The sequence below is a fragment of the Flexivirga sp. genome (assembly GCF_051955415.1).
Lineage (GTDB): Bacteria > Actinomycetota > Actinomycetes > Actinomycetales > Dermatophilaceae > Flexivirga.
This window is the reverse complement of record NZ_JBQCGS010000080.1, coordinates 1-41,497: the sequence shown is the minus strand read 5'-3', so window position 1 is coordinate 41,497 and position 41,497 is coordinate 1. Positions and strand designations below refer to the sequence as shown.

At 69.7% G+C, this 41,497-nt stretch carries 45 protein-coding genes; 20 read left to right on the top strand and 25 right to left on the bottom strand.

What is annotated here, in order from left to right; all coding sequences use genetic code 11:
• Window positions 1-72: 72 nt before the first annotated feature.
• The 7 genes from ACTHL4_RS13860 to ACTHL4_RS13830 form a co-directional block, all read right to left on the bottom strand.
• Entirely contained in the window at window positions 73-627 is a 555-nt protein-coding gene (locus tag ACTHL4_RS13860) for a DUF3618 domain-containing protein (RefSeq protein ID WP_440283354.1), read from the bottom strand.
• Window positions 624-1,136, bottom strand: a complete 513-nt coding sequence (locus ACTHL4_RS13855; protein ID WP_440283353.1) for a phage holin family protein — start codon at window positions 1,134-1,136, stop codon at window positions 624-626. Before ACTHL4_RS13855 ends, ACTHL4_RS13860 begins: the two co-directional genes overlap by 4 nt.
• A complete protein-coding gene (locus tag ACTHL4_RS13850; protein ID WP_440283352.1) occupies window positions 1,133-1,666 on the bottom strand; it encodes a hypothetical protein in 534 nt (177 codons plus the stop codon). Before ACTHL4_RS13850 ends, ACTHL4_RS13855 begins: the two co-directional genes overlap by 4 nt.
• On the bottom strand, window positions 1,667-1,873 hold the full coding sequence (locus ACTHL4_RS13845) for a hypothetical protein (protein WP_440283351.1): 207 nt from the start codon (window positions 1,871-1,873) through the stop codon (window positions 1,667-1,669).
• Window positions 1,874-2,020: 147 nt separating this feature from the next.
• Complete coding sequence (locus tag ACTHL4_RS13840; protein ID WP_440283350.1) at window positions 2,021-2,290, bottom strand: hypothetical protein; 270 nt, start codon at window positions 2,288-2,290, stop codon at window positions 2,021-2,023.
• Window positions 2,287-2,736 carry a DUF1622 domain-containing protein gene (locus tag ACTHL4_RS13835; RefSeq protein WP_440283349.1) on the bottom strand — a complete coding sequence of 150 codons (450 nt, stop codon included), beginning with the start codon at window positions 2,734-2,736 and terminating at the stop codon, window positions 2,287-2,289. Before ACTHL4_RS13835 ends, ACTHL4_RS13840 begins: the two co-directional genes overlap by 4 nt.
• A 351-nt stretch (window positions 2,737-3,087) precedes the next feature.
• Complete coding sequence (locus ACTHL4_RS13830) at window positions 3,088-3,798, bottom strand: GAF and ANTAR domain-containing protein (RefSeq protein ID WP_440283348.1); 711 nt, start codon at window positions 3,796-3,798, stop codon at window positions 3,088-3,090.
• A gap of 202 nt (window positions 3,799-4,000) precedes the next feature.
• On the opposite strand from ACTHL4_RS13830, the gene ACTHL4_RS13825 reads away from it, so the two are divergent.
• Both ACTHL4_RS13825 and ACTHL4_RS13820 read left to right on the top strand, forming a co-directional pair.
• Window positions 4,001-4,393, top strand: coding sequence for a VOC family protein (locus ACTHL4_RS13825; protein WP_440283347.1), 393 nt, complete (start codon window positions 4,001-4,003; stop codon window positions 4,391-4,393).
• A gap of 34 nt (window positions 4,394-4,427) precedes the next feature.
• On the top strand, window positions 4,428-4,577 hold the full coding sequence (locus tag ACTHL4_RS13820; RefSeq protein ID WP_440283346.1) for a sigma factor: 150 nt from the start codon (window positions 4,428-4,430) through the stop codon (window positions 4,575-4,577).
• On the opposite strand, the gene ACTHL4_RS13815 is transcribed toward ACTHL4_RS13820, so the two are convergent.
• Window positions 4,559-5,737: a glycosyltransferase gene (locus ACTHL4_RS13815; RefSeq protein WP_440283355.1), complete on the bottom strand. Its 1,179-nt coding sequence runs from the start codon at window positions 5,735-5,737 to the stop codon at window positions 4,559-4,561. The two genes, ACTHL4_RS13820 and ACTHL4_RS13815, sit on opposite strands and share 19 nt — an antisense overlap.
• Window positions 5,737-6,603 carry a DMT family transporter gene (locus tag ACTHL4_RS13810; RefSeq protein ID WP_440283345.1) on the bottom strand — a complete coding sequence of 289 codons (867 nt, stop codon included), beginning with the start codon at window positions 6,601-6,603 and terminating at the stop codon, window positions 5,737-5,739. The genes ACTHL4_RS13815 and ACTHL4_RS13810 overlap by 1 nt, the downstream gene beginning before the upstream one ends.
• A 135-nt stretch (window positions 6,604-6,738) precedes the next feature.
• Between ACTHL4_RS13810 and ACTHL4_RS13805 the strand changes: the two genes are divergently transcribed.
• From ACTHL4_RS13805 to ACTHL4_RS13765, 9 genes are all read left to right on the top strand, one after another.
• A complete protein-coding gene (locus tag ACTHL4_RS13805; protein ID WP_440283344.1) occupies window positions 6,739-8,142 on the top strand; it encodes a glycoside hydrolase family 3 N-terminal domain-containing protein in 1,404 nt (467 codons plus the stop codon).
• A gap of 62 nt (window positions 8,143-8,204) precedes the next feature.
• Window positions 8,205-8,939 (top strand): GntR family transcriptional regulator, encoded by a 735-nt coding sequence (locus ACTHL4_RS13800; RefSeq protein WP_440283343.1) that lies wholly within the window; start codon window positions 8,205-8,207, stop codon window positions 8,937-8,939.
• Window positions 8,940-9,007: 68 nt separating this feature from the next.
• Complete coding sequence (locus ACTHL4_RS13795; RefSeq protein ID WP_440283342.1) at window positions 9,008-9,514, top strand: 2Fe-2S iron-sulfur cluster-binding protein; 507 nt, start codon at window positions 9,008-9,010, stop codon at window positions 9,512-9,514.
• On the top strand, window positions 9,511-10,512 hold the full coding sequence (locus tag ACTHL4_RS13790; RefSeq protein ID WP_440283341.1) for an FAD binding domain-containing protein: 1,002 nt from the start codon (window positions 9,511-9,513) through the stop codon (window positions 10,510-10,512). The genes ACTHL4_RS13795 and ACTHL4_RS13790 overlap by 4 nt, the downstream gene beginning before the upstream one ends.
• Window positions 10,512-12,593, top strand: coding sequence for a xanthine dehydrogenase family protein molybdopterin-binding subunit (locus ACTHL4_RS13785; RefSeq protein WP_440283340.1), 2,082 nt, complete (start codon window positions 10,512-10,514; stop codon window positions 12,591-12,593). Before ACTHL4_RS13790 ends, ACTHL4_RS13785 begins: the two co-directional genes overlap by 1 nt.
• A 1-nt stretch (window position 12,594) precedes the next feature.
• Window positions 12,595-14,097, top strand: coding sequence for a sugar porter family MFS transporter (locus ACTHL4_RS13780; RefSeq protein ID WP_440283339.1), 1,503 nt, complete (start codon window positions 12,595-12,597; stop codon window positions 14,095-14,097).
• Complete coding sequence (locus ACTHL4_RS13775; protein ID WP_440283338.1) at window positions 14,094-15,194, top strand: FUSC family protein; 1,101 nt, start codon at window positions 14,094-14,096, stop codon at window positions 15,192-15,194. The genes ACTHL4_RS13780 and ACTHL4_RS13775 overlap by 4 nt, the downstream gene beginning before the upstream one ends.
• A gap of 70 nt (window positions 15,195-15,264) precedes the next feature.
• Window positions 15,265-16,239: a TIGR03557 family F420-dependent LLM class oxidoreductase gene (locus ACTHL4_RS13770; RefSeq protein ID WP_440283337.1), complete on the top strand. Its 975-nt coding sequence runs from the start codon at window positions 15,265-15,267 to the stop codon at window positions 16,237-16,239.
• A 74-nt stretch (window positions 16,240-16,313) separates the two neighbouring features.
• A complete protein-coding gene (locus tag ACTHL4_RS13765) occupies window positions 16,314-16,895 on the top strand; it encodes a GNAT family N-acetyltransferase (RefSeq protein WP_440283336.1) in 582 nt (193 codons plus the stop codon).
• Window positions 16,896-16,994: 99 nt separating this feature from the next.
• Here ACTHL4_RS13765 and ACTHL4_RS13760 read toward each other — a convergent pair whose 3' ends face one another.
• The 3 genes from ACTHL4_RS13760 to ACTHL4_RS13750 form a co-directional block, all read right to left on the bottom strand.
• Window positions 16,995-17,681, bottom strand: coding sequence for a cobalamin B12-binding domain-containing protein (locus ACTHL4_RS13760; protein WP_440283335.1), 687 nt, complete (start codon window positions 17,679-17,681; stop codon window positions 16,995-16,997).
• A 98-nt stretch (window positions 17,682-17,779) separates the two neighbouring features.
• Window positions 17,780-18,736 carry a cytochrome c oxidase assembly protein gene (locus ACTHL4_RS13755; protein ID WP_440283334.1) on the bottom strand — a complete coding sequence of 319 codons (957 nt, stop codon included), beginning with the start codon at window positions 18,734-18,736 and terminating at the stop codon, window positions 17,780-17,782.
• The gene (locus ACTHL4_RS13750; protein WP_440283333.1) at window positions 18,733-19,506 is read right to left on the bottom strand and encodes an SCO family protein; all 774 of its coding nucleotides are present in this window, start codon (window positions 19,504-19,506) and stop codon (window positions 18,733-18,735) included. Before ACTHL4_RS13750 ends, ACTHL4_RS13755 begins: the two co-directional genes overlap by 4 nt.
• Before the next feature lie 93 nt (window positions 19,507-19,599).
• Between ACTHL4_RS13750 and ACTHL4_RS13745 the strand changes: the two genes are divergently transcribed.
• The 5 genes from ACTHL4_RS13745 to ACTHL4_RS13725 all read left to right on the top strand — a co-directional run bounded on the left by ACTHL4_RS13745 (window position 19,600) and on the right by ACTHL4_RS13725 (window position 24,792).
• On the top strand, window positions 19,600-20,145 hold the full coding sequence (locus ACTHL4_RS13745; protein ID WP_440283332.1) for a MarR family transcriptional regulator: 546 nt from the start codon (window positions 19,600-19,602) through the stop codon (window positions 20,143-20,145).
• Complete coding sequence (locus ACTHL4_RS13740; RefSeq protein WP_440283331.1) at window positions 20,142-22,244, top strand: chloride channel protein; 2,103 nt, start codon at window positions 20,142-20,144, stop codon at window positions 22,242-22,244. The genes ACTHL4_RS13745 and ACTHL4_RS13740 overlap by 4 nt, the downstream gene beginning before the upstream one ends.
• Window positions 22,245-22,246: 2 nt before the next feature.
• Complete coding sequence (locus tag ACTHL4_RS13735) at window positions 22,247-22,939, top strand: DUF4396 domain-containing protein (protein WP_440283330.1); 693 nt, start codon at window positions 22,247-22,249, stop codon at window positions 22,937-22,939.
• A 67-nt stretch (window positions 22,940-23,006) separates the two neighbouring features.
• Window positions 23,007-24,119 carry an FUSC family protein gene (locus tag ACTHL4_RS13730; RefSeq protein ID WP_440283329.1) on the top strand — a complete coding sequence of 371 codons (1,113 nt, stop codon included), beginning with the start codon at window positions 23,007-23,009 and terminating at the stop codon, window positions 24,117-24,119.
• A gap of 154 nt (window positions 24,120-24,273) precedes the next feature.
• Window positions 24,274-24,792 carry a nucleoside kinase gene (locus ACTHL4_RS13725; protein ID WP_440283328.1) on the top strand — a complete coding sequence of 173 codons (519 nt, stop codon included), beginning with the start codon at window positions 24,274-24,276 and terminating at the stop codon, window positions 24,790-24,792.
• 9 nt (window positions 24,793-24,801) lie between these two features.
• Here ACTHL4_RS13725 and ACTHL4_RS13720 read toward each other — a convergent pair whose 3' ends face one another.
• The 6 genes from ACTHL4_RS13720 to ACTHL4_RS13695 all read right to left on the bottom strand — a co-directional run bounded on the left by ACTHL4_RS13720 (window position 24,802) and on the right by ACTHL4_RS13695 (window position 31,206).
• Window positions 24,802-25,134, bottom strand: coding sequence for a hypothetical protein (locus ACTHL4_RS13720; RefSeq protein ID WP_440283327.1), 333 nt, complete (start codon window positions 25,132-25,134; stop codon window positions 24,802-24,804).
• A gap of 475 nt (window positions 25,135-25,609) precedes the next feature.
• Window positions 25,610-26,986 carry an NAD(P)/FAD-dependent oxidoreductase gene (locus tag ACTHL4_RS13715; protein WP_440283326.1) on the bottom strand — a complete coding sequence of 459 codons (1,377 nt, stop codon included), beginning with the start codon at window positions 26,984-26,986 and terminating at the stop codon, window positions 25,610-25,612.
• Between the two features lie 10 nt (window positions 26,987-26,996).
• Entirely contained in the window at window positions 26,997-27,833 is an 837-nt protein-coding gene (locus ACTHL4_RS13710) for an ABC transporter permease (RefSeq protein ID WP_440283325.1), read from the bottom strand.
• On the bottom strand, window positions 27,830-28,735 hold the full coding sequence (locus ACTHL4_RS13705; RefSeq protein ID WP_440283324.1) for an ABC transporter permease: 906 nt from the start codon (window positions 28,733-28,735) through the stop codon (window positions 27,830-27,832). The genes ACTHL4_RS13710 and ACTHL4_RS13705 overlap by 4 nt, the downstream gene beginning before the upstream one ends.
• Before the next feature lie 34 nt (window positions 28,736-28,769).
• Window positions 28,770-30,035, bottom strand: coding sequence for a polyamine ABC transporter substrate-binding protein (locus tag ACTHL4_RS13700; RefSeq protein WP_440283323.1), 1,266 nt, complete (start codon window positions 30,033-30,035; stop codon window positions 28,770-28,772).
• The gene (locus tag ACTHL4_RS13695; RefSeq protein WP_440283322.1) at window positions 30,022-31,206 is read right to left on the bottom strand and encodes an ABC transporter ATP-binding protein; all 1,185 of its coding nucleotides are present in this window, start codon (window positions 31,204-31,206) and stop codon (window positions 30,022-30,024) included. The genes ACTHL4_RS13700 and ACTHL4_RS13695 overlap by 14 nt, the downstream gene beginning before the upstream one ends.
• A 186-nt stretch (window positions 31,207-31,392) precedes the next feature.
• Between ACTHL4_RS13695 and ACTHL4_RS13690 the strand changes: the two genes are divergently transcribed.
• On the top strand, window positions 31,393-32,748 hold the full coding sequence (locus tag ACTHL4_RS13690) for an NAD(P)/FAD-dependent oxidoreductase (RefSeq protein ID WP_440283321.1): 1,356 nt from the start codon (window positions 31,393-31,395) through the stop codon (window positions 32,746-32,748).
• 18 nt (window positions 32,749-32,766) lie between these two features.
• On the top strand, window positions 32,767-34,458 hold the full coding sequence (locus ACTHL4_RS13685) for an amidase (protein WP_440283320.1): 1,692 nt from the start codon (window positions 32,767-32,769) through the stop codon (window positions 34,456-34,458).
• Window positions 34,459-34,479: 21 nt separating this feature from the next.
• Here the strand turns inward: ACTHL4_RS13685 and ACTHL4_RS13680 are convergent, their stop codons facing one another.
• A complete protein-coding gene (locus ACTHL4_RS13680; protein ID WP_440283319.1) occupies window positions 34,480-34,944 on the bottom strand; it encodes a hypothetical protein in 465 nt (154 codons plus the stop codon).
• Window positions 34,945-34,975: 31 nt separating this feature from the next.
• On the bottom strand, window positions 34,976-35,758 hold the full coding sequence (locus ACTHL4_RS13675; protein WP_440283318.1) for a DUF1206 domain-containing protein: 783 nt from the start codon (window positions 35,756-35,758) through the stop codon (window positions 34,976-34,978).
• Window positions 35,759-35,840: 82 nt separating this feature from the next.
• On the opposite strand from ACTHL4_RS13675, the gene ACTHL4_RS13670 reads away from it, so the two are divergent.
• Window positions 35,841-36,041, top strand: a complete 201-nt coding sequence (locus ACTHL4_RS13670) for a hypothetical protein (protein ID WP_440283317.1) — start codon at window positions 35,841-35,843, stop codon at window positions 36,039-36,041.
• Between the two features lie 318 nt (window positions 36,042-36,359).
• Here ACTHL4_RS13670 and ilvA read toward each other — a convergent pair whose 3' ends face one another.
• Window positions 36,360-37,655: a threonine ammonia-lyase IlvA gene (gene ilvA, locus ACTHL4_RS13665; protein WP_440283316.1), complete on the bottom strand. Its 1,296-nt coding sequence runs from the start codon at window positions 37,653-37,655 to the stop codon at window positions 36,360-36,362.
• Window positions 37,656-37,905: 250 nt separating this feature from the next.
• On the opposite strand from ilvA, the gene ACTHL4_RS13660 reads away from it, so the two are divergent.
• Window positions 37,906-38,613, top strand: a complete 708-nt coding sequence (locus ACTHL4_RS13660) for an NAD-dependent epimerase/dehydratase family protein (protein WP_440283315.1) — start codon at window positions 37,906-37,908, stop codon at window positions 38,611-38,613.
• Between the two features lie 223 nt (window positions 38,614-38,836).
• Here ACTHL4_RS13660 and ACTHL4_RS13655 read toward each other — a convergent pair whose 3' ends face one another.
• The 4 genes from ACTHL4_RS13655 to ACTHL4_RS13640 form a co-directional block, all read right to left on the bottom strand.
• Window positions 38,837-39,601 carry a response regulator transcription factor gene (locus ACTHL4_RS13655; RefSeq protein WP_440283314.1) on the bottom strand — a complete coding sequence of 255 codons (765 nt, stop codon included), beginning with the start codon at window positions 39,599-39,601 and terminating at the stop codon, window positions 38,837-38,839.
• A gap of 54 nt (window positions 39,602-39,655) precedes the next feature.
• Complete coding sequence (locus ACTHL4_RS13650) at window positions 39,656-40,069, bottom strand: response regulator transcription factor (protein WP_440283313.1); 414 nt, start codon at window positions 40,067-40,069, stop codon at window positions 39,656-39,658.
• Between the two features lie 21 nt (window positions 40,070-40,090).
• On the bottom strand, window positions 40,091-40,981 hold the full coding sequence (locus ACTHL4_RS13645; protein ID WP_440283312.1) for a hypothetical protein: 891 nt from the start codon (window positions 40,979-40,981) through the stop codon (window positions 40,091-40,093).
• 110 nt (window positions 40,982-41,091) lie between these two features.
• Window positions 41,092-41,497 (bottom strand): glycoside hydrolase family 3 N-terminal domain-containing protein (locus tag ACTHL4_RS13640; RefSeq protein WP_440283311.1); only part of this gene is annotated, 406 nt, incomplete at its 5' end.

The following is a 41,497-nucleotide window of genomic DNA, read 5'->3' as shown; positions in this document are numbered from 1 at the left end:
ACCACCCTGCCGGCCGCGGCGGCCCCGCCGGCGCGGGGCGCCCGCTTCTGTGGACCCGTGCTCACCGCGGTGTCACTGCGTCTGCTGCTGTGCGTCCTCCTTGACGTCACCAGCGGCGTGCCGGGCCTGATCCGAGACGTTGCCGGCGGCGTCCTGCGCCGTGGCGCGGACGTGTTCGGCGGCCTCCTGGGCGGGCTGTTTGAGGTTGTCGGCCATCTCCTGGCCGGCCTGCTTGGCCTGCTCCATCATCGGCTGCGCGACGTCACTGGCCTTGTCCTTCAGCTGGGCGGCTGCCTGCTGCTCCGGCTCGCTGGCCGGCAGCACCGACGACAAGAGCCACCCGGCACCGAAGGCGATCAGGCCGGCCGCCAGCGGGTTGCCCTTCGCCTTGCGGCGCATCTGGCTCTGCGCCGAACGGGCCGTGTCGGCACCGCTGTCGGCCATGTCGCCGGCACTGCCCATGACCCGCTCCTTCAGCCCCGTCGCGGTGTCCCGGGCACGGTCCATCTGGCGGCCCATCATGTGGCTCGGGCTCACCTTGTCGCCGAGCGCGTTCACGTTGTCGCTCAGATCGGCCCGCGTGTGCTCGATCTGCTGCTTGATCTGCTCCGGAGTGTTGTCACTCATGGCGTTCTCCCGTCCTGGCCCTTGAGGGCATCGGGTACCTCTTGGATGGTGTCGATGGTGCGTTCCGGCACCGGGTGCACGGTGCGCAACCTGCTGCGGCCGGTCACCGCGAGAACGGCGGCGATCACGGCCCACACGCCTGCGACGATGAGCGCCGCCCAGCCCTGATCCATCACGTTGGCCAGTGCCCACCACAGCGCGATGGAGGCGAAGAGCAGCACCATGTAGCCGGCGAAGCCGGCACCGGCGAGCATGCCCGCGCCCTTGCCGGCCTTGGTGGCTTCGGCCTTCAACTCTGCCTTGGCCAGCTCCACCTCCTGGCGCATCAGGGTCGACAGGTCACGGCTGATGTCGCCGACCAGTTCGCCGAGCGATTCGGTCGAACCACGCTCGTGTGATTCCGAACCGGCCGCGACGCCCTGCTCACTGCCCGGTCCCGCCGGATGGGCTCCGGCCGAGGTGTCGGGCGACCAGTTGTCGCCATACGCGTTGCTGCCGTAGGAACTCATGACGGCCCCGTCACCGGGTTCTCGGGCGTGCCGGGCAGCGGGTAGGCGCCACCACCGGAGGCCGGCTGACCGCCCTGGGCCGGCAAGTACTCCCCGGTGCCGTCCGCCGCCTGGGCGGGCCCGGGCGGCAGCTCCTCGTGCGCCGGTGGACTGGCCGCGGGGCCGGGAGACAACGGCCGGCCGGCCGAGCCGGCCGAGCCGTCCGACCCGGCGGACCGGTGGGACCCGGCGTGCTGGTCGGCCGTCATACCGCGGGTGAGGCGTCCGGCGAGCACGCCGGCGAGGGCGGCGCCGGCCAGGAAGGCGCCGGGGCGTCGGCGGCCGAACCGGCGCACCTCGTCGAGCAGGTCGCCCGGCTCGTGGTGCTCGAGCCAGTCCGCCGCCTGCTTCGCCCGGTCGGCGCCCTGATGGGCCGCCTCGGTGGCCAGGCCGTTCTTCCCGCCGCCGTCTGCCATCGCGCGCAGTTCCTCGACCAGCTCGCGGAGCCCGCTGACCACCTTCTCCTGCTGTGCGCCGGCCTGTTCACGCAATTAGCTCATCGCCTCCTGCGCGAGGTCGCGGGCCTGCTCCTTGGTCTCGGCCGCGACGTGCTGGGCCTCGCCCGCGGCGGTCTGCGCGGTCCGTGCTCCGGACTCCTTCGCGGTCGACGCGACGTGAGTTGCCTTCTCCTGCGCCGAATCGCCGGTGGAACCCGGCGACTGATCGCCCGCCGACATCGGTGTCGTTGGTTGGCTCATGTGACTCGTCCCTTCGGAATCGGTCCGACGCCCGGGATCGCCTTGGTGCTGTTGCCTTTCGACTGCCGTTCGACTGTCGTGCGGCTGTCGTCCGGCTGGGCGGCTCGTGCGCTGCGGACCGGGTTTCTACCCAGCGGTTCTGCCCGCCTAACGCGTTGCGGCGTGACTGCGGTGGCCGGGGTGGCCGGCTGCCAGCCCGAATCCGGCGACCTTGCGGACCGCCACGACCGCGGCGGCGGTGCCGATGGCGGCCCATGAGCTCGTCGCGCTCAGTCGCAGCAAGCCGGCGACCAACAGCAGGTCCAGCAGTACCGGCAGCGCCGTACGCACGCTGCGGGTCACGACCAGCACCGCGAACGCGCACAGCAGCGCGAACGCGGTGACCAGGGGGACGAGGCCGCCGATCAGAGCCGTCATGGCCCCGGCAGCGGTTGCGATCGGTCGCCGGCGGCGTCCGATGGGCCGTGCGCGGCGGCGTCCGACGGGCCGTGCGCGGCGCCGTCCTCCACGACCCGGCGCTCCTCCTCGATCTCGCGGCTGAGGAAGAAGTTCAGCGCCGTACGGATGGCAGCGACCGCGGCCAGCTTGCCGAGCTCTTCGAAACTGGGCGCCACCGCAGTGCGCAGCACGTCCGACGCGAGCTGGAACTCCAGTCCGAGCGCCAGGAAGCGACCCAGCGACAGGCGCACCGGCACGAAGGCGTCCGGACTGTGCGCGACCAGGGCCCGCACGAATTTGACGGCCGCGATGACCGCGCCGATGAAGATGACCGCCGCCCCGGCGGCCTCGACGATCCGCACGGCGGCATTGACGACACCGCCCAGCTGTTCCTCGCTGACCAGGTCCCACGTCACAACACTCACGGGTCGCCCGTACCCGGTCGACCGGTGAGCCATCCCGACCGTCCCCGAGGCAGGGGCGGCGCAGGGGCGCGCGGGCGGGGGCGGCGCCGGCGCCGTACCAAAGTCTCCCCAGGGCAGACATCGGCACACCCCCGACCCGGCACCCGTACCAAAGTCTCCCCAGGGCAGACATCGGCACACCCCCGACCCCGACCCCCCTACCAAACCCTCCCCAGGGGCGAGAAACGACCAGGTATGCCGGCCGACGCCGTACCAAAGGTCTCCCCAGGGCAGACATCGGCACACCCCCGACCCGGCACCCGTACCAAAGTCTCCCCAGGGCAGACATCGGCACGCCCCGGGCCGGTCGGCTCAGCCCGTGGCGTCCGGCAGCTGGCCGGTGGACACGAGGACCTCGGCGACGTCCTTGAGTTTCCGGTTGCTGTCCTGGGACAGTCGCCGGAGCACGGCGAGGGCCTGGTCCTCGGGCATCGCATACCGCTCGCGGATCATCCCGATCGCCTGACCGATCATCCGCGAGTTCTCCAGCGCGCCGTGCATCTGTGCGTCGGTCCGGGCGGCGATCAACGCGACGGCGGCATGCGAGGCGAGCACCCAGCCGAGACGCTCGGTGTCGGCATCGAACGCACCCGGCCGGTCGCTGTAGAGGTCCAACGCGCCGAACGTCCGCTCGTGGTGGAACAGCTGGAATCCCAGCATGCTGCCCACGCCCAGGGCCCGAGCCGTCGGCAGATAGGCGGGCCAGCGCGTCTCCGTGCTGGTGTCCCGGCACCGGAACGACTGATTGGTGTCGTGCAGGTCCACCGCCGCGTCGAAGCACGGGCCCTCACCGACGCGTGCCTGGGCGGCGTCGGAGTCCTTGACCCGTTGCCCGGACGCTGCGGCGGTCTCGACGTCCCGCTTGTCCGTGAGCAGCATGATCCCGGCGTCGTCGCAGCCGGGCAGGACCTCGAGGGCCAGCGCCACGACCTGGTCCAGCACCGCCTGCTCGGTGGGTTGACTGGCCAGGTGCCGGGTGATCTCGGCGAACATCACCAGCGGGTCGTCATTCAGATGCTTCATCGGCCCTCGGCTCCTGCTCCTTCGTGGTCCGTCACCGGCGGGGTCGCGGGGGACGGGGCCCCTTTCACAGTGACGTTCCAGCCTGCCACAGACGGTGGTGATGCCGAGCATCGCAGCCGAAGTCGCCGGGGCGCTTCGATGGGTTGTGCCGGTGACAGGAGCCGCAGGTGGTGCCAGCATGTTTCTGCACAAGGAGGTCCCCATGCCCACCGCGAACACCGCACTGCGCGGCATCAGCCTCGTCTGCCTGACGACACCGAAGCAGGACGAGGCCGTGACGTTCTACGAGTCGATCGGTTTCGAGAAGCGCACCGACACCCCCTTCGGCGGCGGCTACCGGTGGATCGAGATGTATCCGCCGGAAGGGTCGACGGGCATCGCGCTCGCCCCGCCACCGGAGGGTTCCACCGTCGAGCCGGCGCAGACCGGGATCACCCTCACCACCGGTGACATCGACGCCGCGCACGCCGACATGCTCGCGGCCGGCGTCGACGTGGACGCCGAGGTGTCCCGGATGGGCGACCCCGTGCCGCCGATGTTCTGGTTCCGCGACCCCAGCGGGCACACCCTGATGGTGGTGCAAAACACTGACTGAATCCGGCCGCCACGCAACCGATTTCGCGCTCCTGGTGGAACGCCACCGGGCCGAGCTCCATGCGCACTGCTACCGGATGCTCGGCTCGGTGCACGACACCGACGACGCGTTGCAGGAGACGATGATCGGTATGGCGCGGCGGCACGGTCCCCGACGTCACGGCATTCATCGTGCGCTCGGCTGAACCGCGGTGGGCAGCAGCCGCCGGTAGATCTGCTCGAACCTGGCCACCGTGCGGCCGGCGGCGTGCCGCTCGGCGATCCGGCGACTGACCGCCCCCATCGCGCGCCGGTCGCAGGTCAGCAAGGTGGTGAACGCTCTGGCCAGCTCGTCGATGTGCCCCGGCCGGTAGAGCAGCCCGTTGGCACCCTGCTCCACCAGATGCGGCAGCGCGACGGCATCGGCCAGCACGACCGGCAATCCGGTCGCCAGCGCCTCCAGGGTGGCGATGCTCTGCAGTTCGGCGATGCCGGGCAGGCAGAAGACGTCGAAGGCGGCATACACCTCCGGCAGGACCTCATCGGGCACGAAGCCGAGGAAATGCACCCGGTCCGCGACGCCGGCGTCGACGGCGACCTTCTCCAGGGCCCGCCGGCGCGCGCCGCAACCGGCGAGCACCAGTTGCGCGGGCAGGCCGGCGTCGAGACGGGACAGCGCCCGGATCGGTTCGGCGAGATGCTTGTCGGCGTCGAGCCTTCCGACATACCCGATGGTCGGTGCGTCGGGGACGCCGATGGCCCGGCGGGCCACGCCGGCGACCGCGCGCGGGTGGAACGTGTCGACGTCGACACCGCAGGAGATCGGCTCGACCGGCTGCGGCAGACCGTGCCGCCGGACCAGCGCGGCAGCGGTCGGGGTGGGTGCCGTGAGCCGGTCGGCGCACCGGTAGACCCGCCGGAAGTCGGCCCACGCGGCGCGGGTCAGCAGCGGCCGGCAGGGCGCCGGGACGTATGGCGTGAGGTTCTCCGGCATGAAGTGGTTCGTCGCGACGACCGGAATGCCACGATCGGCGGCGGCGCGGATCGCCGCCCTGCCGATGGTGAAGTGGTCCTGCGCATGCAGCACGTCCGGGCGGAGGTCGGCGATCAATTCGGCCAGCCGGCGCCGGGTGCCCAAGGGGTTGGCGAAGCGCAGCGGCGGCCGGATCAGCAACGGCAGCGAGGAGAGGCGGTGGACCCGCACGCCCGCGTCGTCGACGACCAGCTTGGTCGGTCCATTGTCCGACGAGCAGACGACGTGCACGTCGTGACCGAGCCCGGCCAGGCCGCGGGCCAGCCGGCGGACGAAGACGGCGCTGCCGCTGACATCGGGCGGGTAGGTGTCGGTCGCCAGCAGGATGCGCATCACGCGACCCGCGCGTTCCGCGTGTGACCCGGGTGGTCCCGTGACAGAACGACGACGCCGGCCGTGGTGAGCGCGGCCGCGAGCGCGAGCCAGGCCAGCTGGAGCGGCTCGGCCGGGATGGGGTCGCCCAGCACGACCACGCCGGTGAAGGCCGCGGTGAACGGGTCGGCCACCAGCACCACGGCATACACCTCGGCGAATCTGGCCAGCCCATAGGCATATTGCTGTGCGACGCCACCGGCCACCAGCAGCACGACCGCCACCACGGTGGGCCAGTCCAGCACCGCCTCGACGTCGCGCGCCGACCGGCGGCCGATGACGCCGATCACCGCAGCCGCGACGCCGAACGACGCGCCGGCACCGGCCGCCACGGCGGCGGCACGCACGTCGACACCGACCCGGGCGCGCGGCAGGGCCAGCGAGCCGCCGGCGATGCCGAGCGCGATGACCGCCATACCGATCGCCTCACGGGCCGGCAGTTGGGTGCTGCCCTCCCCGGCCGGGAGCACGACCAGGAAGGCGGCGAGTCCGACGATGACGACGCCGGCACCGGTCATCGCCCGCACGCTGGGCCGGGTGCGGTCCAGCGCCGATCGTGCGCCGACGGCGAAGATCAGCCCCACGGTCCCGACAGGCTGGATCGCGCTGACCGGGCCGAGGCTGAGCGCGACCACGTGCACCCCCGCGCCGCACACCCCGGCGACGGCACCGGCGAGCCAGCCGGGCTGCCGGATGAGGCCGAGCAGGAAGCGGATTCGGCTGTCCGCCGCGTCCCGGACGCCGACCGCGGTGCGTGCCTGGAGCGCAGCGCCCACCGCGATCAGCAGCGCCGCACCGACCGCAAGGCCCACCGCGAGTTGGTACATCGCGGTGCCTCACCACACACCCTTCACCACTTCACAGTGGCAAGCGAGCCTGCGTGTCACCTGCATGCCGGGCCACAACCTGACGTGGCGCTGGGACGTCCTTCTGGGTGGAGCACTCACCGGAGGAGTCACGTCATGAAGATCTGCACACGCCGCCCACTGGTGCTGGGCACGACGTTCGCCGTCGCGGCAGCCGGTATGACGCTCGCGGGCGCGCCGCCGTCGCACGCCGGCGGCATACGCCCGGCGGCACTGGCCAGTTGCCCGTCACACCCGGTGACCTACTCGGGCATGACCGGCAGCTGCGTGAAACTGGTCCAGCAACTGCTGATCCAGCACGGCTACTCGGTAGGGTCGTCCGGCGCGGACGGCGTCTTCGGCAACGCGACGCTGAGCGCGGTCAGGCGCTTCCAGAGTTCGCGGCACCTGGACGCCACCGGGGTGGTGGACATGCTCAGCTGGAAGGCGCTGCTCAGCTTCGGCGTGACCGGGTCGGCCTGCGTGACCAAGACCTACGACCAGATGACGGTGCCGCAGCGCCTCGGCCAGCTGATCATGGTGGGGATGACCACCTCCGGCCAGACCACGGTGCACGGACTCGTCTCCGGCTACCACGTCGGCAACGTCGTCTATCTCGGGGGCTGGAGCGGCAACGGCACCGTCGGGAAGACCTCGGACGGGCTGCAGCGGCGGGCGACGGCCACCGCCACCGACGGAGTGCCCATGCTGATCGCGGCCGACCAGGAGGGCGGCTATGTGCAGCAGCTGACCGGCACCGGATTCAGCAGGCTCCCGACCGCGCTCACCCAGGGCACCTGGTCGTCGTCGCACCAGACCAGCACCGGCGCCACCGTCGGGCAGCAGCTGCGCGACGTCGGCGTCAACGTCGATCTCGCGCCGGTGACCGACACGGTGCCCCAGTCGCTGGGCACCCGGAACGGGCCGATCGGCCACTACTACCGGGAGTACGGCTACACGCCGTCGACCGTGTCGCGTGCGGTGACCAACATCGTGCACGGGCTCAACTCGCGCGGCGAGATCGCCACCCTCAAGCACTTCCCCGGCCTCGGCCGCATCGCGAACAACACCGACACCTCCAGCACGGGCATCACCGACAACACGACGACGGCGACCGACTCCTATCTGACGCCGTTCCGGGCCGGCATCGGCGCCGGCGCCGGGATGGTGATGGTCGGGCTCGCCTGGTATCCCAAGATCGACGCGGCCAACCAGGCCGCGTTCTCCTCGCGGATCATCACGACGATCCTGCGCGGCAACCTCGGCTTCCACGGAGTCGTCGTCAGTGACTCGTTGAGTGCCGTTGCCGCGCAACACCTTCCGGTCGGCGACCGGGCCGTGAAGTTCATCGCGGCAGGCGGCGACATCGCGCTCACCGGCGCACCGAGCGAGGTGCCGGCCATGCTGGCCGCGATCCGGGCCCGCGTCAGTGCCAGCTCCACCTTCGCCTGGCAGGTCAACCACGCCATCCATCGGGTGCTGACCCTCAAGGAGCAGCACGGGCTGCTCTACTGCTCCTGACCACGCCACGTCCGGGTCCGAGCAGTGCCAAGCCCGGCGGGTGCCTGGATTACGGTCGACGAATGACACATGAGGTGGTCGCGGCGGCTGCCGACGGCGGCAAGCGCGCGGCGGTCGAGCGGCACCTGCGCGACCTGATCGACGACCTGGACAGCGGCGCCGCACTGCCGACCGAACGTGCGCTGGCCGAACGCTGGGGTGTCGCCCGGATGACGGTGCGCGAAGCGATCGCAACGCTGACCCGCGAGGGGCGACTGCGAGCCATGCGCGGCAAGGGCACCTTCGTGCAACCTGCCCCGATCGCGCTACGGGTCCAATTGGGTTCCTTCGCAGCGCAACTCGACAAGGCACACCTCAATCCGACGACGCGCACGCTGGACCGGCGGCGCGACCCGGAGCCACCCCTGGAGGCACGACAACACCTGCGGTTGCGTGCCGGCGCCGGAGCGGCATACATCTCCCGTCTGCGGCTGGGCGACGGCCGACCATTGGCGCTGGAGAAGGCGTGGTTCCCGATGCGTCTCGCACGCAGCCTCCTGCACGGTGACCCGCCCGCCAGCACCTTCCAGTGGATGGCCGAGCAGGGCATCGCGCCGGACTCCGGGGAGGAGGCGGTCACCGCCGGCACACCCCACCCGGACGAGGCGCTCATCCTGCAGATCCCCAAGGACAGCACGGTGATCCGGCTGGTGCGCCGTTCCGTGCGCGCCGGTCGGCCGGTCGAGTACTCCCAGGCGGTGCTGCCGGCCGGCCGGTATGAGCTGTGGTTCCCGCTCGGCGCGACGGGCCGCACCTGACACGTGTTTTGCACCGCCCGCGCCGGGGTAGCGGTTCTCACGAGCTTTCCGCCACGTGAGGAGTCCCGATGGAGTGTCCGATCACCTTGACCGTCGACGACGAGCAGCATTCGGTGACCGTGGACACACGCACCAGCCTGCTCGACGCGCTGCGCGATCACCTGGATGTGACGGCGCCCAAGAAGGGCTGTGACCGTGGCCAGTGCGGTGCCTGCACCGTGTTGCTCGACGGCCGACGCGTGACCTCCTGCCTGACCCTGGCGGTCGCCCACGACGGCGCCGACGTGGTCACGGCACAGGGGCTCATGGACGGCGGGACGCTGCACCCGATGCAGCAGGCCTTCCTGGACCAGGACGGCTTCCAGTGCGGCTTCTGCACACCCGGACAGGTGTGTTCGGCCGTCGGCATGCTGGACGAACTGCAGTCCGGCCAGCCGAGTTACGTGACCGAGGACCTTGCGGACCGGCCCGCCTGCGACGAGGAGGAGATCCGCGAGCGGATGAGCGGCAACCTGTGCCGCTGCGCGGCATACGTCAACATCGTCGCGGCGATCCGGCAGGCGGCCGGGGCATGAAGCCGTTCGACTACACCCGCGCCGACGACGTCGACACCGCGATCGCGACGGTGGCCGAGGCCCCGCGCGCTACGTTCCTCGGCGGCGGCACCAACCTGGTCGATCACCTACACCTGGGCATCACCGCGCCCGAGCTGCTGGTCGACGTCAGCCGGTTGCCGCTGGACACGATCGAGGAGCTGCCCGACGGCGGCCTGCGGGTCGGCGCCGCGGTGCGCAACAGCGACTTGGCCGCGGACGAGCGGGTACGACGCCGCTTCCCGGTCCTGTCCCGCGCGCTGCTGTCCGGAGCGTCCGGTCAGTTGCGCAACCTGGCGACCACCGCCGGCAACCTGCTGCAGCGCACCCGGTGCGTCTACTTCCAGGACGTCACCACGCCGTGCAACAAACGCGAACCCGGTTCTGGTTGCTCGGCGTTGGAGGGCTACCAGCGCCAACAGGCCATCTTCGGCGCGTCGCCGCACTGCATCGCCGTACACCCCTCCGACATGGCAGTGGGGATGCTGTGCCTCGACGCGACGGTCCTCGTGCACGGCCCCGACGGCGAGCGGACCATCGCGCTCGACGACTTCCACCGGCTGCCCGGTGACGCACCCCAGCAGGATACCGTGCTGCAGCACGGCGAACTCGTCACCGCCGTCGACCTGCCGGCCACCGGCTTCGCCGCGCGGTCCACCTACCGGAAGGTGCGCGACCGGGCATCGTTCGCATTCGCGCTGGTCTCGGTCGCTGCCGCGCTCGACCTGCGCGAGGACGGCACCATCGACGACGTGCGCATCGCCTGCGGCGGCGTCGCCCACAAGCCCTGGCGCGCGCGCCGTGCCGAGGACGTGCTGCGCGGCGCCCGAGCCGGTGAGGACACCTTCCGGGCAGCCGCCGATGCCGCACTGCAGGAGGCAGATCCATTGGAAGGCAACGCTTTCAAGGTCCCGATGCTGCACAACACGATGGTGCGCACCCTGCACGACCTGGTGTCCGCCGAGGGAGGTGCACAGTGATGACCACATCGTCCATCGGGACCTCCCTCGAGCGCATCGACGGACGCCTGAAGGTCACCGGCACCGCGCCATACGCCTATGACCAGCCCGTCGACCAGCCGGTCTACCTGCACCCGCTGCAGTCCACCATCGCCAAGGGCCGCGTCACCGGCATCGACACCTCGGCCGCGGAGCAGGTCGACGGTGTGCTCGCAATCATTACTTCTGACAATGCTTTTCGGCTCACCGACATCGACGACCCCGAGCTGCTGGTGCTGCAGTCGGACGAGATCGCCTTCCGCGGTCAGCTGATCGGCGGGGTGGTCGCCATCTCCCCCGAGATCGCGCAGGAGGCGGCGGACCTGCTGCGGGTGACGTATGACGAGCAGCCGCACGACGCCCTGCTCGACCCGGACCGGGACGACCTGATCGCCCCGGAGAAGCTGGACGGCAACGCCGAGACCGACACCTGTGACGGTGACGTGGACGCCGCCCTCGCCCGGGCCGCGGTCACTGTCGAGCACCGCTACACCACGCCGACCGAGCACAACAACCCGATGGAGCCGCACACCACCACCGCCCACTGGGACGGCGGGCGACTGGTGCTGTACACCTCCACGCAGGGCGTCCACGTCGTACGCTCCTGCATCGCACCGCTCTTCGGACGGGACGAAGCCCAGGTGCGGGTCGTGTCGCCATACGTCGGAGGCGGTTTCGGCTCCAAGGGCAAACCGCATTCGCCGGCGGTGCTGGCCGCGCTCGCCGCACACGCGGTGCCCGGCCGGCCGGTGAAGCTGGCGCTCACCAGGCGGCAGATGTTCGAACTGGTCGGTTACCGGACCGCGACCATCTCCACGATCCGCCTCGGCGCCGACGCCGACGGCCGGCTGACCGCGCTCAGCCACGAGGCGATCGGCCAGACCAGCACCGTGGTCGGCTTCACCGAGCAGACGGCGCTGCCCAGCCGCACCATGTATGCCGCACCCAACCGGCTCACCACGCACCGCTACGCCCGGCTGGACGTGCCGATCCCCTTCTGGATGCGCGCCCCCGGTGAGTGCCCGGGCATGTTCGGTCCCGAGGTCGCCATGGACGAGTTGGCCGAGGCGTGCGGCATCGACCCGATCGAGGTGCGGCTGCGCAACGACACCGACACCGACCCCGACACCGGCAAACCGTTCACCCACCGCGATTTGGCCGGTTGCCTGCGCGAGGGTGCCCACCGATTCGGCTGGGCCGACCGTGATCCGCGCCCCGGGATCCGGCGGGAGGGCAAGTGGCTGGTCGGTACCGGCGTCGCCAGCTCGACCTACCCGGCCAACACGATGCCGGGCAGCCGGGTGCTGATCCGGCACACCGATGGCGCGTATGTCGTCCAGCTCGGCGCCGCGGACATCGGCACCGGCACCTGGACCGCGCTGACCCAGATCGCCGCCGACGCGCTGCACTGCCCGGCCGAGCACGTGCTGCTCGAGATTGGCGACACCGACCTGCCGACCGCCACGGTCGAGGGCGGTTCGTCCGGCATCAGCTCGTGGGGTTCGACGATCGTCGCAGCGGCCGAGGAGTTTCGCGCCCAGCACGGGGACAGCCCCTCCGAGGGTGCCAGCGCCGAGGCCGAGACGCCGGAGAACCCGGCGGCAGAAGAGTTCGCGCCGCACTCCTTCGGCGCACAGTTCGCCGAGGTGCGCGTGCACCAGGACACCGGCGAGGTGCGGGTGCCGCGCATGCTGGGCGTCTTCTCGGTCGGGCGGATCATCAACCCGCGCACCGCCCGCTCCCAACTGGTCGGCGGTATGACGATGGGCCTGTCGATGGCACTGTTCGAGCACAGCGTGATGGACCCCCGTTTCGGGCACATCGTCAACCACGACTTCGCGGAATATCACATCGCCGCCCACGCCGACGTGGCCGACATCGAGGCGGTCTGGCTGGAGGAGTCGGACCCGCACACCAACCCGATGGGCACGCGCGGCATCGGCGAGATCGGCATCGTCGGCGCGGCCGCCGCGATCGCGAACGCCGCCCACCACGCCACCGGTATCCGGGTGCGTGACCTACCGCTCACTCCGGACCGGTTCGTCACGCGGAAGGAGGGATGACATGTCGTCCTCGGAGAACACTGCGGACCACGCCGCGGAGAACACTGCGCGGAACACCGGGAAGAACACCGGCGAGAAGGCCTCGGGCCAGCAGCCCGATGACGCCGTTGAGCTGACCGGCACGGGCACACGGCGCATCTGGACCTGGGCGTTCATCATCGCCGTCGGCGGCTTCCTCTTCGGCTACGACACCGGCGTGATCTCCGGTGCGCTGCTGTTCATCAAGACCGACTTCCATTTGTCCTCGACCGAGCAGGGCGCCGTGGTCAGCGTGCTGTTGCTCGGGGCGATGATCGGCGCGCTCGGCGAGGGCCGGGTGGCCGACGCCCTCGGCCGCCGCAAGGTGCTCGGCATGGTCGGCGTGATCTTCCTGATCGGCACCGCGGTCGCGGTGTTCGCCACCAACTACGCCATCCTGCTGGTCGGCCGGGTGGTGCTCGGGCTGGCCGTCGGCGGCGCGTCCGCGCTCGTGCCGACCTACCTGGGCGAGCTGGCGCCGGCGCAGGTGCGCGGCCGGGTGCTGACCCTCAACCAGCTGATGATCACCATCGGCATCATGGTCGCCTACCTGGTCAACCTGGCGTTCTCCAGCATCCAGAGCTGGCGGGGCATGCTGGCCGTGGGTGCGGTGCCCGCCGTCGTCATACTCGTCGGTGCTCTGGTGCTGATTCCGGAGTCGCCGTCGTGGCTACTGACCCACGACCGCACCGACGACGCCGAGAAGGTCTACCGGCGGATGATGGGCGACGACGGCGGCGAGCAACTGCTGCGGGCGCGTCAGCAGGAGTTGGAGGATGAGCAGAGCAGCGACGAGCAGGTCGGCTGGCGCGGGCTCTTCCAGCACGCGGTTCGCCCCGCACTCATCGTCGGCGTGGTGCTGGCCGCGTTGCAGCAGTTCGGCGGGATCAACACGATCATCTACTACGCCCCCACGATCATGGAGAAGACCGGCCTGACCGCCTCCAACTCGATCTACTACTCGGTGGCCGTCGGCGTCATCAACCTGGTGATGACCGTCGTCTCGCTGTGGATCGTCGGCCGGGTGGGCCGGCGCAAGCTGCTGCTCTTCTCGATGGCCGTCATGCTGGTGACCCTGGTCATCATGGGCCTGTCGTTCGTAGCCTCGTGGAGTTCGCTGCTGTCGCTGGTCTTCATGGTGCTCTACATCGCCGGCTTCGCCGTCGGCATGGGGCCGCTCTTCTGGGTGCTGATCGGTGAGATCTTCCCGCCCAATGCGAGCGCCACCGGCTCCAGCGCCGCGACGGCGGTCAACTGGGCGTCCAACCTCATCGTCAGCCAGATCTTCCTGACCGTGGTGACCACCATCGGGCTGGGCCAGACGTTCTGGTGCTTCGCGGTGATCTGCCTGTTCGCGCTCTTCTTCATCGCCAAGTGGGTGCCGGAGACCAAGGGCCGGGAGTTCCCGGAGATCGACGACGACCTGCAGCAGCGCTTCGGCCGGGAAGGCGCTTCGCAGGAGGCCGCGGCCGCGTCGTCGTCTTGAGCCGCCGGGGGCCGCTGCCGGCTGACCTCGTGCACTGGCGGCGGCTGGTCGCGGGTGCGACCGGCGACGCCTGGCAGCGCGTGCGCACCGGGGGCTGGCCCGTCATACAGGGCACTTTCGCGGCGACCGTGTCGTGGGTGATCGCGCGGCATCTGGTGCAGCATCACCAGCCGTTCTTCGCCCCGATCGCCGCGGTCGTCGCCCTCAACACCCATCGCGGCGAGCGCGGCACCAACGCGGTGCGGCTGTTGCTCGGGGTGATCCTCGGCATCGTCGTCGCCGAGGGCGCCGTCGAGGCCATGGGTGCCGGTTACGTCACTCTGGCGGTCGCCACGGTCGTGTCCATGCTGCTCGCCCTGGTCCTGGGCGCGGCGCGGATGGTGATCGCGCAGTCGGCGGCGAGCGCCATACTCACCGTCGCGACGAACTCCCCCGGCGTCGGTCCGGCACGGTTGATCGACGCCCTGATCGGAGGCGGGGTGGCGCTGGTGATCAGTCAGCTGCTCTTCCCGGCCGCGCCGCTGAAGCTGTTGCACCAGGACGAATCCGCTGCGCTGGCCGGTATGGCGCAGGCGCTGCACCTGGCCGGCGCCGCCATCGAACACGGCGACGACACACCGGCGGACCGGGCGGTCGAGCAGTTGCGCAGCGTGCGGGACCGGCTGACCGAGTTGGGCAAAACGCGGCAGCTGACGCTACACACGGCGCGGCGTACCCCGCGGTGGTGGGTGCGCCGGGAGCCGATCGTGCGCGAGGAGGAGAACGCCGGTCAGCTGGACCTGCTGGGCAGCAGCTGCCTGGCGTTGACCCGGGCGATCATCGCCGCCGACGACACCGAGCTGCAGCCACTGCGGCCGGCGATCGGGCAGCTCGGTGACGTGTTGCAGGGCCTGGCCGCCGCGCCGTCGGACCGCGACGTGCGCCAGGACGCCGCCGACCGGGCCGTGCGGATCGCTCGGGGCACCCGGCAGCTGCCGGCCGACGCGCCGGAGGCTGCGCGGGCGGTCGCGTGGTCGCTGCGGCAGGTCGCGCACGACACGATCGTCTTCGCGGGCATCGACCCCGGGCAGGCCAGCGACGCGGTCACCGGCTCCTGACCGGCGCTGTTTGCCCGGTATGCCGGCGGGTAGGTGCAGCCGGACGGCATACCGAGGAGTGGAGCACCGGATGAAGATCGGCTACAAACTCGCGGCAGAGGCGTTCGGCCCCGCCGAGCTGGTCCGCCAGGCCGTGCTGGCCGAGCAGGCCGGTTTCGACTTCGTGGAGATGAGCGATCACTTCCACCCGTGGCTGGACAACCAGGGGCATTCGCCGTTCGCCTGGACGACGTTCGGGGCGATCGCCGCGCAGACCGATCGGATCGGACTCGCGACCGGGGTCACCTGTCCGACGATGCGTTACCACCCGGCGATCATCGCGCAGGCGGCGGCGACGCTCGCGCTGCTCTCCGACGGCCGCTTCACCCTGGGCGTCGGCGCCGGCGAACGACTCAACGAACACGTGGTGGGACAAGGGTTCCCCGACACGGTCGCGCCACGGCACGAACGGTTGCGCGAGGCGCTGGAGATCATCCACCTGCTCTGGCAGGGCGGCTACCAGTCCTACGAGGGCAAGCATCTGAGCCTGGCCGACGCCCGGGTCTTCGACCTGCCCGACGAGCTGCCGGTGATCGCCGTCGCGGCCAGCGGGGGCGCGTCCGCGCGCATCGCGGCGGAGTGGGGGGACGGCCTGTTCGCGACCGAACCCAAGGCTTCGATCGTCGAGAAGTATGCCGCCGCAGGCGGATCCGGGCCCCGATATGCGGAGGTGCCGATGGCGTGGGCGGCCGACGAGCACACCGCCGCGCAGGCCGTCCTGGACACGACACGATGGGCGCTGACCGGCTGGAAGGTGATGAGCGAGCTGCCCAATCCGGCCAACTTCGCCGCCGCCACCACGACGGTGCGCGAGGAGGACGTCCTGGGCCAGTTCGCCTGCGGCCCCGATCCGCAGCGGTATGTCGACGTCGCCCAGCCGTTCGTGGACGCCGGGTTCGACCACCTGGTGATGCAGAACGCCGGGCCCGACCCGGACGGCTTCCTCGACTTCTATCGCCGCGAGCTCGACGCGCGGATGCGAGCGCTGACGCCGGGACAGCCGTAGCTCGCCGACGCCGCCGGGCGGCCGCCGCACGCGGTGCCCCAGGATGGTGACCTGACCGCACGAGAGGAACGCCCATGAGGGTCACGACCACCACCCTGCAGATGCTCCAGGCACCACCCGATGCCGCGCCGGCACTGCCCGACGACGTGCGGCTGGACCGGGCCGCCGACGTGTCACCCGAATACGCCCGGTTCCTCTACGGACTCGTCGGCGGACCGTGGCGCTGGACCGATCGACTGGGCTGGTCGCGGCAGCAGTGGGTGGACGAGCTGTCGGTGCCCGGCACCGAGTTCTGGATTCTGTATGGCGAAGGCGTGCCGCTCGGCTACCTCCACCTGCAACCGGTGCCGCAGGACGACGGCCTGCACGTGGAGATCCGCTATTTCGGCCTCGTCGAGCAGGCGATCGGGCGCGGCCTCGGCGGCCGGCTGCTCGCGCGCGGCGTCGAGGCTGCCTGGACGATCCCCGAACGCAGCGGCCTGCCGGCCGTCCGGCGGGCGTGGGTGCACACCTGCTCCCTCGACGGCCCCGCCGCACTGGCGAACTACCGGGCCCGCGGCTTCGAGGTGTGCGACGTGCAGGAGTCGGACGAGGACCAGCCGGACGAGCCGCTGGGGTCGTGGGTGTCCACCGGCGGCGACAGCGCGAGGGTCTGACGTCCACGGACCGGAAGGCCGGGCCGGCTGTCTCGGGAGGTCGAACAGATCTTCTGAGGTCTGTCCGCATCCGGGATTCGGAACGGACGTCCGGAGCCGCTAGCCGGCCGAACTCGGCGCTTCGGAGGTGACACCGTGCTGGATGCCGTGAGCAGCAACCGCGGTGATCGCCGCGGCCGCATGTCGCCAATCGTCGGACAACATTCCGATGCCGTCGATGTGACAGGCCTTCAGCGGACCGGCGAGGAACAGCGGCGTCGCGGCATTCAAAGTGGTCAGCACGGTGGCGACCCGGCTGATCCGGCGTGGATTGATTCCCGACAACACACACACGGCGCAGTCGTTGGAGCGTGCGGCGGCGGCCAGAGCCTTCCAAGGTGTGTTCGCTCCCAGCACAACCGGAGCGAGACCCCGATCCAACAGCATCAACGAGAACAGGTGGATCGGCAGATCGTGCAATTCCCCGGGAGGGCACGCCAACAGCACGGACGTCGAGGAATTCGCCGTGAAGGACGGCCGACGAAAAGATCCGACGACCGAGCGAATGATCCCGGAGGCGTGATGCTCGTGCAGCACACCGAGCTTGCCGCTTTCCCACATGTCGCCGACGTGACGCAGCACGGGAATCAGGACATCGGCCACCAGTGAGTCGTTGCCGTACCGCTGCTGGTGGCAGAGCAATTGGTGCTTCAGCAGGTCACCGTCGAGGCCCAGGATCGCATCGAAGACGTCACCCCGGGCATCCAGGACGCCCTGCGCGCTCATCGACCCCACCGCGACTGTCACTCACGCAGCCTACGTGATACGTGAGTAACAGGTGGTCCCGGTGTGGTCCCCGTTGTCGACCTGTGACAACCGAGCCCGCTGGTGCAGCTGATGTCAGCTCAGCGCAGGCTGTGCAGCCACTGGTTGTACGCGCGCAACTCGGCATCCGCGGTCCGGTCCTCTGCGCGGTCGTGGCGCCGCGCGGCGCGTCGGCTGCTGGCGGCCCAGGTCGCGGCGAGAGCGAGCACCAGCGCGAGGTTCGGCAATTCGGTGAAGCCCCACGCCAGTCCCCCGCCCACCTGCTGATCGTGGACCGGTGACAGGTGCCACGCGCTCGGCGGGTCCGCGAAACACGTGGTGAGCAACGTCGTCATACCCATGACGATGACGCCGAAGAAGGCGTGGAACGGCACCGGCAGGAATGCCTCCAGCAATCTGATCGCCGGACCCTGCCGATGCGGGGACGGATCCAGCGCGAGGATCGGCCAGAAGAGCAGGTAACCGGTCAGCACGAAATGCACGAGCATCACATCGTGTCCGAGCCAGTTACTCATCAGCCAATCGATGATCGGCGTGAAATACAGTCCGTAAAGGGTGAGGATGAACAGCGGGATGGTGAAAGCCGGGGCCGTGATGATCGCTGCGACGCGGCTGTTGAGTGCCCGCACCAGGCATCGATGGGAGCGGGAGGCGGCGGGTATCGCCCGCAGCGCCAGCGTGGTGGGTCGGCCCAGCAGCAGGGGGATCGGCGTCACCATGCTCAGCGTCATGTGCTGCACCATGTGCACGCTGAACAGCTCCATCCCATAGCCGTTGATGCCGGTGGCGACCATGAACACGAAGGACGCGATGCCGCAGCCGAACCAGATCGTCCGCCCGACCGGCCAGCCGTCCCCCCGTCGCGTCAGCCGCACGACTCCCCAGCCGTAGAGCACTGCTGCCAGCGCGGCCAGCACGACGAGGATCGGCACGGGCTGCGGATGCCACGCCAGGAAGCGGGGCCAGGTCGGCGGCGCGGTCGGCATCCACATCGGCCCGGTCACGTCGAACATGGCGCTGTGCGGTGTGTGCCTCATCGCTGCCGCAACGAGCTGATCACGGTCTCCGCCTGAGCCTTGGTCCACGCGGTGGCTGCTGGGTGCTGAAGATTCTTCCGGCCTTCAGCGCTCATGAACGACCGCAGCGTGCTCGGAACGCTGCCGGCGGATGCGTACGGAACACCTTCGAGCACGAAGCGCTCACGTCCTGCAGCGTCGAAGAAGAAGACTTCGTCGGAGTGCTGCACGTCGTAGGTCAGCTTCGCGCCGGTGCGCCAGTTGTGTGGTGCCGGCCCGGGGTCGTCGGCGACACGTTTGCGCCATACGCCCAGGTAGTCCCAGAGCGCGTTCACGTTCTTGGCGCTGCCCGTCCACGCCTGCCAGTCCCGTGGTGGGTCGGTGAACAGGCTCCGGTACGCCTGCAGCTGGTCGCGCGTGTCTCGGCCCGGGTCCACCGTCAGCGAGACGAACACCGGAGGTTCGGCTGAGGTATGACGAGCCTCCGCCCGCGCGGTCTGCACCAGCGTCGCAGTGTCCAGGGGACACGTCTCCTGGCACAACGTCATCACGTCCGACAGGACGACGATGCGTCCGCTCAAGTCGGCCAGACTCGTCCTGGTGCCGTCGCTGGTGGTGAAGGTGAGATCCCGGACCGACTTCGGCACGGGCGAGTTCAGCGGGGTGCCGATGCCGTCCGTGCTCGACGAACTGGATGCCGCGGCCTGGGTGGACGCCCCGGAGCCCGCGGAACAGGCCGTGAGGGTGAGCAGAACGAGAGAGCCGATCAGTGCTGTATGCAATCGATGCATGCAGCAAGGGTTGCACGCTCGCCTGAGTGCGTATCCACTCCCTGCGGATTGACGATAGATGCATGCTGCAACAGTTGCTCTATGCTGTGCGGCATGACTGATGAGGTTGGTACGACATCCGAGTCCATCGTCGCGGAACTGGCAGGCGACGACGCAGCCAGTGTGCTGGCCGGCCAGGCCGACATCGTCGACGCAGTGCTCGCGGCCAACCGGGTTTTCGTCGCCGTTGCCGCGGGGGCGCTGGCCAACCTGGAACCCGAGGTCACGCTGCCCCAGTTTCGGGCGCTGGTGCTGATCGACATCCATGACGCAATGACGGTCGCGCAGCTGGCCGACGCACTCGGCGTGGTGCCGTCGACGGCGACGCGCATGTGTGACCGGCTGGTCGCCAAACAGCTGGTCGATCGCGTCGTGGACAGCAGCAACCGGCGTCAGATGACCCTGACGCTGCGGCCGGAGGGACGTGCTCTGATCGAGCAGAGCACGCGGCAGCGCAAACGGGAGATCAACCGGCTGCTGCAGAGCATCCCGGCGCAGGCACAGGCCGAACTCGCGAGCGCACTGGGCCTCCTGGTGCAGGCCGCCCACGGAAGTGACCGCACGCGCGCGGACGCGCGGCAGCACGGCGGTGCGCGGTGACGATCGTCCAGACGCAACTGCGCTCCGCCGGCGCCGCCGCCGGCGGTTGGGTACGTCGCAGCAGCTACCTGCAGAAATGGGTCGTGCTCGGAGCGGTGATCGGTGTCATCGCCGGAGCGGGCGCGATCGTGTTTTACCTGGCATTGCAGGCGGCCGGGCATCTGCTGCTGGAGGACATCGGCGGATACACCGTGCCCAGTCCCGCCGCCGAAGGGGGCGCGACCGGCGACGGGCACTTCAGCCGGTGGTGGGCCATCCCGCTCGTCGTGGCGCTCGGTGGGCTGCTGTCGGGCCTGCTGGTGACCAAGTTCGCCCCTGAAGCCGAGGGGCACGGCACGGATGCGGCGATCGACGCCGTACACCGCAACCCCCGCATGATCCGCAGCCGGGCCGTCCTGGTCAAGATCATCACCTCGGCGCTGACCATCGGCTCCGGTGGATCCGGTGGCCGCGAAGGCCCAACCGCACAGATCTCCGCCGGATTCGGTTCTCTGCTGGCCCGCACCCTGGACCTGACCGCCGAGGACGGCCGGATCGCCGTGTCGGTCGGGATCGGGTCAGGCATCGGCGCCATCTTCGGCGCACCGCTCGGTGGCGCGGTGCTTGCGGCGGACATCGTCTATAAGGACGACTTCGAGGTCGAGGCGCTGGTGCCGGGCCTGGTCACCTCGATCGTGGCGTACACGGTGTTCGGTTTCGCCGAAGGATTCACGCCGATGTTCGGGTATGCCGCGGCGGGATACCGGTTCGACCATCCCGTCCAGCTGGTCTGGTTCGCTGTCATCGGTGTCGTGGCAGGGCTGGTCGGGCTGACGTACAGCACGACCTTCTACGGCTTCGCCGATTTCGTGAAGCGGCTGCCCGGCAACACGATCGTCAAGCCGGCCGTCGGCGGCTTGGCAGTGGGGCTGATCGCCCTGGCGATCCCGCAGGTGCTCGGCACCGGCTACGGCTGGGTCCAGATCTCCCTGACCCGGCAGGGGCTGCTCGGCGTACCGCTGTGGACCATCCTGTTACTGCCGCTGGCCCGGATCGCCACCACCGCGCTATCGATCGGGTCCGGCGGATCCGGCGGCATCTTCGGACCCGGCATGGTGATCGGCGCGTTCACCGGAGCCGCCGTATGGCGGGTGCTGGAGACCTTCGCCCCGGGCGTGCCACACAGCCCGGCACCGTTCGTCATCGTCGGCATGATGGCGTGTTTCGGCAGCATCGCCCGGGCACCGCTGGCAATCATGCTGATGGTCGCGGAGATGACCGGGAACCTGGTCATCCTGGCCCCCGCCATGGTGGCGGTCGGGATCGCCTACCTGATCGTGCGGCACTTCGACAAAACGATCTACCGGTCCCAGCTGACCAATCGCGACGAAGCCATCGCCGCCCGGCTCCGGCAGGGTCTACCGCTGCTGGCCCGCGTGCCGGTCGCCGATGCGATGGCGACACCACGTCTGGTGCTGCACGAGAACGATCACCTCACGAACGCTGTGGAGCGTCTGTCCGCGGCAGGGATCCCCGGTGCACCCGTGGTCGATGTCCAGGAGCGCTTCCTCGGCACGGTGACCCTCGCCGAGCTGCGCGCGCCGGCAGCCAAGGACCCGGGCGGCGCCATCCGGCGCCGGATCGATGCGACCGCACCGTCGGTGGAGACCGCGGCCACCTTGGATCAGGCGGTCGACGCGCTGCCGGCGACCGTGCATTGGCTGACAGTGCTGGACGACCAGCGCCATGTGCGCGGCATCGTCGCCTTCAGCGATGTCGTGCGCGCCTATCACCGCATGCTCCGCGCGGATGCGCACCGGATGTCCCGCGTGGCATCCAGCGCCGGCATCCAGGACGTCCAGGTCGGTGCCGGCTCTGCGCTGGTGGGACGCCGCCTGGACGAGCAGATGCTGCCGGACGGCGTGATCGTGGTGGCGGTTCGTCGCGCGGACGCGATGCTGCTGGGTCTCGGAGCGGTCCGGCTCGATGTGGGCGACCAGATCACCGTGCTGGTACGCCCGGACCGGCAAGACGACATCCGGCCGCTCTTCGACGGCGATCCGGTCACCGCTCAACGCACCAGCGCCGCCGACCCGGGCATACCCACCGACGGAGCCTGAGCATGCCGCCCCCGTGGTTGATCGTCCTGTCGTGGTGCGGACTGGCAGCGGGCGTCCTGTCCGCCGCGTACATCGCCGGCGACATCCTGCTCCGCCGGTACCGGCAGCCGATGCCGGTCATGGAGGCCGTCTGGCCGATCAGCGGGTTGTACTTCCTGCCGGTCGCCATCTGGTCCTATCACCGGTTCGGGCGCCCGATGAGTCGCCGCTGGCAGACCGAGCGTCATCGCGCCGGGGCACCGGAGAAACCGCGCTGGGCCTCGGTCGCCGTCGGGGTGAGCCATTGCGGTGCGGGTTGCACGCTCGGCGACATCATCGCCGAGTTCGCCCTCTTCGCGGTCGGTGCCACGATCGCGGGGCAGACGCTGTTCGCCATGTTCGTCGGTGACTACGTGGCCGCCATCATCCTCGGCGTCGCTTTCCAGTTCTTCGCGATCGCGCCGATGCGCGGCCTCGGCATCGCCAAGGGCCTCAAGGAAGCGGCCAAAGCAGACCTGCTGTCACTGACTGCCTTCGAGGTGGGTCTGTTCGGCTGGATGGCACTGACGTACTACGTCTTCTTCCCCGCGCCGCACCTCGAACCCAGCTCACCGGTCTACTGGTTCCTGATGCAGATCGGCAGGGTCATCGGCTTCTTCACCGCCTGGCCGGCCAATGTCTGGCTGCTCAAGCAGGGCATCAAGGAAGCGATGTGAGGTTCCTGCCGTCAGCGGCTCCGGCCCGCGACGGGTGAGGCCACCCGGTTGCGGGTAACCCGCTGCGGTGGACGAGGACGCCCTGCAACGCTATGCCGAACGCGACAGCAACGCCGCCCAGGTGACGGGCTGGCGGCACCACCCCCTGGTCGCGCAGACCGGCAAGACCGGTCTGGACGCGGGGGTGGCCTACGCGCTGGCCAACCTGCTGCCCACGCCGCTGGACCAGCACGCGTACTACGCACCGCTGGGCGCGATTACCGTGATGTATCCGGCCGTAGCGGATTCCGTGTGGCAGGCACTCAAGGCGGTCAGCGCCGTGCTGGTCGGTGTCGGCCTCGCTCTGCTGACCATGGTGATCGCCTGGCCCGACGCGTTCAGTGTGGCCGGTGTCGTCGGAGTCGGCACGGCCGTCGGTGGGCTGGCCTGGTTCGGCGAGCAGCGCAGCTGGTTGCCGCTGGCGGCCCTGTTCGTGCTGACCGCCAGCCAGCCGAACACCGAGAGTTACGTCTCCGGATACCTCGTCGCGCTGCCGTTGGGCGCGATCGTGGGGATCGCGGCGAACATCCTGATCTTTCCCTCACTGTCGTTGTACGACCTGCGCGCCGCGGTGCGAGATCTTCGGCTCACGGTGGTGGGCCAGCTGCGTCAGATGGCCGCCCTACTGCGCGACGGCGACGGGCCGCACTCGGACCGATGGCAGGAATCCCTCACCGGGCTGGAGGATCCCCGCGCCAACGTCCGCGCACTACAGACGGCGGCGAAACGGGCCCGGCGCGGCAACATCCGGTCTCGACGGTGGTCCGGTTCACAGCGAGACCTGTTGGCTCTCGCGACCGCTCTGGAACGCTGCAGCTTCTTGGTGGAGGACCTCGGCATCATGCTGACCGAGTTCGACAGCGACACGCACCCGTTCCTCGACAGTGACCTGGGGCGAATGGCCGGTAGCACCCTGGTCACCTTGGCCGACATGTTCGACCACCCGCTGGAGACGGCACCCGGCACCGAGCGAACTCGCTCCGCCCAGCACGCCGTCGACCAGTTGATCGAGGCGGTGGACGGCAGCAAGTTCCACGATCGGCACAGTCGGCTGCTCGCCGGCGCGGTCGCCCTGACCGCCAGTCGCTGCCTGCTCAGCTTCGCCCGACGCCACGGCATCGACGAGACCGCACCAGAGTAAGGCGCGTCCGAGTAGGGGCTGGCCGGCGGGTTTGGTGGCGTCAGCGTCGCAGCACGGACCGTGCCAAAGCCTGCCCTGGGGAGAGTTCGGTACAGGCGGCCCTGACATCCGACGCATGACAGGCGGCGGCCCGCGCAGCGGCTACGGTCGATCAGTGGGTGTGCACAACTTCCTGATCGAAGGCGTCTCCGGGGCGGGCAAGACCTCCGTCTGCATGGAGTTGCGGCGCCGCGGCTACCACGCCCTCAACGGCGACACCGACCTTGCCTACCAAGGTGATCCGGCGACCGGCGAGCCGACTGATGTACCGTCCCACTGGCACCATCTCTGGCGCGTACCGCAGGTGCGAGCCCTGGTTGCCGACCGGTCCGAGCGATACACGTTCTTCTGCGGGGGCTCCCGTAACCGCTCCATGTTCATCGATCTCTTCGACGCCGTGTTCGTCCTGGACATCGACCTGGACACCCTGCACGAACGACTCGACAAGCGACCTGCGGACGAGTTCGGCGGGCGGTCAGGTGAGCGCGACCTGGTGGTGCGGCTGCATCGGAGCCAGGAGGATCGCCCGGAGCAGGGTATCTCGATCGACGCCACCGCACCGTTGAGTGCCGTCGTCGACGGGATCGTGCGCCGTGCGACAACGGCGGATCCGGCGGGTGGACGCTCTCCGTGAACAGGTGAGTCAGCCGACCGGAGCGGGTGGCTCTTGCGGTGAGACATCGGTCTTCTCGGTGATCCGTCGCACCACGTCGCCGGCCAGGTCCTCCTGCGCCTTGGCTCGCTCGGCCTCGCGCTGCTGGACCTCGGTCCGGGCGGCCTGCCACGCCGACCAGTGCCCCGAGACGAGCGCCCACAGTGACAGCGCCGACACGTAGACCACCGAGCTGAGCCAGCCCATGACCAACGAGACCGGGATCATCACGATCCAGCAGACCGCCAACCACCCGTTCACCCGGCGCATGAACGTCGGGTCGCCCTGACACATCTCCCACAGCCTGCGAGTGCGCTGCACCATGCCGGTTCACTTCCTCTGCGAGCCACCGGCGGCGCACGCCTCCGGAAGCGGAATGGTGCTGAACCGGTACCCGGCGACACGTCGCAGATCACTCGCGAACAGCTGGAATCAACAGGGAATTCGCCGGGGGCGAAGCGGTATGGCGCGCCGCGGACGCGGCGGTATGACGTGCAGAACCAACGTGCCGAACCGACGCGCCGGACCGGACGCAGACGGCCGCCGCGGGCGGGCAGGCCGGCCCGTCCGCGAGGGGGCGAGCCGGTCAGCCCTCGTCCTGGACTGACCGGCTCTGAGCGAGTGACCGTCCCAGGGCCAGCGCCTCACCTGACGCCGCCGTACCCGCCCCGGCGCTGCGCCACACGCCCTTCACCGTGAAAATCTCAGCCGAAAATCTCAGCCGGCGCGCCGCCGACGGTGAGGAGGCGGCCGTCGCGCCGTGCCGCAGCACCGGTATTCGGTCCTCAGCAGTCGAACCTCAGGAGTCGAAACCGAGCCCTACCCGGTCCAAGGCTCGCAGCCACAGATTGCGGCGTCCTTCGTGGTCGTCGGCGTGCGCCAGCGACCGGCGCGTCGCCTCGATGCCGAGGAAGGCGAACGGCTCCGGTGGGAAGGGCAGCGGCTTGGTGCGCACCAGTGGCGTGCGGGTGCGCTCGGTGTCAAGGCCATCGAGCAGGTCGAGCATCACCTGCGCACCGAAACGGCTGGCACCGACACCGAGCCCGGTGTAGCCGAGCGCGTAGGCCACCCGGTGGTCGTATGCCGCCCCGAAGAAGGCACAGAACCGGGTGCACGTGTCGATCGCGCCACCCCACCGGTGACTGAAGCCGATGCCGGCCAGCTGCGGGAACGTCGTGTCGAAGTGCTCGGCGAGCTTCCGGTAGGTCTCCGGCCGGTCGTCATACGCGGGTTTCATCCGGCGGCCGTAGTGATAGACCGCGTCATACCCGCCCCAGAGGATCCTGTTGTCGGCGGTGAGCCGGTAGTAGTGGAACTGGTTGCCGCTGTCACCGAACCCCTGGCGGTGCCGCCAGCCGATCGCCGACAGCTGCTGGTCGGTCAGCGGCTCGGTCATCAGCACGTGGTCGTAAACGGGCACGCAATGCAGCCGTAGCCGGCGCAGCAGCGACGGAAACACGTTGGTGGCCAACGCGACTCGCTCCGCGCGCACCGTGCCGTGATCGGTGCGCAGCTCGATGCCGGCGTCGGTTCTGCGCAGCTCGCGCACCGGCGTGTGCTCCACGATCCGCACGCCCAACTGCTCGGCGACATCCGCCAGCCCCCAGGCGAGCCGCGCGGGGTCGAGCATCGCGACGCCGTCCCTGTCCCAGACACCGCCGCGGAAGGTGGGCGAGTCCAGCTCCGCGCGCACCGCCTCCCGGTCCAGGTAGTCCCCGTCGGAAACCGTTGCCGGGTCGGGCAATTGGTAGTCCTCGGTCGCGACGTCGACCTCGCCGGTGCGTTCGAAGTGGCAGTCGATGCCGTAGCGGGCCACGGTCTCCTCGATCTGGTCGAGGTTGCGCATCCCGAGCCGGTCCAGCTCGGTCTGCGCCGCCTCGCCGAACCGGCTGACGCCGTTGTCGTGACCGTGGGTGAGGCTGGCGGCGCAGAAGCCGCCGTTGCGGCCGGTCGCCGCCCACGCCAGGCGGCCACCCTCCAGCAGCAGCACGTCCCGGTCGGGGTTCGCCTCCTTGGCCAGCACGGCCGCCCACAACCCGCTGAATCCACCTCCCACGACGGCGAGTTCGCAGGAGGTGTCCGCATCCAGCGGCGGGCGCGCCGCCGGACGGTCCGGAGTGTCCAGCCAGAACGGCACGCGGCGCGCCGCACCGATGCGAGCGTCGATCGACGTCATACCGGCCTGCTCAGTCCTTCTTCCGGCGCCCGGCCAGGATGCTGTATGCCGCCAGGATCAACCCGAAGAGGAAGATGAGCGTCCCCATCACGTTGACCTGGGCCGGGATGCCGAGGCGCGACGAGCCGTAGACCCACAGCGGGAACGTCACCGTCTGACCGGCGTTGAAGCTCGTCGTGACGAAGTCGTCGACCGACAGCGCGAAGGACAGCAACGCGCCGGCCAGGATGCCCGGCATGATCATCGGCAGGGTCACCTTGCGGAACGCGACGGCCGGCGTCGCACCCAGATCGAGCGCCGCCTCCTTGAGCGACCCGTCCAGTCCGGCGACCCGCGCCTGCACGGTCACCGCCACGAACGGGATGCAGAACATGATGTGCGCCAACAGGATCGTGACGTAACCACGCGGGATGTTCAGCGTCAGGAACAGCGACAGCAGCGACGTACCCAGCACCAGCTCCGGTGTCGCGATCTGCGCAAAGACGACCAGCGACAGCGGCCCTTTGCCGCGGAAGCGGTAGCGCCCCAGCGCCATACCGAGCGCGCCGCCGATGGCCACCGACACGATCGTGACGATGACGGCGATGGTGAGGGAGTTGATCAGCGCGTCGGTCAGCCCGCCGATCGCGAAGAGCTCCTTGTACCACCGAAAAGTGAAGCCCTGGAAGGTGATGTTGTAACGGCCCTTGGTGTTGTTGAAGCCGAACAGGATCATCACGAAGATCGGCAGGCACAAGTAGGCCAGGACCGCCCACGTGTAGACCGGCAGAATGTAATAGGTCCACTTCCGCTTCGGCTTGCGCCGGGCCGGCCGGGTCGCGACCGGCGCCTCCTTGAGCATCGTCATAGCGCCGCCGCCTCCATCACGTCCTTGGTGCCCAGTGCCCGGGCGTAGGCGAAGATGCCGATCAGCAACGCGCCCATCAGCGTGAACGACAGCGCCGATGCGGCCGCGTAGTCGTTGTTGGTGAGGTAGAGGGTGTAGATGACGTTGCCGATCATGGTGGTCTTGGCGCCACCCAGCAGCTGGGCGTTGACGAAGTCGGACGCGACCGGGACGAACGTCATCAGCACGCCGGCGAAGATGCCGGGAATGGTGAGCGGCAGCACCACCCGCAACAACGCCTGGAACTTGCTGGCGTAGAGGTCGTTGGCCGCCTCCATCAGCCGGGGATCCAGCCGTTCGATCGAGACATACAGCGGCAAGACCATGAACGGCAGGTAGTTGTAGGTCAATCCACAGATGACCGCCACCGGCGTGGCCAGCAGGTGGAAGTCGGAGCCGACCAGGTGCAGGTCCTTCAGCGTGCCGAACACGAAGCCGTTGTCGGCCAGGATGAACTGCCACTGCAGGGTGCGGATCACGAAGGATACGAAGAACGGCAACAGGATGATCAGTAGGTAGGTCGACTTGTGCCGGCCGCCGCGCATCGCGATCCAGTAGGCCATCGGGTACGCCAGCGCGATGGTCAGCAGCGTGACGATCAACGCGTAGACGATCGACCGGATGAACTGGTCGTGGTAGAGGCTGATCGTGTGCCAGTAGGTCGCGACGTGGAACGTCTGCGTGAAGCCGTGGATGAAGTCGCCGGTCATCAGCGACAGCGACAGCAGATAGATCATCGGTATGACGAAGAAGATCGCCAGCCACAGGCCGCCCGGCAGAGCCAGCCAGTAACCGGTGAACCGGCCCAGCCGACGACGCAGCGGGCTGAGCTGGACGTCGTTGTCGGACGTCGCGCTGCTCATCGCACCGCCTCCGGGCAGGAGCGCCGGTGTGCGATCACGACTCGTAGACCGGCTCGAAGATCTGGTTCCATACCGGCACCTCCTCCGGCGTCAACGTGGCATAGCGATAGAGCTTGGACTCCATCTCCTTGGTCGGGAAGACCAGCGGGCTGTCGGCGATCTGCAGCAGCGACTCGCGGTCGTCCTTGCTGGTAGCGGCCTTGGCGTCGGCGAGGATGTACTTCTTCGCACTCGGCACCGGCGTGAAGTAGTTGACGTATTCGGCGATCATCGCGGCGATCTGCGGCTGGTAGACGAAGTCGATCAGCTCCATCGCCGACACCGGATTGTGCGAATACCGCGGGATGCACAGGTTGTCGGTCCACACGACCGCACCCTGCTCCGGCACGACGAACTTCAGGTCCAGGCCCGGCGTGGATGCATTGGCCTGGAAGATGTCGCCGGACCACGCCATGGTGACCCACAGGTCACCCTTGGACAGCGGCGAGATGTAGTCCTGCTGGTAGTAGGCCCGCACGAACCCCTGGTCGCGCTGCTGGGTCAGCTTCTTGGCCGCCCGCCGCCAGTCGTCCTCGGTCGACTTGGCGGGGTCCACCCCGATGCCGACGAGGGCGAAGTTGGGCAGATCCTGGTTGTCGGCGAACATGCCGACCTTGCCCTTGAACGCCGGGTCGAAGAGATCGTCGAAACTGGTGATCGGCCGCTTGACGTACTTGGGGTTGTAGGCGATGCCGGTGATGCCCGACTGCCACGGCACGGTGTATTTGTTCCCCGGGTCGAAGGTCGGGTTCTGGGCGGTCTTGTCGGCATACTTGAAGAAGTTCGGCATCCGCGAATGATCAAGCGGGATCAGGTAATTCAGCTCCCGCATCTGCGTCAGGTAGATGCCGTTGGTGAGCACCATCAGGTCGTAACCGGTGGCCTGCCCGGACGCCAGCACCGGCCGAATGGTGCCGACGAAGGAGTCCATGTCCTGGATGACCTCCTCGTACTTCACCTTGATGCCGGTCTTCTTGGTGAACTCCACCAGCGAGGGGTGCACGGTCTTGCCGTTGACCTTGCCCACGTCGATGTAGAGCGGCCACTGCGCCCAGTCGAGGAACCTGCTCGGCTTCTTGTCGCTCCAGTAGTCGCCGGGTATGGCGCTCGCGCGCGCCCCGGGCACCGAGCAACCGGCGACCACACCGGCACCGGCGAGCAGGGCGGCCGCCTGCAACAGGTCACGGCGGCTGAACCGGCGCTGGGTCAGGCCGCGCAGGGCCGCGGGTCCGGGATCGCGTGTCGGCTCAACCGGCGTCATCCGCGGCACCTCCCTCGTCCGCCGCGGCACCGACCAGGTGCAGCGAGTGCAGCGGTCGCCAGCTGAGCCAGACGGTGTCGCCGCGTCGCGCCGTGGCGTCCGCGGTCGAGCCGTTCTGCTCCAGCACGGTCAGCGTCTCACCGCCGTTGAGACGCACCTCGTAGGTGTTGGAGGTGCCCAGGTAGACCATCTCCGAGACCGTCCCCTGCACCATGCACCGACGGTCACCGGTGGTCGGTTCGTCGTGCGAGAGCACGATCTTCTCCGGCCGGACGCTGATCGTGATGCGTTCGCCGACGGCTGCGTCGTCGGTCGGCACCAGCACCCGGCCGTCGGCGCCGGCATCGATCAGCGCGATGCCGTCGTCATACGCGGTGACGGTGCCCTCCATGATGTTGGAGGTGCCGAGAAAGCCTGCCACGAAACGAGTCCGGGGCCGTTCGTAGAGCTCCTGCGGGCTGCCGACCTGCTCGATCAGGCCGGCGTTCATCACCACGAGGCGGTCACTCATCGTCAGCGCTTCCCCCTGGTCGTGGGTGACGAAGACGAAGGTGATGCCGACTTCGCGCTGAATGCGCTTGAGCTCCACCTGCATCGCCTGCCGCAACTTGAGATCGAGTGCAGCCAGCGGCTCGTCGAGCAGCAGCGCACTGGGCCGGTTGACGAGCGCGCGGGCCAGCGCGACCCGCTGCTGCTGGCCGCCGGACAACTGCTGCGGCCGCCGGTTGCCGCGTTCGCCCAGCCCGACGATCTCGAGCATCTCGCCGACCCGGGTGCGCACCTCGGCCTTGTCGATCCGCTTGCGCTCCAGGCCGAACGCGACGTTCTGCTCGACGGTCATGTGCGGGAAGAGCGCGTAGCTCTGGAACACGGTGTTGACGTCCCGCTTGTACGGCGGCACCCCGACCATGTTCTGGCCGTGCAGCAGGATCTCCCCCGCAGTGGGCTCCTCGAAGCCGGCGATCATCCGCAGGGTGGTGGTCTTGCCGCAACCGGAGGGCCCGAGGAGGCTGAAGAACTCGCCTTCCCCGATGGACAGGTCGAGCCGCTGCACCGCCTGGAAGGTCTCGCTCTTGGAGAAGAAGGTCTTCTCGACACCGCGCAGGTCGATGGCTGCGGTGCTCACCTCCGACGCCGTCTCGCGTTGCTGTTCATCGGCCTGACTGGTCATCCGTCGGCTCCCATCGGTCATGGGTGAAGCCACTGCGCTTCGGTGGGCAGCACCCTAGCCTCAGCAACGGTTCTCGTGAAGAGTTGTTGAAATATTTGCTGATAGATGTCTCATCATTCGATTCTGCTTCGGAATTCGTCGTGAAACCTCTTGTCAGCCACGGACGCCATACGCCACCATCGGCGTATGACGGCACGGCCCCTGTGGTGGGACGGCATCGCCCCAGCCCACCGGCGCGCGCTCACCGACGACACGACGGTGGACGTCTGCATCGTCGGCGCCGGCTTCACCGGCCTGTGGTCGGCCTACTACCTGTTGCGGACCGACCCGTCGCTGTCGGTGCTGGTGGTCGACGCCGAGCACGCCGGCTTCGGCGCGAGCGGCCGCAACGGCGGGTGGGTGTCGGCGCTCTACCCGACACCACCGCAGCGGCTCGCCGCCGCACACGGTGACGCGGCCGCGCGGGCGCAGTATGCCGCGCTGCGCGACAGTGTCACCGAGGTCGGCCGGGTGGTCGAGGCCGAGGGCATCGACTGCGCCTTCCACCACGGCGGCACAGTGGTGGCCGCGCGCAGCCGTGCCCAGCTCGCCCGTGCCCGCGACGAGGTGGCGCACGCGCAGCAATGGGGATTGCACACGCAGTTCCTGGAACGCGGTCCGGCCCTCGAAAAGCTCCGGGCCGCAGGCACGTTGGGTGCCACCTACAACCCGCACTGCGCCCGCGTCCAGCCGCGCCGGCTGGTCGACGGCATCGCGGCCGCGGTGGAGCGGCTGGGCGGCCGGATCGCCGAGCAGACCTCCGTCACCTCCATCGAGCCCGGAGTCGCGCGCACCGCCGCCGGGCCGGTGATCCACGCCGGCAGCATCATCCGCGCCACCGAGGCGTGGGCCGCGCACCTGCCGGGATCGACCCGGGCCGTCGCGCCGGTCTACTCGCTGATCGTCGCGACGGAGCCGCTGACCGCCGCCCAGTGGGAGCAGATCGGCCTGGCCGACGCCGAGACGTTCAGCGAGCACCGGCACGTGATCGTCTACGGGCAGCGCACCGCCGACGACCGCCTGGTCTTCGGCGGGCGCGGTGCGCCATACCACTTCCGGTCCGGCATCCGGCCGGAGTTCGACGAGGACCCGAAGGTCTTCGAGGCGCTGAGATCCTCACTGCGACAGATGTTTCCGGTGCTGGACGGCGTGCGCTTCACCCATGCGTGGGGTGGCGCCCTGGGCATACCTCGCGACTGGCAGCCCAGTGTCGGCTATGACCCGGCGACCGGGCTGGGCTGGTCCGGCGGGTATGTCGGCGACGGCGTCGCGCTGAGCAATCTGGCCGGCCGGACCGTTGCGGAGCTGGTCACCGGCCGGCGCACCGAGATCGCCGACCTGCCGTGGGTGCAGCATCATTCGCGCGGCTGGGAGCCGGAGCCGCTGCGGTGGCTGGGCATCAACGCCGGGTTGCAGGTGGCGTCCTGGGCGGACCACGAAGAACGGCTGACGCACCGGCCCGCCAGACTGGGCAGGCTGTTGTCGTTCCTCACCGGCCACTGAACACCCAGGAGAAGCACCATGATCGATGTCGTCGAGCGCTCCATCAGCGACCTGCGCGCCGCGCTCGAGTCGGGCGGGACGACGGCCGTCGAGCTGGTCGACGCCTACCTGGCGCGCATCGCGGCGTATGACGGACCGGACACCGAGACGGCGCTGAACGCGGTCGTCGTGCCCAACCCGGCGGCGCGGGCGGAGGCCGAGGCGTCGGACGCGCGGCGAGCGCGCGGCGAGACGCTGGGGCCGCTGGACGGCATTCCCTACACCGCCAAGGACAGCTACCTGGTGCAGGGCCTGACCGCGGCAGCCGGCAGCCCGGCGTTCGCGAAGCTGGTGGCGCAACGCGACGCGTTCACCATCGAAAGGCTGCGCGGCGGCGGCGCGATCTGCCTCGGGCTGACCAACATGCCGCCGATGGCCAACGGCGGCATGCAACGCGGGCTCTACGGCCGGGCCGAAAGCCCCTACAACGCCGACTACCTGACCGCACCCTTCGCCTCCGGGTCCTCCAACGGCTCGGGCACGGCCACGGCGGCCAGTTTCGCGGCGTTCGGGCTGGGCGAGGAGACCTGGTCCAGCGGCAGGGGGCCGGCCTCCCACAACGGGCTGTGCGCCTACACGCCCTCGCGTGGGGTGATCTCGGTGCGCGGCAACTGGCCGCTCGTGCCGACCATGGATGTCGTCGTGCCGCACACCCGGACCATGGCCGACCTGCTCGAGGTGCTGGACGTCATCGTCGCCGACGACGCCGAAGCTCGCGGCGACTTCTGGCGGGTGCAGCAGCGGGTGCCGATCCCGGCCTCGTCCACGGTTCGGCCGCCGTCCTATCCCGCACTAGCGCAAGACGTTTCACTGTCCGGCATACGGCTCGGCATACCGCGGATGTACGTCAACGCCGACCCCGACGCCGGCACCGGGACGACGATCGGCGGCCCGACCGGCGAGCGCATCGAGACCCGGCCGTCGGTCATCGCGCTCTGGGAGGCGGCCCGCGCGGACCTGGAGGCGGCCGGCGCCGAGGTTGTCGAGGTCGACTTCCCGGCGGTGTCCAACTACGAGGGCGACCGGGCCGGCGCGCCGACCGTCCGCACGCGCGGGCTCGCCGGCCAGGACTTCCTCGACGAGGAGATCAACGGCCTGTCCGCGTGGGCCTGGGAGGACTTCCTGGCCGCGAACGGCGACCCGGCGCTGTCCTCCCTGGCGGCCGTCGACGGCGCGACGATCTTCCCGCAGCCGCCGGGCGTGCTCGACCGCTACACCGGCTTCCCCGACGACATCGCCACCTACCCCGACTGGGTGCGTAACCACCCCGGCGCCACGCTGGACGACCTGCCGACGATCCCGGACGGGCTGGCCGGTCTGGAGCGCACCCGGCAGGTCGACCTGGAGGACTGGATGTCCGCGAATCGCCTTGACGCGGTGCTGTTTCCGGCGGTCGCCGACGTCGGGCCCGCGGACAGCGACGTCAACCCGGCCTCGGCCGACCTCGCCTGGCGCAACGGCACCTGGGTCGCCAACGGCAACCTGGTGATCCGGCATCTCGGCATACCGACGGTCACCGTGCCGCTGGGCGTCATGGCCGACATCGGCATGCCGGTCGGGCTCACGTTCGCGGGCCGGGCGTATGACGACAACGCCCTGCTGCGCCTGGGCGTGGCGTTCGAGGCGCTCGGCTCCCGGCGCATCGCACCGCCGCGGACGCCACCGTTGTGAGGCGACGGCGTCGCGAATCTGTCAGCGGCTGCGGCGCCCCGGTCGCCGCGCCGCCCGGGCGACGCGGCGGTCGTTGAACTCCTGGGCGTTGACCGTGATCCACAGACACGCACCCGCGACCGGTACCTCGACGACCGCCGCAAGTCCGATGGCCTGGATCCGCTCGGCCGTCGTCGCCGACGTCACCACGTCGAACCACGCGTCGATGATCAGCGCAGCAGCCGTCGCGGCCGACAGCGCGGGCAGCCATCTGCCACCGCGTAGCGCCGCGAACGCGGTGCCGCCCAGCACCAGGATCAGGCCGATGTCGAAGCCGGTCCAGGCGATGTCGTAGTGCGCCGCTGTCGCGCGCGCCGGCAGCGTCCAGGCGAGATAGACCGTCCACGGGATCAGCAGCACCGCACCACCGCCCAGCACCAGTGCAGCGGTCCAGACGATTCGCGGAACGCCTTGCGACGGTGGGCGATCCGGGTCGTATGCCGCCATGCGGGCATCCTCGTCCGCCGCCCGGGAGCGTTCAGATGCGGGCATACCGTGCCCGGCCGAACAGGTAGACCCCGAAGCACGCGAGGCCGAGGCCCATCAACGTCAGCAGCAGCTGGCCGGCCACCGCGTGCCCCAGCGTGGAGAGCGCGCCGTCCAGGCCCTTGGCGTCGGAGGACCGATGGCGCACCGCCGCCACCACGAAAAGCACGCCGACGATGCCGAGTGCGACGCCCTTGGCGGCATACCCGATGCGACCGATCCAGATGATCACCGTGCCTGGATGCTCGCGCAGATCCTCGACGAAGCGGGTCCGCGCCCCCTTGTAGACGTGGTAGGCACCGACGCCGACGATGACCAGGCCGATGATCGCGACCAGCCACCGACCGCCCTGGTGTTTCATCACCGTGGCAGTGAAGTCCGTGGACTTGGAAGAGCTCGACTTGCCGTGATCGCGGACGAAGGAGAGCGACGTCCAGGCCATGGCCAGATAGACCACGGCGAGCGCGACGGCGCCGATGCGGTCCGTGACGCCGTGCTGGAACACGGCCCGGCTCAGCTGCCACAGCGCGAGCGCGACGAAGCCCACCACGAACACGATCAGCAACGCCTTGCCGGCCGGGTTCTGGGCCAGTGTCGCGAGCGCCCCGGACTGGTCCGGTGACTTGCTCGACCGATGGAAGGCGACGCGCACCGCCAGAAAAGCGATCAGCAGGTGCAGCACCCCACTCGCGACGAACCCGGCTCGGGCTCCGATGTCGAGCGCGGTGCTGTTCTTGACCTGCCGGGCACCGTCCCGGGCATCGCAAATGTCCACGACGCAACCCAACCACCCGCGGATCCGATGCACCACACGCCGCGGACGGTTCGTCCGCCACCGCAATTAACCGGTTAGGAGTGTGCGCCGCTGGGTACGGTCCGTTTCCCAACACCCTCAGATTGCGGAGGCAACCATGATCGTGCTCGGCATCGTCCTCATCATCCTCGGCCTACTCGTCGCCAGCCTTAAAGTGCTGCTGTGGATCGGCATCGTGCTGCTGATCGTCGGCCTCGTCCTCAACCTGATCCCGATCGGCGGCTCCCGGCGCCGGGTCTATTAGCCCGGCCGCCGTCCACGGTCGGCCCAGCGCAGTGCCACGGCGGGCAGTGCCACGGCGCGCGCCACATTGAGCTGCTGGCCCGCGGTGTCCGGCGACACCATCTCGCCGACACCGTCCCGGCAGGCACCATCTCGGCGACACCGTCCCGGCATCGACGCCGCTGCGCAGGCAGCGCGTCGGTGCCGGTGATGCTGTGCGGGCCCCCGCCCCGCCCACAACCAGCAACTGTCGCCGGCCCGCACGCCAGAAGCGCCCCGCGCGCGCATGCCGCCGTCGCCGACAAGGATTCGCCGTCAGCCGCAGGTGCGGGGCGATGTGTCAGATCAGGTAGCGCAGCATCGGGCTGTCCAGCGGGATCGGCTCGACCACCAGCGGCGACGCCTCGGCGCGCGCCAGCAGCGCGTCGTACGACGCGGGGTCGCCGAGTTCGACACCGACCATCGCGGGACCGAACTCGCGGTTGTTGCGCTTGACGTATTCGAAGAACGTGATGTCGTCGTCCGGGCCGAGGATGTCCTGCAAGAAGCGGCGCAGCGCGCCGGGTTCCTGCGGGAAGTCGACGAGGAAGTAGTGCTTGCGGCCCTCGTGCACCAGGGCACGTTCGATGACCTCGGCATACCGGCTGACGTCGTTGTTGCCACCGGACAGGACGGCGACGACGGTCGCGTCGGCGGCGATGCCGCGCCGGTCCAGGTCGGCCATCGCCATCGCACCGGACGGTTCGGCGATGATGCCGTCGACCTGATAGAGGCGCAGCATCTCCTGGCAGATGGCACCGGTCTCGACGGTGACGACCTCGACACCGGCACGGCGGATGATCTCGAACGGGTGGTCGCCGATCTTGCGCACCGCGGTCCCGTCCGCGAAGGTGTCGATCTCACCCAGGTCCAGCGGCTGGTCCGCGTCGAGCGCCGCCCGGAGGCTGGCCGCACCGACCGGTTCGACGGCGACGACCCGGCAGCGGTCCGCGCCGAACTCCGGCGGTGCCTCGGCGAGCGCAAGCAACGCTCCGGCCAGCAGGCCGCCGCCACCGACCGGCACCAGCAGTATGTCGGGGGCGTGGCCCAAGTCCTGCAGGATCTCCCGGGTGACGGTGCCCTGGCCGGCGATCACCCGCGGGTCGTCGAAGGCCGGCGCGAGGGTGGCGCCGGTCCGGGACGCGTCGAGGACGGCGGCCTTGGCCGCATCGTCATACGTGTCGCCGTGCAGGATCAGCCGGACGTGCTCGCCGCCGAGGGACGCGACGCGGTCCCGCTTCTGTCGCGGTGTGTTGCGCGGCAGGTAGATGCGAGCGTTGACGCCCAGCTCGGCGCAGGCGAGGGCGACACCTTGTGCGTGATTGCCGGCGCTCGCGCAGACGACACCCTGCTCCCGTTCCTGGTCGCTGAGGCCGCGGATCAGGTTGACGGCGCCGCGGATCTTGTACGAGCGCACCGGTTGCAGGTCCTCGCGTTTCAGCAGCACCTGCGCACCGACCAGCGCACTGAGCCGGCCGTTGGGCTGCAACGGTGTCCGCACGGCGAACCCCTCGATGGCGGCTGCCGCGAGCGCGACGACACCGGCGTCCTCGGGCTGCTGGGATGCCTCCCGGCCGCGGTGTGCGGTGGCTGACACGCGCTTGCTGTCCCTTCGTCGACGACAAGACCTCGAGCAACGCCTCAATCTACGCACCGCCGTGGCGGTCGACCGGGCGCGTTCGCCGGATGGGACGGCGGGCGGATCCGCCCGGGAAGTCCTGACGAGGCAGCGCAGGAAAGTCCGGTCGTACGCGACGACGCTGCTGCGCGAGCACCGCCGATCGAGTGGGGGGAACGAGCGCGACGGATCGCGCCCCGGGAGGCCGGCCGTCGTTACGCTCGGGCACATGGCCCAGGGACTTCGCACGGTGGTGCTGACCGGTGCGGCGGGGCGGATCGGCACCGCCATCACGCCGTTGCTGCCCGCGGACTGGCAGGTGCACCGCACCGACCTGCGGACCGCCGACGGCATCGATGCGCTGGACGTCACCGATGGGGCGGCATGCCGGCGGGCGTTCGAGGGTGCCGACGCCGTCGTCCACCTCGCCGGGGTGCCCGATCCGAGCGCTGACTGGCCGGCGCTGCTGCCGGCGAACGTCGTCGGCGCACACCAGGTCGCACAGGCCGCGGTCGACGCAGGGGTGCGCCGCCTGGTGCTGGCCAGCAGCGTGCAGGCGGTCGCCGCCCGGCCCGAGGGTCGGCAGGCCCGGGTCACCGACGCGCCGCGACCGCAGAACCTCTACGGCGTGACGAAGGCCTGGGCGGAATCCCTCGGTGCGTGGATCGGCGCCGCCACCGATGTGTCGGTGGTCGCACTGCGGATCGGCTACTTCCACGAGTCCCGGCCCGACGAGGCCACCGCGGACCGGGAACGGACGGCCTGGCTGAGCCCGCGGGACGCAGCCGAGCTGGTGCGAGCGGCGGTGACGGCGGATGGCTTCGATTTCGTGGTGGCACATGGCATCTCGGCCAACCGATATCGCGCGGTGGATCTGCACGACACCATGCAGGCCATCGGCTACCACCCGGTCGACGACGCCTGGCAGAGCCGATGATCGACGAGGCTTTGAGTATGCCGATCGCGCGCCATACAACGCGATGGGCATAGTCCAACCACCAAGCAACTTCGAGTATGCCGATCGCGCGCCATACAACGCGATGGGCATAGTCCAACCACCAGCCGGCTTCCCGAGTATGCCGATCGCGCGCTATACAACGCGATGGGCATAGTCCAGACGGCTCGGGACCCCGCGGTTGGCATGCTCCCCACAGCCGCCCCTAGGACGGCGGCGTGACCAACCGGTACCCGACACCGCGGACGGCCTGGATCCACCGACCGGGCCGGCGCGCGGCCAGTTTGCGGCGCAGATTGGCGATGTGGGTGTCGACGGTGTGCGTGTCCCCCATCCAGTCGGTCTTCCAGACCAGCCGCACCAGCGTGTCCCGCTCCCACACCCGGCGGGACCGGCTCGCCAGCACCGCGAGCAGCTCGAACTCGATCCGGGTCAGCTGCACCGGCTCACCCGCGACGCGCACCTCGCGTGACTCCATGTCGATGGTCAGCTCACCGACGTGCAGCGCGTGCGTCGTGGCCGGGTGACCGTCCGACGGTGCGCCGATCCGCCGCGGCCGGCGGAACATCGCCGCGATCCGCGCCTGGAGTTCGCGCGGTGAAAACGGTTTGACGACATAGTCGTCGGCGCCCATCTCCAGGCCGAGCAGCCGGTCGGTCTCGTGGCCGCGCCCGCTGACGATCACGATGTAGGTGTCGGTGAAGGTGCGCAGCGCACGACACACCTCGGTGCCGTGCAGGTCCGGCAGACCGAGGTCCAGCAGCACCAGGTCGGGCGTCCGGTCCCGCGCCAGTTGCAGACCCTCGGCGCCGCTGCCGGTCGATGAGACGGTGAACCCGGAGCTGCGCAGCAGCGACTCGATGAGCAGCCGGGTGTCGGCGTCGTCCTCGATGATCAGCGCCGTGCGGGTCGTCGCCGGCGCTGGTGCCGTGGTGCTCAGCGTGGTCGCCTCCTTCGACAAGACCGTCACCAGGATACGGAAGGCGCGCAGGCACAACGGCTTTCGGTCGTGGCCGGTTCCTTGTCAGTCGTCCAGCAGGGTGCGCGGACGGCGCAGCATGGCGGCGACCCGGGCCCGCAGCTCGCTGATCGCGAACGGCTTCAGCAGATAGTCGTCGGCGCCGACGTCCAACCCGGTCAGCCGGTCGGTCTCCGCACCGCGCGCGGTGCACATCACGATGTATGCGCTCGTCATCGGCCGGATCGCCCGGCACACCGCCACCCCGTCCAGGTCGGGCAGCGAGAGGTCGAGCGTGATCAGGTCGAAGTGTCCGTGCGGCACGAGATCGACTGCCTCGCGGCCGGATCCGGTCGTGCGCACCTCGAGGCCGGCACCGGCCAGCGCGATCTCGAGCAGTCCCCGGATGTCCGGGTCGTCCTCCACCACGAGCGCGCGTCCCTGCAGCGGCGCGGGCCGCGGACTCGTCGTGTCAGTCATCGGCTCCACCGTAGAGCCCGCTCAGGCCGTGGCGGGCAGCGCACGCCACCCGTCGTAGTCCTCGACCGCCATACCGGCGTATGACGAGGAGCCCGCCTCCGTGCTGTCGACCGCGGCGAGCGCGGTGTCGAGGGTGGCCGCCGAGGTCCCGGCGAAGGTGCAGGTCGGGCAGTCGCTCAACGGGTTGGTCTCCGCGGCCAGCCGCACCGGCACTCCGGCTGCGGCGCCCCGGGCGAGCATGTCGGAGCCGATGTCGGTGATCGAGTTCGGTCCGGTCGCGACGTTGCGGTAGCTCATCACGGTGACCGCGTCGACGCGGGCGAGCACGCCGTCCGCCATGGTGGTCGCACCGGTGGCGATCGTGTTGTACCAGAAGGGCACGTCGGCCTCGAGCGGCATACCCGCCGCGGCCGCGGTCTTGCGCATGCTGCTCAACGTCGACAGGTATGACGTCACCAGCGATGCCTGGGTGGACGGGTCGTTCCAGCCGGACAGCGCATACGGCTCGATGTCGACGTGGACGCCGGCGAACAGGTGCGTGGCGATCGCGCCGCGCTCCCAGGTGACGGCGGCCGACGGGTTCGTGGTCCAGGTCGGGTCACCGCCGAGCGCGTCCACCCGGATGCCGGCGGCCCCGGCGGCGGCGGACAGCTGCTTCAGTCGCGGCAGGTCCGAGGAGCCCGCGACGTTCCACGGCACCGCGACGAACAACCGGGAGACGCCGTGGCTCTGCGCGAAGGTGATGACGTCGGTCGGGTTCGCCTTGGACCACACCCACATGGATCGGCTGGGAGCCGTTGCCGCAGAAGCGGATCCGGCGGCCATCACCGTGCCCGCCGCAATGGCGCACCAGGCGAGGAGCAGGGTGATGACGAGGCGCAAGCGGCCGCCGAACGAGGTGGGACGAGACATGGCAGAGCAACTCCTGAAGCAGTGGTTCCTGGGGTACTGCTCCAGTGAAGGCCCGCTGTTTCAAGTCCTACCCGGCCCAGACTCAAGAAACGATCAAGATCCGGATGCACTCAGCTCAGGCTGTCCCGCAGCCGGCGCACGCGGGTGAGCGCGATCTTGAGGTGACCCGGGTTCAGCCGGCCGCTGCCGAGCGCGGCGGTGACGGCGGCCACCGCCTCCTGTCCCTGGCCGACGTCGCGGGCCGAGCACAGCAGCAGGTCCATGCCGGCGTCGGCAGAGAGGACCGACCGCTCGCCGGTGTCGCCGAACGGCGCGAGCGCGCCCGCCTCCAGCGCGTCGGTGATGGTGACGCCGCGGAAATGCTGCCGGCCGCGCAGTTCGCCGCCGACGAAGATCTTGGACAGACCGGCCGGGTAGTCCGGGTCGAGCGCCGGGTATGTCGCCCAGGAAGTCATCACCAGTTGCACACCGTCGTCGATGACCGGACCGAACGCGGCTTCGTCGACGCCGCGGATC

Excerpts from the sequence above, each read along its gene's own strand:
- ACTHL4_RS13860 (WP_440283354.1), bottom strand. The coding sequence starts at position 627 with ATGAGTGACAACACTCCGGAGCAGATCAAGCAGCAGATCGAGCACACG.
- ACTHL4_RS13855 (WP_440283353.1), bottom strand. The coding sequence starts at position 1,136 with ATGAGTTCCTACGGCAGCAACGCGTATGGCGACAACTGGTCGCCCGAC.
- ACTHL4_RS13845 (WP_440283351.1), bottom strand. The coding sequence starts at position 1,873 with ATGAGCCAACCAACGACACCGATGTCGGCGGGCGATCAGTCGCCGGGT.
- ACTHL4_RS13840 (WP_440283350.1), bottom strand. The coding sequence starts at position 2,290 with ATGACGGCTCTGATCGGCGGCCTCGTCCCCCTGGTCACCGCGTTCGCG.
- ACTHL4_RS13830 (WP_440283348.1), bottom strand. The coding sequence starts at position 3,798 with ATGAAGCATCTGAATGACGACCCGCTGGTGATGTTCGCCGAGATCACC.
- ACTHL4_RS13825 (WP_440283347.1), top strand. The coding sequence starts at position 4,001 with ATGCCCACCGCGAACACCGCACTGCGCGGCATCAGCCTCGTCTGCCTG.
- ACTHL4_RS13815 (WP_440283355.1), bottom strand. The coding sequence starts at position 5,737 with ATGCGCATCCTGCTGGCGACCGACACCTACCCGCCCGATGTCAGCGGC.
- ACTHL4_RS13810 (WP_440283345.1), bottom strand. The coding sequence starts at position 6,603 with ATGTACCAACTCGCGGTGGGCCTTGCGGTCGGTGCGGCGCTGCTGATC.
- ACTHL4_RS13805 (WP_440283344.1), top strand. The coding sequence starts at position 6,739 with ATGAAGATCTGCACACGCCGCCCACTGGTGCTGGGCACGACGTTCGCC.
- ACTHL4_RS13800 (WP_440283343.1), top strand. The coding sequence starts at position 8,205 with ATGACACATGAGGTGGTCGCGGCGGCTGCCGACGGCGGCAAGCGCGCG.
- ACTHL4_RS13795 (WP_440283342.1), top strand. The coding sequence starts at position 9,008 with ATGGAGTGTCCGATCACCTTGACCGTCGACGACGAGCAGCATTCGGTG.
- ACTHL4_RS13790 (WP_440283341.1), top strand. The coding sequence starts at position 9,511 with ATGAAGCCGTTCGACTACACCCGCGCCGACGACGTCGACACCGCGATC.
- ACTHL4_RS13785 (WP_440283340.1), top strand. The coding sequence starts at position 10,512 with ATGACCACATCGTCCATCGGGACCTCCCTCGAGCGCATCGACGGACGC.
- ACTHL4_RS13780 (WP_440283339.1), top strand. The coding sequence starts at position 12,595 with ATGTCGTCCTCGGAGAACACTGCGGACCACGCCGCGGAGAACACTGCG.
- ACTHL4_RS13770 (WP_440283337.1), top strand. The coding sequence starts at position 15,265 with ATGAAGATCGGCTACAAACTCGCGGCAGAGGCGTTCGGCCCCGCCGAG.
- ACTHL4_RS13765 (WP_440283336.1), top strand. The coding sequence starts at position 16,314 with ATGAGGGTCACGACCACCACCCTGCAGATGCTCCAGGCACCACCCGAT.
- ACTHL4_RS13755 (WP_440283334.1), bottom strand. The coding sequence starts at position 18,736 with ATGAGGCACACACCGCACAGCGCCATGTTCGACGTGACCGGGCCGATG.
- ACTHL4_RS13750 (WP_440283333.1), bottom strand. The coding sequence starts at position 19,506 with ATGCATCGATTGCATACAGCACTGATCGGCTCTCTCGTTCTGCTCACC.
- ACTHL4_RS13745 (WP_440283332.1), top strand. The coding sequence starts at position 19,600 with ATGACTGATGAGGTTGGTACGACATCCGAGTCCATCGTCGCGGAACTG.
- ACTHL4_RS13735 (WP_440283330.1), top strand. The coding sequence starts at position 22,247 with ATGCCGCCCCCGTGGTTGATCGTCCTGTCGTGGTGCGGACTGGCAGCG.
- ACTHL4_RS13720 (WP_440283327.1), bottom strand. The coding sequence starts at position 25,134 with ATGGTGCAGCGCACTCGCAGGCTGTGGGAGATGTGTCAGGGCGACCCG.
- ACTHL4_RS13715 (WP_440283326.1), bottom strand. The coding sequence starts at position 26,986 with ATGACGTCGATCGACGCTCGCATCGGTGCGGCGCGCCGCGTGCCGTTC.
- ACTHL4_RS13710 (WP_440283325.1), bottom strand. The coding sequence starts at position 27,833 with ATGACGATGCTCAAGGAGGCGCCGGTCGCGACCCGGCCGGCCCGGCGC.
- ACTHL4_RS13705 (WP_440283324.1), bottom strand. The coding sequence starts at position 28,735 with ATGAGCAGCGCGACGTCCGACAACGACGTCCAGCTCAGCCCGCTGCGT.
- ACTHL4_RS13700 (WP_440283323.1), bottom strand. The coding sequence starts at position 30,035 with ATGACGCCGGTTGAGCCGACACGCGATCCCGGACCCGCGGCCCTGCGC.
- ACTHL4_RS13695 (WP_440283322.1), bottom strand. The coding sequence starts at position 31,206 with ATGACCAGTCAGGCCGATGAACAGCAACGCGAGACGGCGTCGGAGGTG.
- ACTHL4_RS13690 (WP_440283321.1), top strand. The coding sequence starts at position 31,393 with ATGACGGCACGGCCCCTGTGGTGGGACGGCATCGCCCCAGCCCACCGG.
- ACTHL4_RS13685 (WP_440283320.1), top strand. The coding sequence starts at position 32,767 with ATGATCGATGTCGTCGAGCGCTCCATCAGCGACCTGCGCGCCGCGCTC.
- ACTHL4_RS13680 (WP_440283319.1), bottom strand. The coding sequence starts at position 34,944 with ATGGCGGCATACGACCCGGATCGCCCACCGTCGCAAGGCGTTCCGCGA.
- ACTHL4_RS13660 (WP_440283315.1), top strand. The coding sequence starts at position 37,906 with ATGGCCCAGGGACTTCGCACGGTGGTGCTGACCGGTGCGGCGGGGCGG.
- ACTHL4_RS13650 (WP_440283313.1), bottom strand. The coding sequence starts at position 40,069 with ATGACTGACACGACGAGTCCGCGGCCCGCGCCGCTGCAGGGACGCGCG.
- ACTHL4_RS13645 (WP_440283312.1), bottom strand. The coding sequence starts at position 40,981 with ATGTCTCGTCCCACCTCGTTCGGCGGCCGCTTGCGCCTCGTCATCACC.